This window comes from Sphingomonas crocodyli (genome assembly GCF_004005865.1).
In the GTDB taxonomy this organism is placed as follows: domain Bacteria; phylum Pseudomonadota; class Alphaproteobacteria; order Sphingomonadales; family Sphingomonadaceae; genus Rhizorhabdus; species Rhizorhabdus crocodyli.
This window is the reverse complement of the sequence record NZ_SACN01000001.1, coordinates 447,671-501,154: the sequence shown is the minus strand read 5'-3', so window position 1 is coordinate 501,154 and position 53,484 is coordinate 447,671. Positions and strand designations below refer to the sequence as shown.

General features: G+C 66.1%; 64 protein-coding genes and 2 tRNA genes (2 of these 66 only partly in view). 41 read left to right on the top strand and 25 right to left on the bottom strand.

The genetic code is table 11. The features are described from left to right. Positions 1–294 carry the 5' portion of a DUF4136 domain-containing protein gene (locus EOD43_RS02550; protein ID WP_240653052.1) on the bottom strand. It extends 303 nt beyond the left edge of the window, so 294 of the gene's 597 nt are visible here — the first part of the coding sequence; its start codon is at positions 292–294; its stop codon lies beyond the left edge, outside the window. 189 nt (positions 295–483) lie between these two features. On the opposite strand from EOD43_RS02550, the gene ykgO reads away from it, so the two are divergent. The 3 genes from ykgO to EOD43_RS02535 all read left to right on the top strand — a co-directional run bounded on the left by ykgO (position 484) and on the right by EOD43_RS02535 (position 2,434). After that, complete coding sequence (gene ykgO, locus EOD43_RS02545; RefSeq protein WP_003046794.1) at positions 484–609, top strand: type B 50S ribosomal protein L36; 126 nt, start codon at positions 484–486, stop codon at positions 607–609. A gap of 53 nt (positions 610–662) precedes the next feature. Continuing rightward, positions 663–2,117 carry a cobyric acid synthase gene (locus EOD43_RS02540; protein ID WP_127740796.1) on the top strand — a complete coding sequence of 485 codons (1,455 nt, stop codon included), beginning with the start codon at positions 663–665 and terminating at the stop codon, positions 2,115–2,117. A gap of 110 nt (positions 2,118–2,227) precedes the next feature. After that, a complete protein-coding gene (locus tag EOD43_RS02535; RefSeq protein WP_127740794.1) occupies positions 2,228–2,434 on the top strand; it encodes a hypothetical protein in 207 nt (68 codons plus the stop codon). Here EOD43_RS02535 and EOD43_RS02530 read toward each other — a convergent pair. Further along, complete coding sequence (locus tag EOD43_RS02530; protein WP_127740792.1) at positions 2,431–2,613, bottom strand: hypothetical protein; 183 nt, start codon at positions 2,611–2,613, stop codon at positions 2,431–2,433. The two genes, EOD43_RS02535 and EOD43_RS02530, sit on opposite strands and share 4 nt — an antisense overlap. Positions 2,614–2,623: 10 nt before the next feature. Beyond that, positions 2,624–3,352: a Crp/Fnr family transcriptional regulator gene (locus tag EOD43_RS02525; RefSeq protein ID WP_127740790.1), complete on the bottom strand. Its 729-nt coding sequence runs from the start codon at positions 3,350–3,352 to the stop codon at positions 2,624–2,626. A gap of 219 nt (positions 3,353–3,571) precedes the next feature. Here EOD43_RS02525 and EOD43_RS02520 point away from each other — a divergent pair, with 219 nt between their 5' ends. From EOD43_RS02520 to EOD43_RS02505, 4 genes are all read left to right on the top strand, one after another. Beyond that, positions 3,572–3,823 (top strand): DUF6894 family protein, encoded by a 252-nt coding sequence (locus EOD43_RS02520; RefSeq protein ID WP_127740788.1) that lies wholly within the window; start codon positions 3,572–3,574, stop codon positions 3,821–3,823. A 34-nt stretch (positions 3,824–3,857) separates the two neighbouring features. After that, the gene (locus EOD43_RS02515) at positions 3,858–4,577 is read left to right on the top strand and encodes a Crp/Fnr family transcriptional regulator (protein WP_127740786.1); all 720 of its coding nucleotides are present in this window, start codon (positions 3,858–3,860) and stop codon (positions 4,575–4,577) included. 94 nt (positions 4,578–4,671) lie between these two features. After that, positions 4,672–5,463 (top strand): hemerythrin domain-containing protein, encoded by a 792-nt coding sequence (locus EOD43_RS02510; RefSeq protein WP_127740784.1) that lies wholly within the window; start codon positions 4,672–4,674, stop codon positions 5,461–5,463. 10 nt (positions 5,464–5,473) lie between these two features. Next, the gene (locus EOD43_RS02505; RefSeq protein WP_127740782.1) at positions 5,474–5,707 is read left to right on the top strand and encodes a hypothetical protein; all 234 of its coding nucleotides are present in this window, start codon (positions 5,474–5,476) and stop codon (positions 5,705–5,707) included. Between the two features lie 69 nt (positions 5,708–5,776). Here the strand turns inward: EOD43_RS02505 and EOD43_RS02500 are convergent. Continuing rightward, a tRNA-Gly gene (locus EOD43_RS02500) sits at positions 5,777–5,851 on the bottom strand. Between the two features lie 184 nt (positions 5,852–6,035). Here EOD43_RS02500 and EOD43_RS02495 point away from each other — a divergent pair. Then, a complete protein-coding gene (locus tag EOD43_RS02495; protein ID WP_127744585.1) occupies positions 6,036–6,932 on the top strand; it encodes a tetratricopeptide repeat protein in 897 nt (298 codons plus the stop codon). 17 nt (positions 6,933–6,949) lie between these two features. After that, positions 6,950–7,576: an LON peptidase substrate-binding domain-containing protein gene (locus EOD43_RS02490; protein ID WP_127740780.1), complete on the top strand. Its 627-nt coding sequence runs from the start codon at positions 6,950–6,952 to the stop codon at positions 7,574–7,576. On the opposite strand, the gene EOD43_RS02485 is transcribed toward EOD43_RS02490, so the two are convergent. Beyond that, positions 7,570–7,767 carry a PspC domain-containing protein gene (locus EOD43_RS02485; protein ID WP_127740778.1) on the bottom strand — a complete coding sequence of 66 codons (198 nt, stop codon included), beginning with the start codon at positions 7,765–7,767 and terminating at the stop codon, positions 7,570–7,572. The genes EOD43_RS02490 and EOD43_RS02485 overlap by 7 nt on opposite strands. A gap of 24 nt (positions 7,768–7,791) precedes the next feature. Then, positions 7,792–7,947: a hypothetical protein gene (locus EOD43_RS23500; protein WP_164857059.1), complete on the bottom strand. Its 156-nt coding sequence runs from the start codon at positions 7,945–7,947 to the stop codon at positions 7,792–7,794. Between the two features lie 282 nt (positions 7,948–8,229). Between EOD43_RS23500 and EOD43_RS02480 the strand changes: the two genes are divergently transcribed. Genes EOD43_RS02480 through ribH form a run of 6 tightly spaced genes read left to right on the top strand, consistent with a single transcriptional unit; the run spans position 8,230 to position 12,601 of the window. Then, positions 8,230–8,868 carry an energy transducer TonB gene (locus tag EOD43_RS02480; protein ID WP_127740776.1) on the top strand — a complete coding sequence of 213 codons (639 nt, stop codon included), beginning with the start codon at positions 8,230–8,232 and terminating at the stop codon, positions 8,866–8,868. Between the two features lie 45 nt (positions 8,869–8,913). Next, positions 8,914–9,240: a hypothetical protein gene (locus EOD43_RS02475; RefSeq protein ID WP_127740774.1), complete on the top strand. Its 327-nt coding sequence runs from the start codon at positions 8,914–8,916 to the stop codon at positions 9,238–9,240. Further along, the gene (gene ribD, locus EOD43_RS02470; protein WP_276318183.1) at positions 9,237–10,217 is read left to right on the top strand and encodes a bifunctional diaminohydroxyphosphoribosylaminopyrimidine deaminase/5-amino-6-(5-phosphoribosylamino)uracil reductase RibD; all 981 of its coding nucleotides are present in this window, start codon (positions 9,237–9,239) and stop codon (positions 10,215–10,217) included. Before EOD43_RS02475 ends, ribD begins: the two co-directional genes overlap by 4 nt. 4 nt (positions 10,218–10,221) lie before the next feature. After that, positions 10,222–10,839 carry a riboflavin synthase gene (locus EOD43_RS02465; protein WP_127740770.1) on the top strand — a complete coding sequence of 206 codons (618 nt, stop codon included), beginning with the start codon at positions 10,222–10,224 and terminating at the stop codon, positions 10,837–10,839. Between the two features lie 47 nt (positions 10,840–10,886). Further along, entirely contained in the window at positions 10,887–12,179 is a 1,293-nt protein-coding gene (ribB, locus tag EOD43_RS02460; protein ID WP_127740768.1) for a 3,4-dihydroxy-2-butanone-4-phosphate synthase, read from the top strand. Continuing rightward, positions 12,179–12,601: a 6,7-dimethyl-8-ribityllumazine synthase gene (gene ribH, locus EOD43_RS02455; RefSeq protein WP_127740766.1), complete on the top strand. Its 423-nt coding sequence runs from the start codon at positions 12,179–12,181 to the stop codon at positions 12,599–12,601. The genes ribB and ribH overlap by 1 nt, the downstream gene beginning before the upstream one ends. Positions 12,602–12,734: 133 nt before the next feature. Here ribH and EOD43_RS02450 read toward each other — a convergent pair whose 3' ends face one another. Next, on the bottom strand, positions 12,735–13,817 hold the full coding sequence (locus EOD43_RS02450) for an alkene reductase (protein WP_127740764.1): 1,083 nt from the start codon (positions 13,815–13,817) through the stop codon (positions 12,735–12,737). 102 nt (positions 13,818–13,919) lie between these two features. Here EOD43_RS02450 and EOD43_RS02445 point away from each other — a divergent pair, with 102 nt between their 5' ends. The 7 genes from EOD43_RS02445 to EOD43_RS02415 all read left to right on the top strand — a co-directional run bounded on the left by EOD43_RS02445 (position 13,920) and on the right by EOD43_RS02415 (position 21,093). After that, positions 13,920–14,810 carry a DMT family transporter gene (locus tag EOD43_RS02445; RefSeq protein WP_240653051.1) on the top strand — a complete coding sequence of 297 codons (891 nt, stop codon included), beginning with the start codon at positions 13,920–13,922 and terminating at the stop codon, positions 14,808–14,810. A gap of 10 nt (positions 14,811–14,820) precedes the next feature. After that, entirely contained in the window at positions 14,821–15,483 is a 663-nt protein-coding gene (locus tag EOD43_RS02440; RefSeq protein WP_127740760.1) for a COQ9 family protein, read from the top strand. A 44-nt stretch (positions 15,484–15,527) separates the two neighbouring features. Beyond that, a complete protein-coding gene (locus tag EOD43_RS02435) occupies positions 15,528–15,791 on the top strand; it encodes a FeoA family protein (RefSeq protein WP_127740758.1) in 264 nt (87 codons plus the stop codon). Further along, entirely contained in the window at positions 15,788–17,650 is a 1,863-nt protein-coding gene (gene feoB, locus EOD43_RS02430) for a ferrous iron transporter B (RefSeq protein ID WP_127740756.1), read from the top strand. Before EOD43_RS02435 ends, feoB begins: the two co-directional genes overlap by 4 nt. Before the next feature lie 9 nt (positions 17,651–17,659). Continuing rightward, on the top strand, positions 17,660–18,241 hold the full coding sequence (gene ssb / locus EOD43_RS02425) for a single-stranded DNA-binding protein (RefSeq protein ID WP_127740754.1): 582 nt from the start codon (positions 17,660–17,662) through the stop codon (positions 18,239–18,241). Between the two features lie 72 nt (positions 18,242–18,313). Continuing rightward, complete coding sequence (locus EOD43_RS02420) at positions 18,314–19,852, top strand: capsular polysaccharide export protein, LipB/KpsS family (protein ID WP_240653050.1); 1,539 nt, start codon at positions 18,314–18,316, stop codon at positions 19,850–19,852. Further along, on the top strand, positions 19,849–21,093 hold the full coding sequence (locus tag EOD43_RS02415) for a capsule biosynthesis protein (RefSeq protein ID WP_127740750.1): 1,245 nt from the start codon (positions 19,849–19,851) through the stop codon (positions 21,091–21,093). Before EOD43_RS02420 ends, EOD43_RS02415 begins: the two co-directional genes overlap by 4 nt. Here EOD43_RS02415 and gltX read toward each other — a convergent pair. Then, positions 21,090–22,415, bottom strand: coding sequence for a glutamate--tRNA ligase (gene gltX / locus EOD43_RS02410; protein WP_127740748.1), 1,326 nt, complete (start codon positions 22,413–22,415; stop codon positions 21,090–21,092). The genes EOD43_RS02415 and gltX overlap by 4 nt on opposite strands. A gap of 221 nt (positions 22,416–22,636) precedes the next feature. Between gltX and EOD43_RS02405 the strand changes: the two genes are divergently transcribed. Beyond that, positions 22,637–23,572, top strand: coding sequence for a ribose-phosphate pyrophosphokinase (locus EOD43_RS02405; protein ID WP_127740746.1), 936 nt, complete (start codon positions 22,637–22,639; stop codon positions 23,570–23,572). Between the two features lie 5 nt (positions 23,573–23,577). Here the strand turns inward: EOD43_RS02405 and rpoN are convergent, their stop codons facing one another. The 6 genes from rpoN to EOD43_RS02375 all read right to left on the bottom strand — a co-directional run bounded on the left by rpoN (position 23,578) and on the right by EOD43_RS02375 (position 28,575). Continuing rightward, positions 23,578–25,089: an RNA polymerase factor sigma-54 gene (gene rpoN / locus EOD43_RS02400; RefSeq protein WP_127740744.1), complete on the bottom strand. Its 1,512-nt coding sequence runs from the start codon at positions 25,087–25,089 to the stop codon at positions 23,578–23,580. 26 nt (positions 25,090–25,115) lie between these two features. After that, a complete protein-coding gene (gene lptB, locus EOD43_RS02395) occupies positions 25,116–25,895 on the bottom strand; it encodes an LPS export ABC transporter ATP-binding protein (RefSeq protein WP_127740742.1) in 780 nt (259 codons plus the stop codon). A gap of 108 nt (positions 25,896–26,003) precedes the next feature. Then, positions 26,004–26,549: an LptA/OstA family protein gene (locus EOD43_RS02390; RefSeq protein WP_240653049.1), complete on the bottom strand. Its 546-nt coding sequence runs from the start codon at positions 26,547–26,549 to the stop codon at positions 26,004–26,006. Then, complete coding sequence (lptC, locus tag EOD43_RS02385) at positions 26,546–27,196, bottom strand: LPS export ABC transporter periplasmic protein LptC (protein WP_127740740.1); 651 nt, start codon at positions 27,194–27,196, stop codon at positions 26,546–26,548. Before lptC ends, EOD43_RS02390 begins: the two co-directional genes overlap by 4 nt. Then, a complete protein-coding gene (locus EOD43_RS02380; protein WP_127740738.1) occupies positions 27,189–27,806 on the bottom strand; it encodes a ribonuclease D in 618 nt (205 codons plus the stop codon). Before EOD43_RS02380 ends, lptC begins: the two co-directional genes overlap by 8 nt. A gap of 31 nt (positions 27,807–27,837) precedes the next feature. Continuing rightward, positions 27,838–28,575 (bottom strand): TerC family protein, encoded by a 738-nt coding sequence (locus tag EOD43_RS02375; protein ID WP_127740736.1) that lies wholly within the window; start codon positions 28,573–28,575, stop codon positions 27,838–27,840. A 330-nt stretch (positions 28,576–28,905) separates the two neighbouring features. On the opposite strand from EOD43_RS02375, the gene EOD43_RS24035 reads away from it, so the two are divergent. Beyond that, entirely contained in the window at positions 28,906–29,751 is an 846-nt protein-coding gene (locus EOD43_RS24035) for a cold-shock protein (protein WP_127740734.1), read from the top strand. A gap of 246 nt (positions 29,752–29,997) precedes the next feature. Here EOD43_RS24035 and msrB read toward each other — a convergent pair whose 3' ends face one another. Beyond that, complete coding sequence (gene msrB / locus EOD43_RS02365; RefSeq protein ID WP_206363478.1) at positions 29,998–30,486, bottom strand: peptide-methionine (R)-S-oxide reductase MsrB; 489 nt, start codon at positions 30,484–30,486, stop codon at positions 29,998–30,000. Positions 30,487–30,584: 98 nt separating this feature from the next. Here msrB and queG point away from each other — a divergent pair, with 98 nt between their 5' ends. After that, complete coding sequence (gene queG / locus EOD43_RS02360; RefSeq protein WP_127740732.1) at positions 30,585–31,730, top strand: tRNA epoxyqueuosine(34) reductase QueG; 1,146 nt, start codon at positions 30,585–30,587, stop codon at positions 31,728–31,730. A 39-nt stretch (positions 31,731–31,769) separates the two neighbouring features. Then, positions 31,770–32,639 (top strand): 3-hydroxyacyl-CoA dehydrogenase NAD-binding domain-containing protein, encoded by an 870-nt coding sequence (locus tag EOD43_RS02355; protein ID WP_127740730.1) that lies wholly within the window; start codon positions 31,770–31,772, stop codon positions 32,637–32,639. Here EOD43_RS02355 and EOD43_RS02350 read toward each other — a convergent pair. From EOD43_RS02350 to EOD43_RS02340, 3 genes are read right to left on the bottom strand one after another with little or no spacing between them, the layout of a single operon-like run. Continuing rightward, a complete protein-coding gene (locus tag EOD43_RS02350) occupies positions 32,636–33,445 on the bottom strand; it encodes a MerR family transcriptional regulator (protein WP_127740728.1) in 810 nt (269 codons plus the stop codon). The two genes, EOD43_RS02355 and EOD43_RS02350, sit on opposite strands and share 4 nt — an antisense overlap. Positions 33,446–33,492: 47 nt before the next feature. Further along, complete coding sequence (locus EOD43_RS02345; protein WP_127740726.1) at positions 33,493–33,966, bottom strand: hypothetical protein; 474 nt, start codon at positions 33,964–33,966, stop codon at positions 33,493–33,495. 56 nt (positions 33,967–34,022) lie between these two features. Next, on the bottom strand, positions 34,023–35,285 hold the full coding sequence (locus EOD43_RS02340; protein ID WP_127740724.1) for a NupC/NupG family nucleoside CNT transporter: 1,263 nt from the start codon (positions 35,283–35,285) through the stop codon (positions 34,023–34,025). Between the two features lie 100 nt (positions 35,286–35,385). Here EOD43_RS02340 and EOD43_RS02335 point away from each other — a divergent pair, with 100 nt between their 5' ends. From EOD43_RS02335 to pip, 4 genes are all read left to right on the top strand, one after another. Next, a complete protein-coding gene (locus tag EOD43_RS02335) occupies positions 35,386–36,033 on the top strand; it encodes a queuosine precursor transporter (RefSeq protein WP_127740722.1) in 648 nt (215 codons plus the stop codon). 173 nt (positions 36,034–36,206) lie between these two features. Continuing rightward, on the top strand, positions 36,207–37,082 hold the full coding sequence (gene argB / locus EOD43_RS02330) for an acetylglutamate kinase (protein ID WP_127740720.1): 876 nt from the start codon (positions 36,207–36,209) through the stop codon (positions 37,080–37,082). Positions 37,083–37,146: 64 nt separating this feature from the next. Beyond that, a complete protein-coding gene (yghU, locus tag EOD43_RS02325) occupies positions 37,147–38,028 on the top strand; it encodes a glutathione-dependent disulfide-bond oxidoreductase (RefSeq protein ID WP_127740718.1) in 882 nt (293 codons plus the stop codon). Beyond that, positions 38,025–39,116, top strand: a complete 1,092-nt coding sequence (gene pip / locus EOD43_RS02320) for a prolyl aminopeptidase (protein ID WP_206363477.1) — start codon at positions 38,025–38,027, stop codon at positions 39,114–39,116. The genes yghU and pip overlap by 4 nt, the downstream gene beginning before the upstream one ends. Before the next feature lie 12 nt (positions 39,117–39,128). Here pip and EOD43_RS02315 read toward each other — a convergent pair. Further along, positions 39,129–39,205: transfer RNA gene (locus tag EOD43_RS02315), tRNA-Pro, on the bottom strand. 101 nt (positions 39,206–39,306) lie between these two features. Between EOD43_RS02315 and ypfJ the strand changes: the two genes are divergently transcribed. The 5 genes from ypfJ to EOD43_RS02290 all read left to right on the top strand — a co-directional run bounded on the left by ypfJ (position 39,307) and on the right by EOD43_RS02290 (position 43,095). Further along, entirely contained in the window at positions 39,307–40,182 is an 876-nt protein-coding gene (gene ypfJ / locus EOD43_RS02310; RefSeq protein ID WP_164857058.1) for a KPN_02809 family neutral zinc metallopeptidase, read from the top strand. Further along, a complete protein-coding gene (locus EOD43_RS02305; protein ID WP_420822430.1) occupies positions 40,179–40,946 on the top strand; it encodes a histidine phosphatase family protein in 768 nt (255 codons plus the stop codon). Before ypfJ ends, EOD43_RS02305 begins: the two co-directional genes overlap by 4 nt. Continuing rightward, positions 40,943–41,818 carry an NAD(P)H-hydrate dehydratase gene (locus EOD43_RS02300; protein WP_127740712.1) on the top strand — a complete coding sequence of 292 codons (876 nt, stop codon included), beginning with the start codon at positions 40,943–40,945 and terminating at the stop codon, positions 41,816–41,818. The genes EOD43_RS02305 and EOD43_RS02300 overlap by 4 nt, the downstream gene beginning before the upstream one ends. Positions 41,819–42,000: 182 nt before the next feature. Further along, on the top strand, positions 42,001–42,444 hold the full coding sequence (locus EOD43_RS02295; protein WP_127740710.1) for a DoxX family protein: 444 nt from the start codon (positions 42,001–42,003) through the stop codon (positions 42,442–42,444). Between the two features lie 81 nt (positions 42,445–42,525). Beyond that, positions 42,526–43,095 (top strand): nitroreductase family protein, encoded by a 570-nt coding sequence (locus EOD43_RS02290; protein ID WP_127740708.1) that lies wholly within the window; start codon positions 42,526–42,528, stop codon positions 43,093–43,095. Between the two features lie 97 nt (positions 43,096–43,192). On the opposite strand, the gene EOD43_RS02285 is transcribed toward EOD43_RS02290, so the two are convergent. Beyond that, complete coding sequence (locus EOD43_RS02285) at positions 43,193–43,411, bottom strand: hypothetical protein (protein ID WP_127740706.1); 219 nt, start codon at positions 43,409–43,411, stop codon at positions 43,193–43,195. A 76-nt stretch (positions 43,412–43,487) separates the two neighbouring features. Here EOD43_RS02285 and EOD43_RS02280 point away from each other — a divergent pair, with 76 nt between their 5' ends. From EOD43_RS02280 to EOD43_RS02270, 3 genes are read left to right on the top strand one after another with little or no spacing between them, the layout of a single operon-like run. After that, on the top strand, positions 43,488–43,718 hold the full coding sequence (locus tag EOD43_RS02280) for a twin transmembrane helix small protein (protein WP_127740704.1): 231 nt from the start codon (positions 43,488–43,490) through the stop codon (positions 43,716–43,718). Positions 43,719–43,732: 14 nt separating this feature from the next. After that, positions 43,733–44,311 (top strand): cob(I)yrinic acid a,c-diamide adenosyltransferase, encoded by a 579-nt coding sequence (locus tag EOD43_RS02275; RefSeq protein WP_127740702.1) that lies wholly within the window; start codon positions 43,733–43,735, stop codon positions 44,309–44,311. Positions 44,312–44,340: 29 nt separating this feature from the next. After that, a complete protein-coding gene (locus EOD43_RS02270; protein ID WP_127740700.1) occupies positions 44,341–45,372 on the top strand; it encodes an aldo/keto reductase in 1,032 nt (343 codons plus the stop codon). Here EOD43_RS02270 and EOD43_RS02265 read toward each other — a convergent pair. From EOD43_RS02265 to EOD43_RS02255, 3 genes are all read right to left on the bottom strand, one after another. After that, positions 45,366–46,661, bottom strand: coding sequence for a hypothetical protein (locus EOD43_RS02265; protein WP_127740698.1), 1,296 nt, complete (start codon positions 46,659–46,661; stop codon positions 45,366–45,368). The two genes, EOD43_RS02270 and EOD43_RS02265, sit on opposite strands and share 7 nt — an antisense overlap. A 156-nt stretch (positions 46,662–46,817) precedes the next feature. After that, entirely contained in the window at positions 46,818–47,864 is a 1,047-nt protein-coding gene (locus tag EOD43_RS02260; RefSeq protein ID WP_127740696.1) for an NAD(P)-dependent alcohol dehydrogenase, read from the bottom strand. 49 nt (positions 47,865–47,913) lie between these two features. Beyond that, complete coding sequence (locus EOD43_RS02255; RefSeq protein ID WP_127744581.1) at positions 47,914–48,897, bottom strand: aldo/keto reductase; 984 nt, start codon at positions 48,895–48,897, stop codon at positions 47,914–47,916. Positions 48,898–49,016: 119 nt separating this feature from the next. On the opposite strand from EOD43_RS02255, the gene EOD43_RS02250 reads away from it, so the two are divergent. Then, on the top strand, positions 49,017–49,910 hold the full coding sequence (locus EOD43_RS02250) for a LysR family transcriptional regulator (RefSeq protein ID WP_127740694.1): 894 nt from the start codon (positions 49,017–49,019) through the stop codon (positions 49,908–49,910). 3 nt (positions 49,911–49,913) lie between these two features. Here EOD43_RS02250 and EOD43_RS02245 read toward each other — a convergent pair whose 3' ends face one another. Beyond that, the gene (locus EOD43_RS02245) at positions 49,914–51,260 is read right to left on the bottom strand and encodes a DNA methyltransferase (RefSeq protein WP_240653048.1); all 1,347 of its coding nucleotides are present in this window, start codon (positions 51,258–51,260) and stop codon (positions 49,914–49,916) included. A 340-nt stretch (positions 51,261–51,600) separates the two neighbouring features. Then, positions 51,601–51,861, bottom strand: coding sequence for a hypothetical protein (locus tag EOD43_RS02240; RefSeq protein ID WP_127740690.1), 261 nt, complete (start codon positions 51,859–51,861; stop codon positions 51,601–51,603). A gap of 59 nt (positions 51,862–51,920) precedes the next feature. Between EOD43_RS02240 and EOD43_RS02235 the strand changes: the two genes are divergently transcribed. Then, entirely contained in the window at positions 51,921–52,268 is a 348-nt protein-coding gene (locus EOD43_RS02235) for a hypothetical protein (RefSeq protein WP_127740688.1), read from the top strand. Positions 52,269–52,339: 71 nt separating this feature from the next. After that, positions 52,340–53,484, top strand: the 5' portion of a protein-coding gene (gene uvrA / locus EOD43_RS02230; protein ID WP_127740686.1) for an excinuclease ABC subunit UvrA. Its footprint extends 1,771 nt past the window's final position; only the first 1,145 of its 2,916 coding nucleotides appear in the window; it begins with the start codon at positions 52,340–52,342; its stop codon lies off the right edge, out of view.

Genomic DNA, 53,484 nt, shown 5'->3' with positions numbered 1-53,484 from the left:
GATCGGCTGCGAATAGCGGCGCACATCGGCGACCGCGACCAGTTCGGACTTGGTGAGATCGCGCGCCGTGCCGAAGCCCAGCCGGGTCAGTTCGCCCTGGATGATGCTGGCATAGGATTGGAACTCCAGATCCTTGGCCAGCGTGGGATCGCGCGGTTCGACCACGACTTCGCCGGGTGCGATCGGCTGATCGAGGTGGAAGCGGGTGACGCGCGTCTGCGGCGTCTGCGCGGCGCAGCCGGCCAATATGAGGGCGCCGCCAACGGCGATCAGGGTGGAACGGACAGCGCGCATGAGACAACCTTTCGGCAAACGCAGACGATCGAAACGCATCAACAACGGTCTGGCTGCTCTGTTCCGGCTGCACCGTCAATGAACGGATGCGCCCGAATAGAGGGCCAATCCGCTTGACTCTCCATTTGCCGCCGCATATCGGGGCGCCTCGTTTTCACAGCATCACAGAAAAGACAGGCACGTCACGCCATGAAGATCCGCAACTCGCTCAAGTCCCTCAAGGACCGTCATCGCGACAATCGCGTGATCCGTCGTCGTGGCCGCACCTATGTGATCAACAAGACCAACCGCCGCTTCAAGGCGCGCCAGGGCTGATTTCAGCTCTGCTGGTCTCGGCCGCCGAATTGATTCGGGCGGCCTGATCTAAAATGCCGGCTTTGATGCTCCAGGGCACCGGTTCCGACGTTGGAAAGTCGGTGCTGGTGGCCGGGCTTTGCCGTGCATTGGCGAACCGTGGTCTCTCGGTTCGGCCTTTCAAGCCACAGAACATGTCGAACAACGCCGCCGTCACCATCGACGGGGGCGAGATCGGCCGCGCGCAGGCGCTGCAGGCCGTCGCGGCGCGCACGCCGCTGCACAGCGACATGAACCCGGTGCTGCTCAAGCCGCAGGCCGACCGCACATCGCAACTGATCGTCCACGGCAAGGTGCGCGGCACGCTGGGCGCCGCCAACTTCCGCGAGGCGCGCCGCCCGCTGCTGGGCGAAGTGCTGGCGAGCTTCGAGCGGCTCAAGGCGCAATCCGACATCGTCGTCGTCGAAGGCGCGGGATCGCCCGCCGAAATCAACCTGCGCGCCGGCGACATCGCCAATATGGGATTCGCGCGCGCGGCCGACGTTCCCGTCATATTGGTGGGCGATATCGATCGCGGCGGGGTGATCGCGTCGATCGTCGGCACGAAGGCGGTGATCGATCCCGAGGACGCCGCGATGATCCGCGGCTTCATCGTGAACAAATTCCGGGGCGACCCTGCGCTGTTCGCCGACGGCTATGCCGCGATCGAGGCGCGGACCGGCTGGCGCGGTTTTGGCCTCGTCCACTGGCTGCCCGCCGCCGCGCGCCTGCCGAGCGAGGATGCGGTGATTCTCGAACGGCGGCACCTGAGCGGCAATGGCCGCAAGCTGATCGCCTGCCCGATCCTGCCGCGCATCGCCAATTTCGACGATCTCGATCCGCTGCGGCAGGAGCCGGGGGTCGAACTGGTCATGGTCCCGCCCGGCCAGCCGATCCCGGCCGAGGCAGCCCTGATCGTCCTGCCCGGATCCAAGGCGACGATCGCCGACATGGCCGCGCTGCGCCAGCAGGGCTGGGATATCGACATCCTCGCCCATCGGCGGCGCGGCGGCGCGGTGCTGGGGCTGTGCGGCGGCTATCAGATGCTGGGGCGGCGGATCGCCGATCCCCACGGCATCGAGGGCAAGCCGGGCGCGATCGACGGCCTCGGCCTGCTCGACGTCGAAACCGTGCTCGAACCCGTCAAGGCGTTGCGCGAAGTGGCCGGCGAAGCGCTGGGCGCCGCTTTCGACGGTTATGAGATGCATATGGGCGTAACCGGCGGCCCTGACGCCGCCCGCCCCTTCGCGACTCTGAGCGACAACCGGGCCGAGGGTGCGCAGGATGCGGCCGGCCTCGTGCTGGGCAGCTATGTTCACGGGCTGCTCGCCGCCCCCGGCCTGCGCGGCGCGCTGCTCGACCGGATCGGCGTGGCCGGTTCGATGCACGATCATCGCGCGATCGTCGACGCCGCGCTCGACGAGATTGCGGCCACGCTGGAGGCGCAGATCGACATCGACGGGCTGCTGGACCTCGCTAATCGAGGTTAGGACGATTTCGCGCGCCAGCGAATTGTAAACTGCCTATCGTTCTGCGTGTGAACAATGTGAGCCTGGGCGCCTTGGAGGGCGATTCGGTTCGGCCAGTCTTTCGCGGATCGGTGGACGGGCTCCTCTTTGCAGTCGAATTCGACAGCAGCGCGCTCATCAAGCTCAGCCAGGGCCAATTCGGCGAAGCGCGGATCGCAGCGCTGGAAAATCAGCGGGGTCGTGTGCGCGCAGCGGCGCAGGCGCTCTACGACAATGGATTCCTGAACGACGCGACGGACGATCCCCGCCTCGTCATCTCCGCACTCGATATCGTCTAGTCTGCGGCGGCCTGCCGCTTCGCCTCAGCCGCGGCGGCGATCAGGCTTTCACCCAGCCGAATCGCGGCCTCGGGGCTGAGCGTGGCCGCCAGGCCCGGCGGGCCATCGAGAATCACATGCCCCGCCTCGGCACTGGCCACCGCAACATCGGCCGCAGGCGGCGATTTGGCTTCGTTCATCGTGCACCTCCTAATCCGAGCGTGCAGGGCTCTCATCGAGATAGAGATAGGCATCGTCGAACTGCCCCCTGGCGGCGAGCAGATCGGGTCGCAGGATTTCTACCAAGGAAGACCGGTAGGTGCATATGCCTTCTTCGCGCAGCTGGCGAAGAATGCGGTTCACATGGATGCTGGTGACACCGCAGATTTCGGCAAGATCGTTCTGCGTCAGATCGAGCTGGAAGCGGCGCCCGTCGCTCAGCCCCACCGCCTTCAGCCGCGCATTCGTCTCGCACAGGAAATGCGCGAGCCGACCCATCGCGTCGAGCCGCCCCAGCCGGAACAGCCAGGCGCGGTGCATCGCGGCGTCGAGCAGGGTCGCGAACCACAATTTGCGCGCCAGATCGGGGCTGTCGGCGGTGAGCGCGCGAATCCTGTCGTGCGGCACGATCGCGACCTTCGCCTCGGTCAGCGTCGCCACATCATGTTCAAGCGATTTGAGCGCATAGCTATGCAGATCGACGAAATCGCCGGGCACATGCAGCGCCACCAGCTGCCGCAGCCCATCGCGATCGTCGATATAGCGGCACATCGATCCTTCGACGAGCAAGGCGCACTGGCGCACCGCGACACCCGCCTCGATCAACACCGTGCGCGCGGGAACCGACCGGACCTCGCTGATAGCGGCTTCGATCGCCGCCCGCTCCTTCGGATCGAGGACGACGTCGCGCCGCCCCTTCAACAACCTGTCCGTCAACATATTCGGCAAAGCGCCCCCAAAAGGTGCGCGGACCATCCTGCCCCCAGGTGCCCGCTCCCAATCGATGGCGAAGCTGTATCCGGGTCGCGTCCATTTGCGATTGCCCTAGATTAATTTGGAAAAATGATTTGCAACCCAGCCGTCACACGCGGGTTTTTGCGTATCAGATCAACCGTCTGGCGATCATGTTCGCCGGACCCGACGGGAGGATATCCCGCAATGCCGCGTTTCTTCTTCCATGTCTTCAACGGCAATGGCGAAACCCATGACGATGAAGGCGTCGAACTTGGCAGCCTTGAGGAGGCCCGGGCCCAGGCGGTCACGGGCATAAGATCGATCCTGCGCGACGAAGTGGCGCATGGCAGGCTCGATCTGGGCGGCGTGCTGAAAGTGGCCGACGAAAACCAGCACGTCCTGTTCGAAGTCCGCTTCGACGAAGTGATCGATATACGTAGTGGTCCTTCCGCGTGACGATCCCTACACACGGGACGAAGGATCCGCTCCGATGATCGAACGCCTCCTGCTCAAGCTCCGTCGCCGCCATGAGGTCAGTGCCGAGGAAGAGGCCGTCCTCCGCCGGATCGCGCAGCCGATAAAGCAGGTTCCCGCCCGCACGGTGCAGATCCGCGAGGGCCAGCGGATCGATTTTTCGACCCTGCTGATCGAAGGCCTGATGGGCCGTTACAAAGATATGCGCGACGGCCGGCGGCAAATCAGCGCGCTCCACATCAGCGGCGACTTCCTCGACCTGCACAGCTTCATGCTCAAGCGGCTCGACCACGACGTCATGGCGCTGACCGACTGTACCGTGAGTATCGTGCCGCATGAGGAGATCGAATGGATAACCGAGGAGCATCCGCGCCTCGGCCGCCTGTTCTGGTTCGAAACCAATCTCGATGCGGCGATCCATCGCGCGTGGGAGGTTTCGCTGGGCCGTCGCAGCGCGCTGGCCCGCACCGCGCATCTGTTCTGCGAACTGTACGTCCGCATGAAGATCGTCGGGCTGACCGACGATCGGGGATATGAATTCCCGCTGACGCAGATCGACCTTGCCGAATGTCTGGGCCTCACATCGGTCCATGTGAATCGCGTGCTCAAGGAATTGCGCGAAAGCGGCCTCGCCACCTTCCGCAGCGGCCGCGTCGACATCGACAATTTCGAAAAGCTCCAGCGCGCCGCAGAGTTCGACGCCGACTATCTGTTTGTCGATCCCGGCCCCGCCTGATCTATCGCGCTAACCTGCATCAAGCGCAGGCGAAACGACCGGAACTGGCCGATGGAGCATGGGTTCAGCCTCCCAATTTCCAGGAGGCTTGTCCATGACCGAGACCACCACCGCCCGCCGCAAGGCCACCGCGCCCAAGGCCGCGCCGCGCGCCCGCCGCGCCAAGCCGGCGACCGCCGCCGCCAAGATCGCCAGCATCACCGCGCCGATCGCCGAAGTGAGCCACGAGGCGGTCGCCTCGATCGAAAAGGCGGCTGACGCCGGCGCCAAGCGCGCTCGTCGCACCACGACCCGCACGCGCCGCGCCGTCACGGGCATCGCGCGCGATGCGAGGCAGGCGGCGTCGGGCCGGACGGCGGGGCTGGTCGGCGCGGCCGCCATCGGGCTGGTTGCGGGGCTGGCCGCCAATCTGGGCCGCAAGGTGATCGTGCAGGCGCCGACCGCCCTCGCCGGTGACTGGCTGGACGGTGTGAAGGCCGACCATAAGCTCGCCCTCTCGCTGTTCGACGCGCTGGAGAAGACCGGCGACCGCGAAACCGGCAAGCGCACGACGCTCCTCACCCAGCTTGCCCATGCGCTGGGCAAACATGCCTTCATGGAAGAAAACAGCCTGTATCCCGCGCTGCGCGAATGGGGCGACAAGGCTGACGCCGACAAGCTCAACCACGATCACGGCTATGTGAAACAATATCTCTACGAACTCGACGCGATGGCGAAGGATTCGTCCGGCTTCCTGTCGAAGGTCAGCGCCTTCCGCGCCGATGTCGAGGCGCATGTGCGTGAGGAGGAGGAAGCGATCTTCCCGAAGCTGCACGCCGCGCTGGGCGACGCCGGCAATGCGAAGCTCACCGCCGTCGCCAACAAGGAAGGCTTCAAGCTCGCCTGAGGAGGCTGTGATGGAAGACGGACATGTCGTGACCGGTGAAATCGCGAAGGCCGACGCCGATCGCCTCGCCAATGCCGGTGGTCGCCCAGGCGCGGCGGCGAAAGGGGGAGCAACACCGCAGACGGACGATCCCGTCGATCCCGCCCGCGCCACAGCGCGTGAGGCGGACGACGATTCGGAGATGCGCGCTTCCGGCTTCGGCGACCACAAGGGCGAGGATATGGGCCGCGACGGCAAAGGCTGAACCCCGGCCGCCGGTGCGATCGCACCTATCCTAAACCTGATCGGAAAGAGCGATCCCATAGTGGATCGCTGGAGCGGGCGAAGGGATTCGAACCCTCGACCCCAACCTTGGCAAGGTTGTGCTCTACCCCTGAGCTACGCCCGCTCTGGCGCTGACCAGCGGGCGAACCCGCTGTGTGAGGCGCGGCGTTTAGCGTGGGTGTTTGAGGTGCGCAAGCTGATTCGGCAGGAAAAATGCGCAAGGTTGCAACCGCCCTTGGCATGGCGGATATGCGCCCCACATTCAGTGCGATGAACGATCGGGAGACGAGCAGGTGGCGACCCTGGGTATGAGCGCGGCGGACAAGGAGGCGATCGAGGCGTTCAAGCGCGATATCGTCGAACCTTCCATGACCTCGCTCGTGATCGTCGATTTCTGGGCCGAATGGTGCGGGCCGTGCAAACAGCTGACCCCGGTGCTCGAAAAGGTCGCCGCCGATTATGCCGACAAGGGCGTGATCCTGGCGAAGATCAACGTCGACGAGCAGAAAATGATCGCGGCGCAGTTCCGCGTCCAATCGATCCCCACCGTCTATGCGATGTTCCAGGGGCAGCTGGTCGCCGATCTGACCAATGCGCGCACCGAGGGGCAGCTGACCCAGATGCTCGACCAGATTTTGCGGCAGTTGCCCGTCGAAAGCACGGCCGGGCAGCTGGCGCAGGATATCGCCCCGCTGATCGCGATGGGCGAGGAGGTGCTGGAGGCCGGCGACGTCGAACGTGCGCTTTCGGTGTTCAGCCAGATCGCCGAGATGGCGCCCGACAATCCGCAGGTGCTGTCGGGCCATGCGCGCGCGCTGGTGGCCGCGGGGCAGATCGATGCCGCCGACGCGCTGCTCGCCGATCTGCCGGCCGACATCGCCAAGGATGCTGCAATCGCGCGCGCCCAATCGGCGATCGCGCTGGCGCGGGAGGCGACCCCGGTCGACGACCTCGATCCGCTGCGCGCGCGCATCGCGGCCAATCCCGACGATCATGAAGCGCGCTACGAACTGGCGGGCGGCCTGATGGCCGCGAACGACCGCGACGGCGCGGCCGATCAGCTGCTCGAAATCATCGCGCGCGATCGGACGTGGAACGAGGATGCGGCGCGGCAGCGGCTGCTCAAGTTGCTCGAAGTCGTCGGCCTTGAGGATCCGTGGGTCCGCGATCAGCGCCGGCGCCTCTCGGCGATCCTGTTCACCTGAGGCCGAGGAGCGGGGCGATGGCGACGCGGACGGGGCAAAGGCTGTCGATCTTTCCGCTGACGGGGGCGCTGCTCTTTCCGCGCAGCTTGTTACCGCTCCACATTTTCGAGCCGCGCTATCGCGCGATGGTGTCTGACGCGCTGGCCCGCGACCGGCGGATCGCGATGATCCAGCCGCGCGACGAGGCCGAACCGCCGCGCCTGTTCGACGTCGGCTGCATCGGGCATATCCGCGAGGTGAAGAGCCACGACGACGGGCGGTTCGACATCATCCTGGAGGGGATCAGCCGCTTCCGCATCCTGCGCGAACTGGACGTCACCACGCCCTTCCGACAGGTCGAGGGCGATATCAGCGGCTTTGCTGACGCCGAGGAGCCCGAGCCGCTGCCGAGCATCGTGCGCGCGGCCGTGGAGCAGGAGGCGCGGCGCTTCGCCGATGCGCGGGGCTATGCGATCGACTGGACGTCGGTAAGCCGGCTCGACGACGAAACCCTCGTGAACGCGATCGCGCAGATCGCCCCCTTCGATCCCGCCGCCAAGCAGGCGTTGCTGGAGTCGGTATCGCTGGACGAAAGGGCCGAGCTGCTAACCCAGTTCCTCGGCTTCTTCCGTCGCAACGACGACGATGACGCCACGCTTCAGTAGCGGATGGCGGGGGCGATCAGACCCACGAGCAGATAAAGCAGGATCGTCGAGCCGACGCCGCACAGCGTGAGCAGCACGGTCGCGATACGGATCCACGTCGCGTCGACGCCGGTGAAGTCGGCGAGGCCGGCGCAGACGCCCATGATCTTGCCGTCGGTCTTGTTGAGGCGGAAACGGTTGGAAGCGTTCATGGCAATTCCCCTTCGCGGGTGGAGTTAGAGCAGGGCCACGCGGCTGGCGGCGGCGGGCGCCGAAGCGGTGGCGTTGGCCGGGCCGATCGCGGCGGTCAGGCAGGCGAGGCTGAACAGCAGGCCGCCGCCCAGCGCGATCAGGATGCGCTTCGTATCGCTCATCTCGTTGGTGCGGGTCATCGTCTGTCTCCTTCATCTGCCGGTCGCCGCGGCGGCCGATGCCGAAGGGATTGCATCAGCCGTGCCAACTTTCGTCTAAGCCGGTTTTGCTGGGAATTTTCCGATATTCTCTCGATAGCGGCGCCGCATCATCCCCAAGATTTGGGAAATTACGCCACTGATATGGCAAAGGCCGCCAATCGTTACGGCGAAAGATTTTGGCGCGCTATAGGATAGGTGACGCTGTATCATTTTCTTCGGCGAACCGCGGAGACATGCGGCCGCCAGGAGAAGGAGATGGTCATGCACAGTGAAGGCTTTCTCGACACCCGTACCAAAGGCAGCAAGACCGGCCTTGCGATCGTCATCGCCGGGCACGCCGCCGCCATCCTCGCGCTGGCACTGGTAAAGACCGAGGTCATTCGTCCGCCGGTCTTCATCGACACCGGCACCTACACCGTTCCCCCCGAGACGATTCCGCCCGAAAACCCGCCGCCCGCGCGCAAGGAGGCCGAGACGCCCCGCGCGACGACCCCGACGATCGTCGAACTGCCCCGCCTGTCGCAGACCGACATCCTGGCCAAGCCGATCGATCCGCCGTCGAGCGGCGTGACCGACGTGGTGATCCCCACCCAGACCGTGATCGCCGAACCCGTCTTCGTCGAGGCGCGGATGGATCCGGCCGCCGCCGGCCGCTTCCAGCCCGATTATCCCGCCGCGATGGCGCGTGCGGGGACCGAAGGCTTCGCAACGGTCCGCATCCTGATCGGCACCGACGGGCGCGTGCGGCAGGTGGTGCAGGTCAACGCGACCGATCCCGCCTTCTTCGCGGCGACCGAACGGCAGGCGCTGCGTTACTGGCGGTTCCGCGCCGCCACGCGGGATGGCGTCGCGACCGAAAGCTGGCGGACGCTGACGGTGCGTTTCAAGCTGGTCGAATAAGCCGGTCTAGCGCGCGGCGGGGGATCGCCCTATCTTGGGCGACCTATGGCGATCCCCCGTCCTTCGCGCCCGAGCGCACTCCTGGCCGACTTCAAGGCGTTCCTGAAAGGCGATCAGCGGCACAAGCTGCTGTTCGGCATTCTGGCGATCATCATGCCGTGCATCATCATCGCCGGCTTCTATCATGACTCGCTGCTCGCCAAGCCGCAAAAGCGGATGATCTACGTCCAGCTCTACAAGCCCGACCGCACCGACGCCGAGATCGAGAAGCAGAATATCGCCGACCAGAAGATCCTCGACGCCAAGCGCGAGGAACGGCGCAAGCAATATCAGCGGCTGGCCGACCGGCTCGGCATCGACACCAAGAATTGAGCAAGCCGGCTGATGATTCGCGCTGGATGGCGGCCGCGATCGCGCTGGCCGGGCGCACGCGCGGGCTGACCGCGCCCAATCCCAATGTCGGTTGCATCATCGTGCGCGACGGCCGCGTGATCGGGCGCGGCTGGACCCAGCCCGGCGGCCGCCCCCATGCCGAGGCGGCGGCGATCGCCGATGCCGGCGGCGATATTGCCGGGTCGACCGTCTATGCAACGCTCGAGCCCTGCGCGCATGTGTCGGAGCGCGGCCCCGCCTGTTCCGATCTGCTCGCGGTGGCGCGCCCGGAGCGCGTCGTGATCGGCGCGGGCGATCCCGATCCGCGCACCAACGGCCAGGGCGCCGAACGGCTGCGCGCCGCCGGGATCGCCGTGACCGAAGGCGTCGAGGCGGCGGCATGCCGCGCATCGATGGCGGGTTTCCTGACGCGCCTCGCAACCGGGCGGCCGCAGGTGACGCTGAAGATGGGCCTGTCGATCGACGGCGGCCTCGCGATGGACGATGGGCGCAGCCGCTGGATCACCGGCCCGGCCGCGCGCGCCCACGCCCATGTCGAACGCGCGCGCCACGAACTGATCCTCGTCGGGCGCGGCACGCTTGCCGCCGATGCGCCGAAGCTCGACGTCCGCGTCGCCGGACTGGAGGCGCGCAGCCCCCGCCCCGTTTTGCTGAGCGCGCACGCCGAGGGATTACCCGAAGGCTGGCTCCACATCGCATCGCCGAACGACATCGCATCGCTGCCCGGCGATCATCTGATGGTCGAGGGCGGCGCGGGTGCCGCCGCCGCCTTCCTGTCCGCCGATCTGATCGATCGCCTGGCTGTCTATCGCGCGCCGATCCTGATCGGGGCGGCGCGGACGCTGGGCGATATCGGCCTGACCGATCTTTTGCAGGCGCATGGCCGCTGGCAGATGGTTGACATGCGCGCGCTGGGCGGCGACCGGCTGGAAATCTACGAGAGGCGGCGGAGCTAAGGCCATGTTCACCGGAATCATCACCGATGTCGGCACGATCGCCGCGGTCGAGCAGCGCGGCGACCTGCACGTGCGGATCGAGACGATCTACGACACCGCATCGATCGACATCGGCGCATCGATCGCCTGTTCGGGCGCGTGCATGACCGTGGTCGAAAAAGGGCCTGGCTGGTTCGCGGTCGACGTCAGCGGCGAAAGCGTATCGCGCACCGCGGCGAATCGCTGGACCGCGGGCACCCGCCTGAACCTCGAACGATCGCTGCGTGTCGGCGACGAACTGGGCGGCCACATCGTCACCGGCCATGTCGACGGAATCGGCACGATCGCCGCAATCGGCGAGGAAGGCGATTCGCACCGCTTCGAGATTTCCGTGCCCGCCGACCTTGCCGGCTATCTGGCGGCCAAGGGATCGGTCGCGATCGACGGCATCTCGCTGACGGTCAACAGCGTGACCGATCAGGCGGACGGCACCACGCTGATCGGCCTCAACATCATCCCGCACACCGCCAGCGTCACGACTCTGGGCGGCGCGACGGTCGGCGGGCAGGTGAATCTCGAGATCGACATCCTCGCGCGTTACCTTGGCCGGATGGAGCAATTGAGAAATCACATTCGAGTGTGATTTAACTCTTGAGGCGATCACATTGCGGGTGTAATCGCCTCCCCACCATGAGCACCACCCTGATCGAGCGCATCCGCGCCGCCGTCTCGGACGGCAATGTCTCCCGCTCCGGGCTTGCCCGCGCGGCCGGCCTCCACCCCAATTCGCTGCGCTCGCTCGACGAGCCCGATTGGAACCCGACGGCGGACACGCTCAAGAAGCTCGAAGCCTATCTGTCGCGACCGGGCCTGACCCCGATCGAGGACATCATCAACGAAGCGCGCAACGGGCGCATGTTCATCCTGGTCGACGACGAGGATCGCGAGAATGAGGGCGATCTGGTCATCCCCGCGCAGATGGCGACCCCGGATGCGATCAACTTCATGGCCAAGCACGGCCGCGGCCTGATCTGCCTGACGCTGACCAAGGATCGCGTCGAACAGCTCGGCCTCGATCTGATGAGCCGCAACAACGGCACCCGCCACGAAACCGCCTTCACCGTTTCGATCGAGGCGCGCGATGGCGTGACCACCGGCATTTCCGCCGCCGATCGCGCGCGCACCGTCGCCGTCGCGATCGATGCGTCGAAGGGGCCGGAGCATATCGTGACGCCGGGCCACGTCTTCCCGCTGATCGCGCGCGATGGCGGCGTGCTGGTCCGCACCGGCCATACCGAGGCGGCATGCGACGTCTCGCGTCTCGCCGGGCTCAACCCGTCGGGCGTGATCTGCGAGATCATGAAGGACGACGGCACGATGGCGCGCATGCCCGACCTGATCGAGTTCGCGCAGACCCACGGGCTGAAGATCGGCACGATCCGCGATCTGATCGCCTATCGCCGCCAGCACGACCACCTTGTCGAGAAGCGCGCCGAGGGCAAGTTCACCAGCCGCTGGGGCGGCGAATGGAACGCCATCACCTATTACAACAAGGCGACCGGCAGCGAGCAGGTCGCCCTGGTCAAGGGCCGGATCGATCCCGATGAGCCGACTTTGGTGCGCATGCACTTCTCCGGCTCGCTCTATGATCTGTTCGGTGAGACGGGTTCGCGCGGCGCGCTGATCGAACGATCGATGCAGGCGATCGCCGAACATGGCAGCGGCGTGATCGTCGTCGTCAACTCGCCCGACGAAAGCTGGCTGACCCGCGCGGTCCAGTCCCACAGCAAGGGCGGTGACGATACGCCGCCGGCGCAGGACGTGATCCGCGATTATGGCGTGGGCGCGCAGATTCTGACCGAACTGGGCGTGCAGGACATGATCCTGCTGACCAACACGCACCACAGCCTCGTCGCGCTCGACGGCTACGGCCTGTCGATCGTCGGCGAACGCCCGATCCCCAAGCTCGACGGAGTGAACTGATGGCCAAGATCCTGATCGTCGAGGCGCGTTTCTACGACCATTTGAACGACCTGCTGATCGAAGGCGCGCGCGCCGCGATCGAGGAGGACGGGCACAAGCATGAGACGATCACCGTCCCCGGCGCGCTCGAGGTGCCCGGCGCGATCGCGATGGCGGCCGAGAGCGGGCGCTATGACGGCTTCGTCGCTTTGGGCGTCGTGATCCGCGGCGAGACCTATCATTTCGAAGTCGTCTCGAACGAGAGCGCGCGCGGCCTGATGGCGCTGACGATGGACGGCATCGCGATCGGCAACGGCATCCTGACGGTCGAAAACGAAGCGCAGGCCCTCGCCCGCGCCCGTATGACCGAGAAGGACAAGGGCGGCGAGGCCGCCAAGGCCGCCCTCACCATGCTCCAGCTGCGCGAGCGGTTCGGGGCGTAACGCTCAATCCTCCCCGATACGGGGAGGTGGCGCCGAAGGCGACGGAGGGGGCTGGCCGCAGGCGCTGCGCCAGCCTCTTGCCCCCTCCACCATCCTGCGGATGGTCCCCCTCCCCGTTCCGGGGAGGATTTAATCAGGCCGCGTCGACTGTCGGCCAATCCGAATAGCCGGCCGCGCCTTCGCCATACCATTGCGCCGGTCCGGACGGAATCATGGGCAGACCGCGCGAAATGCGCGCCGGCCAATCAGGACTGGTGATGAATGGCCGGCCGAAAGCGATCGCATCGGCATCGCCGCGATCGAGCGCCGCCTGTGCGCTGTCTGCCGTAAAATCCGAATTGAGGATCAAAGGCCCCTTGAACGCCTTGCGGATCACGGGGTGGACCGGCGCGCTGCTCGGCTTGCCGAAGGTGCCGTCGGGACCGGGCTCGCGCAGTTCGAGGAAGGCGATGCCGATATCGGACAGTGCGGCCGCTGCCGCTTCGAACAAAGGATGCGGATTGCTGTCGTCGGTGCCCTGCGAATTACCGTTAGGCGACAGGCGAATGCCGGTCCGTTCCTTGCCGACAGCATCGGCCACCGCCTGCGTCACTTCACGCATCAGGCGGATGCGGTTCTCGATCGATCCGCCATAGTCGTCGGTGCGCGTGTTCGCCGAATCGCGCAGGAAGCTGTCGATCAGATAGCCGTTCGCGCCGTGGATCTGGACCCCGTCAAACCCGATCGCGATCGCATTCTTCGCCGCCTGCACATAATCGGCGATGATGCCGGGAATCTCGTCGATCTCCAGCGGGCGGGGTGCCACGAAATCGAAACGCCCCTCATAGGTATGCGCCTTGTCGGGCGCCGCGATCGCCGAGGCCGCGACTGGCAGTTCGCCGTCCAGGAAATTGGGATGGACCATCCGGCCCATATGCCAGAGCTGCGACACGATCCGCCCGCCCGCGTCGTGGACCGCCTTCACGATCGGCTTCCACGCCGCGATCTGCTCATCGGTCCACAGGCCCGGCGCATTTGGCCAGCCCATGCCCTGCCGGCTGATCCCGGTCGCTTCGGATATGATCAGCCCGGCCGAAGCGCGCTGGCGATAATAGTCCGCCATCACCGGGGTCGGAACATGATTGCGCGTCGAGCGGGCGCGCGTAAGAGGGGCCATGAAGATACGGTTGGGCGCTTCGATGGCGCCGAGTTTGATCGGATCGAACAGCGTGGGCACGGGGCAATTCTCCATTCATGCTGCGACGCAAGTTAGGATGATGTCGGCCCGATGCACGGGGGCAAGGAAGCAAGAATAGCTGATCCCGCCGATAGATCGGCTGTGGTCGCGCGCGCCTTCGCGGCGATGGTGCTCAGCAATGTGTGCCTGGCGTTCGGCCCCGTAAGCGTGCGCCTGGCCGCCGCTTATTCGGATATCGGGCCGGTGACGTCGGCCTTCTGGCGGCTCGGCCTCGCCATCCCCGTCCTGTTCGTGCTGACCCGCGTGATGCGCCAGCCGATCCCGCGCATGGGGCGCGGCATGGTGCTGATGCTGCTGACGGGCGGGCTGTTCTTCGCGGCCGATCTGGGCAGCTGGCATGTCGGCATCCTGCAGACGCGGCTGGCCAACGCCACCCTGTTCGGCAACATCACCACCTTCACCTTCGCGATCTACGGCATGATCGTCGCGCGTGCCTTGCCGTCGCGGATGCAGGGGATTGCGATGGCGCTGGCCTTTGGCGGGGTCGGGCTGCTGCTCGGCCGCTCCTACGAACTGTCGCGCGAATATCTGGTGGGCGATCTGTTCTGCATCTTCGCGGGGCTCAGCTATACCGGCTATCTGATCGCAATGGGCAAGGCGCGGGGCATATTGCAGCCGATGCCCGCCTTGTTCGTCTCCACCCTGGCCGGCGCGGTGCCGATGCTGTTCGCGGCGCTGGCGATGGAGGGCAAGCTGATGCCCGATGCATGGTGGCCGGTGCTGGCACTCGCGATCGGCAGCCAGGTGATCGGGCAAGGGCTTCTGATCTACGCGATCGGCCATCTGCCCCCGCTGATCATCGCGCTGGGCCTGCTGATCCAGCCGATCGTGTCGACCGCGCTCGGCTGGGAATTCTATGGCGAGAAATTGGCGATGTTCGACTGGATCGGGGGCGCGGCGATCTGTATCGCTTTGATCCTCGTGCGCCGAGGCGAACGGCCGGCCGTGGCCAAGCCGGCCCAGCCAGTCTAAAGATAGAAACATGATCGCACCCATCGACATGACCCTCGACGAACTGCGCGAGGCGCTGGCCGAAAAATTGCCCGCCCATGCGGTGTTCGACGGGTGGAGCGAGGCCGCGCTGACGGCCGCCGCCGCCGAACTCGGCGTGCCTGCCGATCGCGCGGGCCTGTGCTTTCCCGGCGGCGCGATCGAGATGATCGACGCCTGGTTCGCCGCGATCGATCGCGCGATGGCCGCCGAATATCCCGCCGATCGGATCGCGACGATGAAGATCCGCGAACGCATCCGCGCGCTTGTGGGCTTCCGGATCGCGCAAGGATCGGCACATCCCGACGCGCTGCGCCGCGCGCTCCAGATCCTTGCCAAGCCCAACAATGCGAAGCGCGCCGCTAGCCTTGGCTGGCGCGCCGCCGATGCGATGTGGCGCGTGGCGGGCGATAGCAGCGCCGACTTCGCCTGGTACACCAAGCGCACGACGCTCTCGACGCTCTACGCCACGACGATGATGGCGTGGATGGACGACGACAGCGAAGGCTTTGCCGACACCTATGCCTTCCTTGATCGCCGCATCGACAATGTGATGCAGTTCGAGAAGCTGAAGGCGCAATTGAAGCCCGATCCCGATCGGCATTTCAGCGTCGCGCGCTTCCTGGGTCGCTTGCGATATCGGCTCGCGGAATAGGATTTGCTGGCGCGGCCAGTCAGCTGTTGATAATGGTTCGCAGCATGACGTCCGATGCTCCCGTTACCCTCGACCAGCTTCCCATCAGTGACAAAGGCGCGATCCGATCGATCGACTGGTCGCTGCTGTCCGAAAAGGACGGGCGCCGCCTGCGCGAACTGGGCGTCGATGAGGGCGTGACGGTGGAAAAGCTCCACAAAGGACCGTTCGGGCGCGATCCGATCGCCTGCCGGATCGGCCGCATGACGATCGCCCTGCGCAGCGCGCAGGCCGCCGCGATCCTCGTGGAGCCGGCGTCGAAATCATGAACCACACGCCCCTGATCGCGCTCGTCGGCAACCCCAATGCCGGCAAGAGCGCCCTGTTCAACGCGCTGACCGGCGCCCGCCAGAAGGTCGGCAATTATCCCGGCGTCACGGTCGAGCGGAAATCGGGCCGCTTCTCGCTGGAAGATGGCCGCCCGGTCGAATTGCTCGATCTGCCCGGTACCTACAGCCTCGAACCGTCCAGCCCCGACGAAGCCGTCACCCACGACGTGCTGCTGGGCAAGCAGGAGGGCGAGCGGCTGCCCTCCGCACTCGTCGTCGTCATGGACGCGAGCAACCTCGACAACCATCTGCGCTTCGCACTGCAGTTGATCGCGCTGGGCCTGCCGACCGTCGTCGCGCTCAACATGATCGACATGGCCGAACGCGATGGCCTGAAGATCGATACGGCGAAGCTTTCGGCCGAACTCGGCGTGCCGGTGATCCCGACCGTCGCGGTGCGCAAGCGCGGGATCGACCAGCTCAAGATCGCGGTCGGCGAGCTGGCGACCACCGGGCCGCGCATTGCGGGCGGCGATACCGCCGTGCTGCATGAGGATATCGTCGGCCTGCAGCGCCGCGCGCGCGCCATCGCGGTCGCCGCGACCACCGAGGAAAGTTTCCGCCGCCGCTGGACGCATCGCGCCGACGCGGTCGCGCTCCACCCGATCATCGGGCCGATCCTGCTCGCGACGATCCTGTTCGTGATCTTCCAGGCGGTGTTCAGCTGGGCGAGCGTGCCCGCCGACATGATCGATGCGGGTATTTCCGCGCTGGGCGAGTTCGTCGGCGATGCGATGCCCGAGGGCTTCCTGCGATCGCTTATCGTCGAAGGGCTGATCGCGGGCGTCGGCGCGGTCGTCGTCTTCCTGCCACCGATCCTGATCCTGTTCTTCTTCATCCTGCTGCTGGAGGCGACCGGATATATGGTCCGCGCCGCCTTCATCATGGATCATCTGATGGCGCGCGTCGGCCTGTCGGGTCGCGCCTTCATCCCGCTCCTTTCCAGCTTCGCCTGCGCGATCCCCGGCATCATGGCGACGCGCACGATCGACGATCCCAAGGACCGGTTGACCACGATCCTGATCGCGCCGCTGATGACCTGTTCGGCGCGGCTTCCCGTTTATGCCGTCGTGATCGCCGCCTTCATTCCGGAGCGCGACGTGGGGCCGGGCATCGGCCTGCAGGGGCTGGTGCTGTTCGGTCTCTACATTGCGGGCGTTCTGGGCGCGATGTTGGCCGCCTATGCCCTGCGCCGCACCGTCACTAAGGGTCCGCCGCCCGGCTTCATGATGGAAATGCCGAAATATCAGGCGCCAGCGGTGCGCGACATCGCGCTGGGCCTGTGGACCCGCGCGCTGATATTCCTGAAGCGCGCGGGCACGATCATCGCCGCCACCACCGTCGTCCTGTGGCTGCTCGTCTCCTATCCCAAGCCGCCCGCCGATTATGATCTGCCCGCCATCGATTATTCGATCGCGGGGCGGATCGCCAACGGCATCACGCCGATCGTCCGCCCGATCGGCTTCGATCGCGACATCGTGCTGGCGCTGATCCCGGCAATGGCCGCACGCGAAGTCGCCGTGTCGGCGCTCGCCACCGTCTATGCGATCACCGATAGCGATGAGGAGGCGCAAGAACGCTCGCTCGTCGATCGGCTGCGCGGACGATGGCCGCTGCCGACCGCGCTCGCCTTCCTCGTCTGGTTCGTGTTCGCGCCCCAGTGCATCTCGACGATCGCGGTCGTAAAACGCGAAACGAACGGCTGGAAATGGACCAGCTTCATGCTCGCTTATCTCTTCGCGCTGGCATACGTCGCCGCAGGCGCTACATACTGGGCCGCTACAGCTTTGGGCCTTTAGGAGATTAGAGTGGCAGGCAGCGTCAATAAGGTGATCCTGGTCGGCAATCTGGGCCGCGATCCCGAATCGCGCAGCTTCCAGAATGGCGGCAAGGTGGTGAACCTGCGCGTCGCCACCTCCGAGCAGTGGAAGGATCGCAACAGCGGCGAGCGCCGCGACAAGACCGAATGGCATTCGGTCGCGATCTTCAACGAAAACCTCGCCAATGTCGCCGAGCGTTATCTGCGCAAGGGCAGCAAGGTCTATCTCGAAGGCCAGCTGCAGACCCGCAAGTGGACCGACCAGCAGGGCCAGGAGCGTTATTCGACCGAAGTCGTCCTTCAGGGCTTCAACGCGGTGATGGTGCTGCTCGATCGCGCCGAAGGTGGCGGCCAGGGCGGCGGATCGATGGGTGGCGGCTATGGCGGCGGCCAGTCCTCCGGTGGTGGCTGGGGTGACGATGATGGCGGCTATGCCGGCGGCACCAATTTCGGCGGCGGCGGTGGCAGCAGCTTCGGCGGCGGCAACCGGGGTGGCGGCAGTGGCGGCGCCAAGCCGCAGCGCCAGTCCGATCCGTTCGAAAGCGATCTGGACGACGACGTCCCGTTCTGATCGGGCTTTGATCCGTCTCGCTTGACGTCTATTCACCGCACTATGTCGGCGCCCGACCGCAGACACGCATTCTTGCGTTCGCCGCCCTTCCCGCAGGCAACGGCCGAGGTCGCGCGCGTCAGCACGCCGAAGCCGTTCAGCCGCAGCCGTGACCTGGACGGGCCGGAACGCGACCGCGCCCGTTTGGTGATCGACGCGATCGTCGCGGCGCGCGTCGGCGGCGGCTTCTGGGGCGCGACCGACGATCCGTGGTTCGTCACGGACGATCCCGCGCCGGTCCGCGCGGCGGGCGACGACGAAACCGGCCTGATCGCGTGGATGCGCGGGCGCGCCGTCGAATGGAGCGGCCCCGGCTGCTTCGCCGACTATGCGAATGACGGCCTGCCCGATCCGATCGAGCGGCTGGTCCACGATCATCTGGTGACGGGCGTCGATTATCGCGATCCCTTTTCCAACCGTCCCGTTGCGATCGAGGCGACGATCGAGCTGCTCGGTTTCTGGCGCAGCCTGATCGATCGCAACCGCGGGCTCGCGGTCGCGACCGGCATTGCCGGGTGGAAGCGGCGCGAGGTCGAAGGCATGTTGTGGCCCGGCACGTCGGGCCTCGCCTTCGAACGGACCGCCAGCATGGCAGTGCGGACCGCCAGCGCCTATCGCGGCGCGATCGCGGTGTGGCCGACCAAGGCGCCCGCCGGCCTGAACCCCGCCGCCGAAGCCGCCGGCGTCCAGCTGATCCCCGTTGAGGACGGATTCCTGCGGTCCTCGGGCCTGGGTAGCGATTGCCATCCCCCGCATTCGATCATCCTCGATCGGCGCGGCATGCATTTCGATCCGCGCACGCCCAGCGAACTCGAACTGTTGCTCGCCGAGCCGACGACCGATCCGGTGCTGCTCAGCCGCGCCGAACAACTGACGCGCACCATCGTCGATGCGGGCCTCAGCAAATATGCCAGCGGCCGCAGCGGATTCGAGCGGCCGGTGACATCCAAGCCACTCGTCCTCGTCACCGGCCAGGTCGAGGATGATCTGTCGGTGCGGCTGGGCGGGGCAGGGATCGACAGCAATCTGGAGCTACTGCGCCGCGCCCGCGCGGCCGAGCCCGACGCCTTCCTGATCTTCAAGCCGCATCCCGATGTCGATGCCGGCCATCGGCGCGGACGGATCCCGGATGCCGAGATCCTCGTTCATGCCGACATGGTGGTGCGGGAGATGCCGATGGCGGCGCTGCTCGATCATGTCGACCGTGTACATGTGCTCACATCTCTGACCGGTTTTGAGGCATTGATGCGCGGATGCGAGGTCGTGACCCACGGCCAGCCATTCTATGCGGGTTGGGGGTTGACGCGCGACCTCGGCCCCCGCATTGAACGGCGCGAGGGTCGCACCTTGTCATTGATGCAACTGGTGGCCGCGACGTTGATCCAATACCCTCGTTATCTCGATCCCGTGACCAAGCTGCCCTGCTCGCCCGAGCTGCTGGTCGATCGCCTCGCCGCACAGCCGGTGCCGATCGAAACCCCGCTGACGCGCCTGCGCCGCTTGCAGGGCCGCGCGCGGCGCGCGCTTTCGCGCGGCTGGCCGCAGCGCGCGACGAAGGGAAGCCGCGCATGAAGCACGGCCTTGCTCCGCAACAGCGCTTCCTGTTTCTGCAGGGGCCGCCCGGTCCCTTCTTCTACCGCCTCGCCAAATCGCTGCGCGGCCTCGGCCACCGGGTCCACCGCATCAATCTGAACGGCGGCGATCGCGCGTCATGGCCCGAAAAGGCGGTGGACTATCGCGGCGATCCTGATCGCTGGCCGCGCTTCGTCGACAATTTCCTGGCCGAACATGCGATCACCGATCTGGTCCTGTTCGGCGATTGCCGCCCGCTGCATCAGGCCGCGCGCGGCCTCGCCCAGCGTCGCGACGTGCGCGTCCATGTGTTCGAGGAAGGCTATATCCGCCCGCATTGGGTGACGCTGGAACGCGACGGCGTGAACGGCCATTCGCCACTACCGCGCGATCCCAAATGGTTCCTGCGCGAAGCGCGCCGCCTTCCTCCGCTGGGCGAAGAAGCGCCGGTTCCCGCCACCTTCCGCCGCCGCGCGCATGAGGCGACGCTTTATTATTTCCAGACCTATGTCGGGCGGCTGCGCTTCCCGCATTACAAGTCGCACCGCGATCGCTGGGTCGTCGCCGAGGCGGCGGGCTGGCTCAAGCAGTTCGCGCTGCGCAGCGTCCACGAAGACCGCGCCGAAGCGGCGATCGCATCGGTCGCCGGCAAGCGCTATTTCGCGCTGCCGCTGCAGCTGACCTCCGACTATCAGATCCGCGTCCATTCACCCTTCGCCTCGATGGAGGCCGGCGCGCGCTACGTGATCGAAAGTTTTGCGCGGTTCGCGCCCAAGGACACTTTGCTGCTGATCAAGGAGCATCCGCTCGACAACGGCCTGTCGAGCTGGGCGCGCTTCGTGAGGCATGAGGCCGCGCGGCTCGATATTGACGACCGGATCGTGCTCGCACGCGGCGGCGACATCAACGACGTCGTCAACAATGCGATCGGCGTGGTGACGGTCAACAGCACGACGGGCACGCTTTCGCTCGCCAACGGCATCCCGACGGTGGCGCTGGGCGAAGCCGTGTACAACATTCCCGGCATCACCTTCGACGGCCCGCTCGACGAATTCTGGGCCAATCCGACCCCGCCCGACCCCAAGACGTGGGACGCCTTCTGCCGCGTATTGCGCGCGCGTTGCCTGGTCTATGGCGGCTTTGCGAGCGACGAGGGGATCGAACTGCTGGTCGAAGGATCGATCGAGCGGATGATCGAGACCGTCGCGACCCCGACCCCGCGGCCTACCGACTTCGGTTAAGAGCCGAGCCGCTCGACCGCGCGCTCGCGGCCTATCAACGGCAGCAGCGCGTTCATGTCGGGACCATGTTCGCGACCCGTCAGCGCAAGGCGGAGCGGCAGGAACAGGCTCTTGCCCTTCCGCCCGGTCTCGGCGCCCAGCGCGGCGGTGAGCGCCTTCCACGGCGCATCGGCCCAGTCGATCTCGCCCGCCACCCGCGCGGCCGTGGCCAGATAGGCGCGATCCTCGTCGCCCAGCTCCGCCCGCGCGATCGGCCCTTCGACCACCGACCACCATTCGGCCGCTTCGGCAATGCTCGACAGGTTCGGCCGGATCGCTTCCCAGCCCGCACGATCGATCCCGGCCGGCAGACGCGATGCGACCGCATCGAAATCGAGCATGTGGACGATGCGCGCGTTGAGCGTCTTCAGTTCCTCCTCGTCGAACCGCGCGGGCGCACGGCCGAAACGGGCGAAGTCGAAGCTCTCGATCAGCGGCGCGAGGTCTGTCACCGGTTCGACCGGCAGGCTGGTCCCCAGCCGCGCGAGCAGAGCGAGGATGGCGATCGGCTCGATGCCTTCGCTGCGGAAGGCGTCGCTGTCGGTGGCGCCGAGGCGCTTGGACAATTTGCCCTCGCTGCCCGTCAGCAGCGCCTCATGCGCGAAGGCCGGCGGGGTCGCCCCCAGCGCCGCGAACATCTGAAGCTGCAGCCCGGTGTTGGTGACATGATCCTCGCCGCGCACGACATGCGTCACGCCCATGTCGATATCGTCGATCGCCGACGGGAGCATGTAGAGCCAGCTACCATCGGCGCGGCGGATCACCGGATCGGACAGCAATTTCGGATCGAGCTTCTGCCGACCGCGGATCAGATCGTCCCACGCGATCGGCGCATCATGATCGAGCAGGAAGCGCCAGTGCGGGGTCCGTCCCTCCGCCTCGAACGCCGCAATCTGATCGGGCGCCAGCGACAAAGCGGCGCGATCATAGACCGGCGGCAGCCCGCGCCCAGCCAGCACCTTGCGCCGCAATTCGAGTTCCTGCGCGGTTTCGTAGCAAGGATAGACCCGCCCCGCCGCGCGCAATTCCTCGAACCGCGCCTGATAGAGCGCGAACCGATCCGACTGGCGTTCCTCGCCATCGGGCACGAGGCCGAGCCAGACCAGATCGTCGCGGATGCTCTGCGCGAAGGCCTCGGTCGATCGCTCGGCATCGGTATCGTCGAGGCGCAGCAGGAAGCGTCCACCCTGCTGGCGCGCCCACAGCCAGTTGTGGAGCGCGGCGCGGATATTGCCGACGTGAAGCCGGCCGGTCGGCGAGGGGGCGAAGCGGGTGACGATCATCGCGCCTGCCCATAGGGCGTTGTTGCTGGATCGGCAAAGCCGAACCAGCGGCGGCACCGGCCCGCTCCCCCACCCGACCTCCCAGCGGCAGTATCTTATGGGAGGTCGGGTGGGGGAGCGGGCCGGTGCCGCCATCCAGCGTGAGCTGGATTAAAACGTCACCCCCTTCCCCCAATGGCATGTTCCGCCTAAGGGGTCCGCGATCGAAGGGGACTCCACGCATGAAGCTGCTCACCGGCAATTCCAACCTCCCGCTCGCGCAGGCGATCGCGAGCTACCTCGAAATGCCGCTGACCGACATGAGCGTCCGCCGCTTCGCGGACGAGGAAGTGTTCGTCGAGATCCACGAAAATGTCCGCGGTGAGGACGTGTTCGTGATCCAGTCGACCGGCTACCCCGCCAACGACAATCTGATGGAATTGCTGATCTGCATCGACGCGCTGAAGCGTTCGTCGGCCAAGCGGATCACGGCGGTCATCCCCTATTTCGGCTATGCCCGGCAGGACCGGAAGCCCGGCCCGCGCACCCCTATTTCGGCCAAGCTGGTCGCCAACCTGCTGACCACCGCGGGCGCCAACCGCGTCCTTTCGGTCGATCTGCACGCCGGCCAGATCCAGGGCTTCTTCGATATCCCGACCGACAATCTCTACGCAGCGCCGGTCATGTCGGCCGACATCAACGCGCGTTTCGCGGGCAAGAACCTGATGGTCGTTTCGCCCGACGTCGGCGGCGTAGTGCGTGCGCGGGCGCTGTCCAAGCGCATCGACAACGCCCCGCTCGCGATCGTCGACAAGCGCCGCGAGCGCCCCGGCGAATCGGAGGTGATGAACATCATCGGTGACGTTTCGGGCCGCTTCTGCATCCTGGTCGACGACATCGTCGATTCGGCCGGCACGCTCTGTAACGCCGCCGCTGCGCTGCTGCAGGCGGGCGCCGAGGGCGTCGTCGCCTATGTCAGCCACGGCGTACTGTCGGGCGGCGCGGTCGCCCGCGTAGAAGGTTCGGCGCTGACCGAACTGGTGATCACCGATTCGATCTGCGCGACCGAGCCGGTCGCCGCCGCGAAGAAGATCCGCCACCTGACGATCGCCCCGCTGCTGGGCGAAGCGATCAAGCGCACTTCGGAAGAAAGCTCGGTCTCGAGCCTGTTCGATTAAGCCGATCAGGCAGCGCGCATTGCCCTCTGTCGTCGGCGCTGCACCGACGATCCCAGGCCGATCGCCTCGCGGTATTTCGCGACCGTCCGCCGCGCGAGATCGAATCCCTTGGCGTTGAGCAGTTCGACCAGCTTGTCGTCGGACAATATGTCGTCGCCCTCGGCCGCGATCAGCTTGGCGATCTGACTCTTCACTGCCTCGGCGGAGACCGCGCCGTCACCGTCCGCCGCGGCGACCCCGCTGGTGAAGAAATATTTGAGTTCGTGCAACCCGCGCTCGCACATCAGATATTTGTTCGATGTGACCCGGCTGACGGTCGATTCGTGCATCCCGATCGCGTCGGCCACCGTCTTGAGCGTCATCGGCTTCAGATGCTCGACGCCCTTCAGGAAGAACGCCTCCTGCTGCTTCACGATCTCGCGTGAGACCTTCAGGATCGTGCGCGCGCGCTGATCGAGCGCCTTCACCAGCCAGTTGGCTGAGGCGAGGCATTCGGACAGCCACGCCTTGCCGCCCTTGTCGGCCCCCGCATTGAGCTCCGAATAATAATCGCGGTCGACGATCAGGCGGGGCAAAGTCGCGCGGTTGAGTTCGATCGCCCAGCCATCCTTGGTCTTCGAAATGAAGATGTCGGGCGATACGGGCTGCGCGGGTTCGCCGCCGAAGCGCAGGCCGGGCTTCGGATCATAGCCGCGCAGTTCGCGCAGCATGTCGACCATGTCCTCCTCATCGACGCCGCACAGCCGGCGCAGCTGGGGAATGCCGCCGCGCGCGAGCAGATCGAGATTGTCGATCAGCTTCGCCATCGCCGGATCGTAACGATCGGCCTCCTTCGCCTGGATCGCGATACATTCGGCGAGCGTCCGCGCGCCCACGCCCGAAGGATCGAAGGTCTGGATCACGCCCAGCACGCGTTCGACATGGTAGAGCGCGACGCCCAGACGCTGCGACAGTTCGAAGGTCTGCCCGGTGAAATAGCCCGCCTCGTCGATCAGATCGATCAGGTGGCGGGCGATCGTCAGCTCCTCGCCCTCCAGCACCTCGCCCGCCTGCCGTTCGAGATGTTCGTGCAGGTCGATCGTCGCGGCGACATAGGCATCGATGTCGGGCGCCTCGTCCGACGATCCGCCGCTGCCGCCTTCGAGGCCCAGCCCGCCATCCTGGCCCCGGACGCTGTCGGCCGCGCTGTCATGGTGGAAGGTCTCGGCATCATAATCGACGTCGAGCGGATTGTCGGCGGTGGCATCGCCGAACTCGACCAGCCGATCGGTGGTCGGCTCGGCATCGGTCGGATCAAAAGTGAAATCGTCGTCGGGGGCATCGCCGCCCTCGGGCTCGGGCGCGACTTCCTCGCGCGTGCCGGTCGCCTCGAGCAGCGGGTTCTTCTCGATCTCCTCGGCGATGAACGCCTCGATCTCGAGGTTCGACAGCGCCAGCAGCTTGATCGCCTGCTGGAGCTGCGGCGTCATCACCAGCGACTGGGACTGACGCAGGTCTAGGCGGGGTCCGATCGCCATATGCTGTCAGACCGGGCGGTTCATGATTACAGCGAGAAGCCCTCGCCCAGATAGAGGCGGCGCACGTTCGGATCGGCGACCAGTTCGGCCGGGCTGCCCTGGAACAGCACCTTGCCGTCATAGACGATGCAGGCGCGATCGACGATGTCGAGCGTCTCGCGGACATTGTGATCGGTGATCAGCACGCCGATGTCGCGGCGCTTCAGATCCTTCACCAGATCGCGAATGTCAGCGATCGAGATCGGATCGATGCCCGCGAAGGGCTCGTCGAGCAGCATGATCGACGGGCTGGCCGCCAGCGCGCGCGCGATTTCGCAGCGGCGGCGTTCGCCACCCGACAGCGCCATTGCCGGCGCATCGCGCAAATGGGTCAGGTGGAACTCGCCCAGCAGCGATTCGAGTCGCGGCTCGCGCGCCGCCTTGTCGGGCTCGATCAGTTCGAGCACCGCCATGATGTTCTGCGCGACCGTCAGCCCACGAAAGATCGAGGTTTCCTGCGGCAGATAACCCAGACCCAGGATCGCGCGGCGATACATCGGAAGCGTGGTGATATCGTCGCCGTCGAGCAGGATGCGGCCCGCGTCGGGCTTCACCAGCCCCATCACCGAATAGAAGCAGGTCGTCTTGCCCGCGCCGTTCGGCCCGAGCAGCCCGACCACCTCGCCGCGCGCGACATCGAGCGAGATGTCGGTCAGCACCTGCCTTTTGTCGTAGGATTTGGCGATCGACACGACCGAAAGGCCGCGGCTGATCCCTTCTTCGATGGGACTGCGCTGGGGGCGATCGATCGTCTGGCTGTCATTCATGCGTGGGCCTCAAACGGCGCTTTCCTGCCCGACGCTTAGCGAAAAGCGGGGACCAAGGAAACTGGCAGGGTTCATGCATAACGCGAAGCGAAAGATGCTTCGCGGCTATCAGTTGCTCCGGGGCGGCGGGACGAACCGGCCGGTCACGCGGCCGCGCTGCCCGGCGACGGTGCCGCCGTCCATCGTCGCGATGCCGGTGTTGAGGTTGAGCACCAGGCGCCCGCCCTTCGTGTCGCCCTGACCCGGACGGGTGAGCGTTACGCCGCCGATCATCGTCACGAGTCGCTTCTGCAGATCGTAAATGCCGAACTGGGCGCGCGCCGTTTCGCTGGCGCTCTTGAGCACGACATTGCCGCTCGCGTCCATGCGATTGACCTGGGTCTGCTGCGCCGAATTGTAGGCGATCGTCAGCCGATCGGCATTCAGCGTCATGTCGCCCTGCTTCACGTCGACATTGCCGGTCAGCACCGCGCGATCGGCGCGGTCCTGCAGCTCGATCCGGTCGGCCGAAAAATCGACCGGCGCGTTGGAATTGTGGCCCTTGAGCGCCGACACCGACTGGGCCTGCGCAGCCCCGCCGATCGCCGCCAGCAGGATGACCGCACCGAAGCGCACCCGCATCCGTCCCTTCATCCCGCCCTCGTCTCCGTTCATGGCAGTTTTGCCTTGGCCCCACCCTGCACGATATGCAAGCGCGCACGGCCGTTCAGCACGACGACGCGGCTGTTCAGATCGGCCTCCAGATGATCGCCGCTGAAGCGACCGAGCGGCATCGTGCCGTCGACCGCGCCTTCGCTGCGCACCTTGCGCGTCTGCATGTCGATGCCGACGTCGCGTGTCTTCATCGTATAGCCGTCGGCCGACTTGAACAGCACCGGCCCGTCGACGTTCACTTTTTCATTGTCCATGTCGTAACGGCCGCGGCCCGCGTCGATCGTCGCGGGGCCATCTTCCAGCTGGATCTGCGCCTTGAGCGTCTGGAGCCGGACGACCGGATCGCGCGAGCTCTGCTGGACCGCCGACTGCGCGACGAGTTGAAAGGGCTGCCCTTTCGAATCCTCGCCGCGATAGGTGGCCTTCGTCACGCGCATGCGTTCGCGCGCAACCTCGACCCGGTCCTTCGACAGGACGAAGCTGATATCCTTGCCCACCGTCAGCGGCGCGAGCGCCAGCAGCAGGACAAGCGTGAGGATCGCGGCCGGAAGCACGACGCGCAGGATCGCGATCAGCCGATCATGGCTGCTCCCGCTCGCCGCCCAGTTCTGGCGGCTGCTACGGACGCGATCCGCTAATTCAGACATGCGCGAAGATGTCGATCTCGGGCCATCCGGCCAGATCGAGTTCGGCACGCGCGGGCAGGAAGTCGAAGCATGCCTGCGCCAGCGCCATACGCCCTTCGCGCTCCAGCCGCTCGTCGAGCTTTTCCTTGAGCGCGTGGAGATAGCGCACGTCCGACGCCGCATAATCCTTCTGCGCGTCACTCAGATCGGGGGCGCCCCAGTCCGACGACTGCTGCTGCTTGGAGATTTCCTGGCCCAGCAATTCGCGCACGATCTCTTTCAGGCCGTGGCGATCGGTATAGGTGCGGATCAGGCGCGACGCGGTCTTGGTGCAATAGACCGGGGCCGCGACGACGCCCAGATAATGGCGGATCGCCGCGATATCGAAGCGCGCGAAATGATAGAGCTTGAGCCGCTCAGGATCGGCCAGGACGGCGCGCAGATTCGGCGCGGCATAATCGCTGCCCGGCGCGAAGCGGACGAGATGTTCGTCCCCCTGCCCGTCCGAAATCTGGACCAGGCACAGCCGGTCGCGCGGGGTGATCAGGCCCATCGTCTCGGTATCGACGGCGATGGGACCGGGGGCGAGGACGCCCTCGGGCAGATCCTCCTGATGCAGATACACGGTCATTGTCACGCCTTAGGCCCGTAGCCCCTCGCGCTCAACCCGCCTTCGCGCGGCGCCTGCGTGCGAATATGTTGAGCGCCTCGACCAGCGCCGAAAAGGCCATCGCCGCGTAGATATAGCCTTTGGGCACATGCACGCCGCTGCCTTCGGCGATCAGGGTCATGCCGATCATGAACAGGAAGGCGAGCGCCAGCATCACCACGGTCGGATTCTTCTCGATGAAGCGCGCCAGCGGGGCGGAGGCGAGCAGCATCACCGTGACGGCGCTGATCACCGCGATGAACATGATCGGGACATGATCGGTCATGCCGACCGCGGTGATGATCGAATCGATCGAGAATACCAGATCGAGCAAGATGATCTGGAAGATCGCGGCGCCGAAGCTTGGCCCCGGCCCCTTCTTTTCGAACATGTCGTCGCCCGAATTGGCATCGACATTGTGGTGGATCTCCTTGGTCGCCTTCCACACCAGGAACAGGCCGCCCGCGATCAGGATCAGGTCGCGCCACGAAAATCCGTGGCCGAACGCCTCGAACAAAGGCTTGGTGAGCGTGACGATGAACGCAACGAAGCTGAGCAGCACGAGCCGCAGGCCCAGCGCCAGCGCGATGCCGATCGTCCGCGCCTTGCCGCGCATCGCTTCGGGCAATTTATTGGTCAGGATCGATATGAAGATCAGATTGTCGATGCCGAGCACCACCTCCATCGTGACCAGCGCGGCCAGCGCGACAAGGTTGGTCGGATCGGCGAGGATGGCGAACAGATCGGTCATAGGGGTCCAAGCCTAGGGTGGGTCTCCGGCGCGTCACAAGCGAAATAGATATGATCGCGAATCGGATGCTTTCGACATTGCGGGTTTGACCAGCTTAACCTTCGCTGCACGACATGAATTCGTGACGATTCCTCTTGAACCGCTCATTTCGGCCATTGTTTCGACCGTATCGCCGACGAAGCCAGCCCGAAACTGCTCGCAGGGCGGTCGATTTTGCTTTATGGCAACATTTGGGCGCGGCTTCTTTCCGCGCTGGGAGATCGGTTTGCCGCGCCCGGCATGGTGATCTTTCGATGGCTTTGGGGCGCGATTCGGGAAGATTTGGACGGCATGAGTTTCGATCGAGGGCGGCGCGGTCAGCGCGGCAGGGACAAGCGCGACGGCTTTGGTGACGAAGGCGGTTTCGGCGGCGGCGGCTTTGATGGCGGCTTTGGCGGTGGCGGTGATCGCTTCGGCGGCGGCGGCTTCGGCGGTGGCGATCGCTTCGGCGGCGGCGGTGGCGGTGGCTATCGCGGCGGCGGTGACCGCTTCGGCGGCGGCGGTGGTGGTTACGGCGGCGGTGGCGATCGCTTCGGCGGTGGCGGCGGCGGCGGTTTCCGTGGCGGCGGCGGCTTCGGCGGCGGTCGTGGCGGCGGCGGCGGCATGCCCGCGCAGGTCATCGGCGAAGGCACTGGTGTCGTGAAGTTCTTCAACGGTCAGAAGGGCTTCGGCTTCGTCGTCCGTGATGATGGCGGCGAAGACGTGTTCGTGCACATCTCGGCCGTCGAACAGGCGGGCCTGACTGGTCTGGCCGAGGGTCAGCCGCTCGGCTTCACCCTGGTCGATCGTGGCGGCCGCGTTTCGGCGACCGATCTCAAGATCGACGGCGAACCGATGCCGGTCGAAGAGCGCGCTCCGCGTGAGCCGCGCGAAGGCGGTTTCGGCGGCGCGCCGCGTGGCGGCCCCTCGCGTCAGCTCACGGGCGAGAAGGCGACCGGCACGGTCAAGTTCTTCAACGCGATGAAGGGCTTCGGCTTCATTCAGCGCGACGATGGCCAGCCCGACGCTTTCGTCCACATTTCGGCCGTCGAACGCGCCGGCATGACCAACCTTAACGAGGGTGATCGTCTCGAGTTCGAACTCGAGGTCGATCGTCGTGGCAAATATGCCGCGGTGAACCTCAACGCGATCCAGTAAGCGCTTTCAGCGCTTCCTACGGGATAGGAGAGAGCCCGGCTTCCTCGCGGAAGTCGGGCTTTTTTCTTGCCTCAAATCCTCCCCAGCACGGGGAGGTGGCGCCGAAGGCGACGGAGGGGGTTCGCCGCAGGCGGCACGGCTCGCTCGCCGAGTTTCCTATAGGAAACTTTCGGGCATTCACGCCCAGCCTCCAACCCCCTCCACCGCTTCGCGGTCCCCCTCCCCGTTCCGGGGAGGATTGTTAGCTCAGGCCTTCGCCATGAACTTCATCGCGACGCCGTTCATGCAATAGCGCTTGCCGGTGGGCGGGGGGCCGTCGTCGAAGACGTGGCCGAGATGCCCGCCGCAGCGGCGGCAATGGACCTCGACACGCTCCATGCCCAACGTGCTGTCGGTGCTGGTGCCGACCGCATTGGGCAGAGGCTGATAGAAGCTCGGCCAGCCGGTGCCGCTGTCATATTTGGTCTTCGACGCGAACAAAGGCAGCGCGCAGCCCGCACAGACGAAGACACCCGTGCGATGCTCCTTGAGCAGCGCGCTGGTGAACGGCCGCTCGGTCATCTCGTGGCGCAGCACCTTATAGGCCGACGGCGACAACCGCGCCTTCCATTCGGCATCGGTGAAGCTCACCTCGAACTTCGCGGGCGGCGCGGCCAGCAGCCGGTTCGCCCCGACCAGCGCGAGCGCGGCGGTCGCCATCCCCGATCCGATCAGCGTCCTGCGGTCGATCATCATGCCTGCCAACTCCTCGCGCCCGATATGGTGTTGAAGGAGATACGTTCCAACCGCGCCAAAGGTTACGATTGCAGCCGCCTTCGCTTATAGGCGCGGACATGGCGGCGAACGATCCGACAGAGCTACGCGAGGCGATCCGCGCCGAGGCCGCACGCCTCGGCTTCGTCGCGTGCGGCTTCGCGGCTGCCGATGCCGCCCCCGAAAGCGCCGCCCGGCTCGACGAGTGGCTCCAAAGCGGAGCGCACGGATCGATGGAGTGGATGGAGGCGCGCAAGGGCGAGCGCGCCCGCCCGCAGGGGCTGTGGCCCGCCTCCCGATCGCTGATCATGCTGGGCATGAGTTACGCCCCGCACGAAGATCCGATGCGCCTCGCCGCCGAACCGGAGATCGGCCGCATTTCGGTCTATGCGCAGGGCGCCGACTATCATGACGTGGTCAAGAAGGCGCTGAAGGCGCTCGCCCGCTGGCTGGTCGATCGCGCGGGCGGCGAACTCAAGGTGTTCGTCGATACCGCGCCGGTGATGGAAAAGCCGCTGTCGGCCGCCGCCGGCCTTGGCTGGCAGGGCAAGCATAGCAACCTCGTCAGCCGCGAACATGGCAGCTGGCTGTTCCTCGGCGCGATCATGACCTCGCTCGATCTGCCGCCCGATCCGCCCGAGCCCGATCGCTGCGGATCGTGCGACGCCTGCCAGCGCGCCTGCCCGACCGATGCCTTTCCGCGCCCCTATGTCGTCGATGCGCGGCGCTGCATCTCCTACCTCACGATCGAACATAAGGGGCCGATCCCCGCCGATCTGCGCCCCGGCATCGGCAATCATATCTATGGCTGCGACGATTGCCTGGCCGCCTGTCCCTGGAACAAGTTCGCGCAGGCCGGCGCTGCCAACCGCGCCTTCGCCGCGCGCGCCGAGCTGGCCGCGCCCGAACTGGTCGATCTGCTTGCTTTGTCCGATGCCGACTTCCGCCAGATCTTTGCGGGTTCGCCGATCAAGCGGATCGGGCGCGACCGGATGGTCCGCAACGCCGCGATCGCCGCGGGCAACAGCGCGCTCCCCTCGCTGACGGCGCCGGTCGCCGCTCTGCTCGACGATCCCGATCCCGCCGTGCGCGGCTCCGCGATCTGGGCGCTGTCGCGGCTCGATCCCGCCCGCTTCGCCGCGGAGCGGACGGCGCGCATTTCCGCCGAGCAGGATGCGGGCGTTTTGGCCGAATGGGGCGTTGCGGGGTCCGACCCGCGCCGATAGAGCAGCCGCAATCTTTGGGTTTCAGCAAGGGGATCGGGCATGAAGGTGATCGGCGTCGTGGGCGCGGGGCAGATGGGCGCGGGCATCGCGCAGATCGCAGCCCAGGCGGGGCTGAAGGTCATCCTGTCCGACATGTCGGTCGAGCTTGCGACCAAGGGCCGCGACGGCATTGCCAAGGTGCTGACCAAGCAGGTCGAAAAGGGCAAGCTGGAGGCATCCGCGCGCGACGCCGCGATCGCGCTGATCGAGCCCGCCGGCGATGTCGCCCCGATGGCGGCGGCCGACATCATCATCGAGGCGGCGACCGAGCGCGAGCAGGTGAAGCGCGCGATCTTCGAAAATATCGGCAAGGTGCTGCGCGCCGACGCCGTCCTCGCCAGCAACACCTCGTCGATCTCGATCACCCGGCTTGCGCAGGCGTCGATCGATCCGGCGCGCTTCATCGGCATGCACTTCTTCAATCCGGTGCCGCTGATGCCGCTGCTCGAACTGATCCGCGGCATCGCGACCAGCGATGCGACCGTCGAGGTCGCGCGCGCCTTCGGCAAGGCGACGGGCAAGCAGACGATCGTCGCCAAGGACAGCCCCGGCTTCGTCGTCAACCGCATCCTGCTGCCTTTGCTCAACGAAGCCTTCTTCGCGGTCGGCGAAGGGCTGGCCTCGATCCCCGACATCGACGCCGGCGTGAAGCTGGGCCTCGGCCATCCGATGGGCCCGCTCACGCTCGCCGACCTGATCGGCCTCGATACGCTGCTCGAGATCCTGCGCGTATTCCAGGCCGACTTCGGCGATCCGAAATACCGCCCGGCCCCGATCCTGGCGAAGCTGGTCGAGGCCGGCTGGCTGGGCCGGAAGACCGGCAAGGGGTTCTACGATTATAGCGGCCCCGAGCCGGTCCCCTCGCTTTAAGCTTTCGTGCCCGTCATCCAGGCGGGGCCGTCGATCGTCCCGCCTTTCGCGAGCCGCTTTTTGGTCGCCTCCTGAATGAAGGCCCAGACCGCGGTCGAGAAACCGGGGTCGGCATCCGCCTTCCAATTGGCGCGATCGTCATACATGCGTTGTGTCCCCTGCCACATGGCGGGGGTCGCGATCGCGCTGAACGGTTTCAGCAACGCGAACCACTGGTCGACGAAGCCCTGCGCGACATCGGATTCGGGATCGATCGGCATCGCCGCCTCGATCCGCGCCGACAGCTCCTTCCACTGGCGCGAATAGGCCTCCTGATCGAAATCGGCGGGCATCTTCGCCTGCGCCGCATCCCAGTCGGCCCGTTCGGTTTCCCCCATATATTGGTCGGTCACCGTCTTCCATTTTTCGGCTTCCATCACGTCATTCCCTTGTCGGATCAGCGAGCACAGGGTCGCGACGTCGATCGGCTCGCCGCGATCGATGCGGGACTGAACGGAGAGGAGCAGCGCGCGCGCCGCCTCGATCTCGGACAGGCGATCGTCGAGTGCGCCGATCTGTGCGGAGACCATCCGGCGCAGATCGGGCGTGCCGCGGCCGAGCATGCGGCCGATTTCGGTCAGGCTGAACCCCGCCCGCTTGAGCGCCACGATGGCGTTGAGCCGCGCCAGCTCGCCGCGCCCGTAACAGCGCCGCCCGCTTGCGGTGCGCAACGGGCGCACCAGCCCGCGCGCCTCATAGAAGCGCAGCGCCCGCGCGGTCAGGGCGGTCAGCCGCGCCACCTCGGCTATGTCGATCAAATCGTCCATGCCGAGGGGTTTAGCGGCTGACGTTACGTCAACTTCAAGCGCTTATTTCAAAGGCGGATCTTGTGCTTCGCATCGGGCAGTGCGCGGCCGCCGCACGGTAGAGCCGGCAGGGCTTTTGCGCTGCCGCTCAGCGGCAGATTGGCGACCGCGCCGTTGATGAAGCTGACGGTCAGGGTCGATCCCGCCCGCACCGCGCGCCAGAAGCGGGCGAAGGTCGCGCTGCGATCGCGATCGTCGATCCGCATCGTGCCATTGTCGTTGGTGCGGAAGGCGAAGCTCTGCCCCGCCGCGCGGAAGCCGACCTGCTCGCCCTCCGGCGGCAGCGTGCCGTTGATCAGCACCGACATGGTCGGCGATCCTTCGATCGGGCAGTTGATCGTCATATTGTCGGCGCGCGCCCCGGTCGATCCGACGCGATATTCGTGGACGCCCTGCACGAACACCGAGGTCCAGGCCGATGGTGCCGCCATCGCCGGGGCCGATGCCAGCATCGCCATCGCTGCCGCTGTCCAAGCCTTCATCGCACGTCTCCTGATCCGTTACGTAGGCGGATCAACGCGGCAGACGGCTTTTGGTGTCAGCCCGGCAGCAATAGCCCGGCGAGCGCGGCCGACATCAGATTGGCAAGGCTGCCCGCCACCAGCGCCTTGATGCCCAGCTTGGCGATCATCGGGCGCTGATTGGGCGCAAGGCTTCCGGTCGCCGCCATCTGGATTGCGATCGAGGAGAAATTGGCGAAACCGCACAGCGCGAAGGTCGCCACAGCAACGCTGTGGGGCGACAGCTGCGCCTTCAGGGTGCCGAGGTGGATATAGGCGACGAACTCGTTGAGCACGATCTTCTCGCCAAACAGACCGCCCACCGCCTGCGCCTGATCCCAGGGCACGTTGAGCAGGAACATGACAGGCGCGAAGATGAAGCCCAGGATCTGCTGGAAGCTGAGCCCCGGCATGCCGATCCAGCCGCCGATCCCGCCGAGGATGCCGTTGGCCAGCGCCATCAAAGCGACGAAGGCCAGCACCATCGCGCCCACCGCGACCGCGATCTTCACGCCGGTCTGCGCGCCCTGCGACGCCGCCATGATGATGTTTTCGGCGCGCGCATCTTCCTCATGCGCCTCCGCCGCCGCCAGCGCGGAGACTTCGGCATCGTCGCCCAGCGGCAGTTCGCCGTCGACCGTCTTCGGATCGGGCATGATGATCTTCGCCATCAGCAGCGCGCCCGGCGCCGACATGAAGGAGGCGGCGAGCAGCAGATCGATGCTGATCCCCATCGACGCATAGGCCGCCAGGATCGTGCCCGCGACGCCCGCCATGCCCGACGTCATGATCGCGAAAAGGGCATGCGGCTTCAGCGCGGCGAGATAGGGCCGGATCACCAGCGGCGATTCGCTCTGCCCCACGAAGACATTGGCGGCCGCGCACAGGGATTCGACCTTCGAGACGCCGATCACCTTCTCGATCGCGCCGCCGACCCAGCGGATCACCGCGGGCATGATGCGCAGATAATAGAGGATCGAGACGAGCGCCGCGAAGAAGATGATCACCGGAAGTGCGGCCAGCGCGAAGCTCTGCCCGCCGATTTCAGGCTTCGCGAGCGGGCCGAACAGAAAGTCCGTCCCCGCCTGCGCATAGCCGAGCAGATTGGAGACGCCGCCCGACAGCCATTCGAGCACCGCGCGGCCCCACGGCACGTACAGCACCAGCACCGCAATCCCCGCCTGCAGCGCGAAGGCGGCGCCCACCACCCGGAGCCGGATCGCCCTCCGGTCGGACGACAGCGCGACCGCGATCGCCAGGATCAGGAGGATACCGGCAAGGCCGGTCAGGATCTTCGTCATCTAGTCGCTACTGTCCCCGGGGAAAGCGCCACCTTGCCCGCGCCGCACGCCCGGTCAAGCGCCTGTTTGACGCTGGCCCAAAACCCGCTAGCGTCTGGCGATGCAGACTTCGCCCGCCGCACCGGCCTTCCCCCGCTCGCTGTTCGTCTTCGCGCTCTTCTACGGGGGCATGGTGTGCATATCGGGCGTGCTGGGGGTGAAGCAGGTCGCGCTCGGCCCGCTCGCGGTCGAAGCGGGTATCTTCGGCTTCCTGCTGCTCGTGATCATGGGCAGCGCGATCGCCGAACTGCACGGGCGCCAGACCGCCGATTCGATGGTCCGGTGGGGCTTCCTGCCGCTGATCGTGTCGGCGGCTTTGATCCAGCTCGTCCTCGCTCTTCCCACCGATCCCGGCATGTATCCGCCCGCGATCGACGCCTTCCCGATCGTGGTCGGCCAGGGTGCCCGCATGATGATCGCGGGGCTGATCAGCTACGGCACGTCGCAGACGCTCAACGTCCTGATCTTTTCCAAGCTGAAGGCCAGCGAGGGCGCGGGCCGGCTCGTCTGGCTGCGCGGCATGATCGCCAGCGTCGTCAGCCAGATCATCGACACCGTCCTGTTCATCACGATCAGCTTCTATGGCGAACGCCCGATCCTCGATCTGATGGTCGGGCAGATGATCACCAAGGTCGTCCTGTCGATCGTCCTCGTGCCGCCGCTGATCACGCTGTTCGTGGCGGTGGGCCGCAAGCTGGACGCGCGCTGATCTCTTTCAACTCGTCATTGCGAGCGTAGCGAAGCAATCCAGGCCCGAACTGGCGAGGTTCGCGACGATCTCCCGTGCGGGCCTGGATTGCCGCGTCGCCTGCGGCTCCTCGCAATGACGAGAGAGGGCGGAATAGTTGTGACTGTCATCCCTGTCCGCTAAGGGCGCGATTCATGTCGAACAATCACGCCCCCGATCCCGCATTGCTCGCCAAGGCCGAGACGCTCACCGAAGCGCTGCCGTTCATGCAGCGTTACGCCGGCGAGACCTTCGTCGTGAAATATGGCGGCCACGCAATGGGCGATCCGGAGGCGGCGCGCGACTTCGCCGAGGATGTGACGCTGCTCAAGGCGGTCGGCATCAACGCGGTCGTCGTCCACGGCGGCGGGCCGCAGATCGGCAAGATGCTCAAGACGATGGGCGTCGAAAGCCAGTTCGTCGACGGGCTGCGCGTCACCGACGCCGAAACCGCGCGCATCGCCGAAATGGTGCTGTGCGGATCGATCAACAAGGAAATCGTGTCGTGGATCGCGCAGGCGGGCGGCCGCGCGGTCGGCCTGTCGGGCAAGGACGGGCGGCTCGTCGTCGCCGACAAGGTCAATCATCCGACCGCCGATCTGGGCTATGTCGGCACCCCGGCCGATATCGATCGCCGCGTGATCGACACGATTTCGAAGGCGGGCATGATCCCCGTCATCGCCCCGATCGCGATCGGCGAGGATGGCGAAACCTATAATATCAACGCCGATACGATGGCGGGCGCGATCGCCATCGCGCTGGGCGCGGCGCGCCTGTTCCTGCTCACCGACGTCGCCGGCGTGCTCGACAAGGAAAAGCAGCTGATCCGCGATCTCACGCCCGCACAGATCAGCCTGCTCAAGCAGGACGGCACGATCCAGGGCGGCATGATCCCCAAGCTCGAAACCTGCGTCGACGCGGTCGAAGGCGGGGTCGACGCGGCCGTCATCCTCGACGGGCGCGTGCCGCACGCCATGCTGATCGAAGCCTTCACGAAGCGCGGCGCCGGCACCCTCGTCTGGGCCGACTGATCGCGCCTTGAAACGCCGTTAGACATCCCCAGATTGCTCCCGATCGTTACGATGGGAGCATGAGATGGCCGACGCCGACACGCCCGCAAACCAGCCCGCCGATTATGCCCCGCCCAAGGTGTGGACCTGGGAAAAGGGTAATGGCGGCCAGTTCGCCAGCATCAACCGCCCCGTATCCGGCGCGACCCACGACACAGACCTTCCCGTCGGCCAGCATCCGATCCAGCTCTATTCGCTCGGCACGCCCAATGGGCAGAAGGTGACGATCCTGCTCGAGGAGCTGCTCGCCGCCGGCCACAAAGGCGCCGAATATGACGCCTGGCTGATCGAGATCTTCAAGGGCGACCAGTTCGGCAGCGGCTTCGTCGCGGTGAACCCCAATTCGAAGATCCCCGCGATGGTCGATCGATCGGGCGACGTGCCGATCCGGCTGTTCGAAAGCGGATCGATGCTGATCCACCTGGCCGAGAAATTCGGCGCCTTCCTGCCCACCGAACAGCCGCAGCGTGCGGAGACGATCAACTGGCTGATGTGGCAGATGGGCTCCGCGCCCTTCCTCGGCGGCGGCTTCGGCCATTTCTACGCTTATGCCCCGTTCAAGATCGAATATGCGATCGATCGCTATGCGATGGAGGCCAAGCGCCAGCTCCACGTCCTCGACACCGTGCTGGCCGATCGCCGCTACATTGCGGGGGACGATTATACGATCGCCGACATGGCGATCTGGCCCTGGTATGGCGGCGGCCTGGCCGGCGGCGCCTATAACGCCGCAGAGTTCCTCAACCTGTCCGAATATCGCAACCTCGCCCGCTGGACCGAGGAGGTCGGCGCCCGCCCCGCGGTGAAGCGCGGCCGCGTGGTCAACCGCGCCTCCGACACGCCCGGCGAGTTCCTGCGCGAACGCCACGCCGCCAGCGATTTCGACGCGATTGCTGGCCTCAAATGATCGACCTGTCGAAACTCCAGTCGACCAGCACGGTCGAGGATGAATGGACCTATCCGCTCGCCGCCGCCAACCGGACGGGCTGGCTGCAGGTCGATCAGGATCCCGATCACCGCCTCTATTGGGAGGAATATGGCAACCCGGCGGGTGAGCCGGTGATGTTCCTCCACGGCGGCCCCGGTGGCGCCTGCGCGCCGCTTATGTCGCGCTTCTTCGATCCGGCGCGCTACCGCGTCATCCTGTTCGATCAGCGCGGCTGCGGCAAAAGCGAACCGACGGTCGCCGCCGCCGGCCCCGACGTCGCGCTGATCCGCAACACCACCGACGATCTGGTCGACGACATCCGCAGGTTGCGCGACGCGCTGGGCATCGCCGGCAAGATGCACGTCTTCGGCGGAAGCTGGGGCAGCACGCTCGCCCTGATCTACGCGATCCGTCATCCGGACGAGGTCGCGACCCTGATCCTGCGCGGCATCTTCCTCGGCGAACGCGAAGACCTGCTCTACATGTATCAGGGCAATGCCGCGACCTATGCGGACCAACCCTATGCGCTGACCGCACCGGGCAGTTACGTCACCTATCCCGACGAATGGAAGGCGTTCGTCGAGGTGATCGACCCGGCCGATCGCGGCGACATGATGGCCGCGTACAAGGCGATCTTCGACATGATCCCGCATACCGACGCCGATCGCGCGCGCCAGCTGCGCGCCGCGCTCGCCTGGTCGGTGTGGGAGGGGACGATCTCCAACATGATCCCCAAGGACAGCGATCCCGGCAAGTTCGGCGAGGCGGCCTTCGCGCTGTCCTTCGCGCAGATCGAGGCGCATTTCTTCGCCAACGAACTGTTCGTGCCGCCGGCCTATATCGTCGACAATGCCGGCCGGATTGCGACCATCCCGACCCACATCGTCCACGGCCGCTTCGACCAGGTCTGCCCGCTGACCCAGGCATCGCGCCTGATCGCCGCAATGGCCACCCACGGCGCGACCCCGGCCAGCTACACGATCACCAATGCCGGCCACAGCGCGATGGAGGCCCAGACCGTCCTCGCCCTCACCGCCATCATGGACGGCCTGCCGCCGCTCGATTGATCTGCCGATAGATGGTCGGGGAGACAGGATTCGAACCTGCGACCCTCTGGTCCCAAACCAGATGCGCTACCAGGCTGCGCCACTCCCCGACTTCGCTGGTGGGGCGCGCTATAGAGGCGGATCGGCGCGCGCACAAGGAACCGCGCGAGCATCCGAGTCTTTAGGCTTCGGTCAGGGAGAGGGATCGCCGATGCGGCTCGACGACGAGGAAGAAAGCACCAATTACGAGATGCGATCGGGCGGCGGCGGTTTCGGGCTGCCGATCGGCCTGGCCTTCGGGCGCGGCGGGATCGGCTGCGGCGGAATCATCGTGCTCGCGATCCTGGCGATGGTGATGGGGATCAACCCGCTGAGCCTGATCGGCGTCGCGACCGACGGCAGCGGCGTGCAGCAAGGGCCGGTCGACACGCGCCCCGGCGGCCGCGAGGCGGGGGAGAAGACCCCGATCGAATCGACCTCGCTCAAGATCCTCGGTTCTACCGAGCGCGTCTGGAGCAAGATCTTCGCGGCATCGGGCGGCCGTTACGATCCGACCATCCTCGCTTTCTATCCCGGCAACACCCAGTCGGGCTGCGGCGCGGCGCAATCGGCGGCCGGCCCCTTCTACTGCCCCACCGACAAGCGCATCTACCTCGACACGAGCTTCTTCGACGAACTCGCCACCCGCTTCGGCGCGCCCGGCGATTTCGCGCAGGCTTATGTGATCGCGCACGAAGTCGGCCATCATATCCAGAATCTCGAAGGGACTTTGGGTCAGGTCCACCAGCAGCAGGCGCGGCTTTCCGAAGGGCAATCGAACGCGCTGCAGGTGAAGGTCGAGCTGCAGGCCGATTGCTATGCCGGCGTCTGGGCCGCGAACACGCAGGGCATCCTCGAACCCGGCGATATCGAGGAAGGGCTGCGCGCCGCCGCCGCGGTGGGCGACGATACGCTGCAAAAGGCGTCGCAGGGCGTCGTCGTGCCCGAAGGCTTCACCCACGGCAGCGCCGCCGATCGCCAGAAATGGCTCAAGAAGGGCCTCGATTCGGGCGATCCGCGCGTCTGCGATACGTTTGGACGCGGATGATGGCGCAGCGTTGGCCCGCCCGTCTCTGGCTGGTCCGCCACGGGCAGAGCGCGGGCAATGTCGCGCGCGACGCCGCCGACGATGCGGGCCACGATCGGATCGCGATCGAGGGCCGCGACGTCGATGTGCCGTTGAGCGATCTGGGCCGCGAACAGGCCGATGCGCTCGGCCGCTGGTTCGCCGCAAACCCCGCAGAGGAACGGCCCGACATCATCATTGCCTCCCCCTATCTGCGCGCGATGGAGACGGCCAAATTGTTCCGCGCGGCGGGCGGCGCCGATGAGGATGAGCCTATCTGCTGCGATGAGCGGCTGCGCGAGAAGGAGTTCGGCATTCTCGACGGGCTGACCTCGCTCGGCATCCGCAATCACCTGCCCGATCAGGCCGAGTTTCGCCGCATTCTGGGCAAATTCTACCATCGCCCGCCGGGTGGGGAGAGCTGGTGCGACGTGATCCTGCGCCTGCGTTCGCTGCTCGACACCGTGTCGCTCCATTATGCCGGGCGGCGCGTGATGATCTTCGCGCACCAGGTGGTCGTCCTGTGCCTGCGCTACATCGTCGAGAATATGGACGAGCGCACGATCCTGACGATCGATGCCGAGGGCGACGTCGCCAATTGTTCGATCACCGAATATCATTTCGATCCGACCAAGGGTCGCGACGGCAACCTCGTCCTCGCGCGCTACAACGTCACCGCGCCGGTCGAGGCGCAGGCCGTGCCCGTCACCGACGATCCCGATCCCATCGTGGCCGCGCGCGGATGATCGAGGCGCTCGACCGAGGCTGGCTGGAAGCCCATCCGCTGCCCAGGGTCGAAAGCAGCGACGACAAGAATGATCGCGGCCGCGTGCTGCTGGTCGGCGGCGGCGCCTTCGTCCCCGGCGCGCTGCGGCTGACGGCGGAGGCGGTGCTGCGCGTCGGTGCCGGCAAGCTGCAGATGGCGACGGTCGCGTCCGCCGCGATGGCGCTGGGTGTGCTGGTGCCCGAAGCCGCGATGATCGCCCTGCCCGCCGATGCGGGGGGCGAGATCGCCGCCGACGCCGCCGATCATATCGCCGATCTCGTCGTGCGCTGCGACACGTTGATCCTTGGCCCCGGCATGATCGAGGGCGAAGGCACGGTCGAACTCGTCACCCGCGCGCTGGCCACGCCGCGCGACGATTGTTCGATCCTGCTCGATGCCGCCGCCATATCCTGCGCGGGCAATCTCGCCAGCGCGATCGCCGCGCATGAAGGCCGCATCGTCCTGACCCCGCATCATGGCGAGATGGCCGCGCTGACCGGCCACAAGCGCGATCACGTCGCGGAGGATCCCGCCACGATCGCGCAGGAGGTGGCCGATCGCTTCGGCGCGGTCGTCGTATTGAAGGCCGCGCGCACGATCATCGCCGCGCCCGGCGCAAGCCCGCTGGTCCACGCGAGCAACTGTCCGGGCCTGGGCACGGGCGGATCGGGCGACGTATTGGCGGGCGTGATCGGCGGCCTGCTCGCGCGCGGCCTCGGCCCCCGCGCCGCCGCCGCATGGGGCGTGTGGCTGCATGGCGCGGCCGGCCGGATCGCGGCGGACAAGATCGGCCCGATCGGCTTCCTTGCGCGCGATCTGCCGCCCGAACTGCCGGGGTTGCTGCCAAAGTGATTTCAAGCCGGATGATAATCCGGCGGCTCGGAAATCACGCCCGCAGACAATGCCAGCTTTTCGATTTGATCGAACAAAGCGTTTCATCTTATTCGCCTGTTTCGAAGCCGCATCGAGGCCCACAAAGCACGCATCGGACGCCGTCGCGGCGCCCCCTATCGGACTTGTGAGGAGTGCATCCCATGCGCCACGAATCGATCACCACGTCTGCCCCCGCCGCCCGCGTCGCCGTCGGCTCGGGCCTTCCCTTTGCCGCGCTGCCGCTGGTCGGCCGCATCGGCATCGCCGCCATCTTCCTGCTCTCGGGCTTTTCGAAGCTCAGCGCCCCCGCCTATATGATCGGCTATATCCGCTCCGCCGGCCTGCCGCTTCCCGAAGTGGCGCTGGGCGTTGCGATCTTCGTCGAAATCGTCGGCGGCCTCGCGTTGATCGCGGGTTATCGCACCCGTCTGGTCGCAGCCGCGCTTGCTTTGTTCAGCGTCGTGACCGCCTTCGGCTTCCACGCCGATCTGGCCGATCAGAACCAGTTCATCCACTTCTTCAAGAATATCGCGATGGCGGGCGGCCTGCTGCAGGTCGTAGCCTTCGGGGCCGGCGCCTACAGCGTCGACAACCGCCGCCGCTAAAGTCTTACCCCCGCCGGGCGACCTCCCTGCCCCCTCCCCACAGGTCGCCCGGCACCCCTTTTCGCTCCCAAGGAGATCAACATGACCGAACGCACCACCGACACGCAGGTTGACCGCCAGTTCCTCGACCGTTGGAGCCCCCGCGCTTTCGACGGCACAGCCTTGACCGAGGCCGAGCTGCGCACCCTGTTCGATGCCGCCCGCTGGGCGCCGTCGGCCTATAATTACCAGCCGTGGAAGCTGCTCTACGCGGTGAAGGGCGATGCCAATTGGGATCGCTTCCTTAACCTCCTCGTCCCCTTCAACCAGAGCTGGGCGAAGGAAGCGGGCGTGCTGATCTTCTTCGTGTCGGACACGATGATGGGCGAACATCCGGGCCACAGCCACAGCTTCGACACCGGTTCGGCGTGGATGAGCCTCGCGCTTCAGGCGCACCTGATGGGTCTGGCCGCGCACGGCATGACCGGCGTCGAATTCGCCGAAGCCGCCAAGGAACTGGGCGTTCCCGATCGCTACCGCGTCGAAGCCGCCGCCGTCGTCGGCCGCCCGGCCGATGCCTCGGTCCTGCCCGAAGGTCTGCGTGAGCGCGAGATCAAGGCCGATCGCAAGTCGATCGATGAGATCGCTATCGCCGGCAACTTCCCGGCTTAACTCCTCCCCTCGTCATTGCGAGGAGCTGCAAGGCGACGAAGCAATCCACTCCGAACTGCGGAATGGATTGCTTCGCTACGCTCGCAATGACGAGGTCTTAGAAAAACCCGCCGCCGATGCTCAGGCGCACCGCACCCACGACGATCACGAGCAGGTTGAGGTTGCGCCCCGCGCTGCTCTTGGAAAACTGGCCGATCGCGAAGCCGACGATCGCGACGGGGATGATCAGCCAGTACATCCAGCCGAGCAGCGGAATGAAGGCGACCAGAGCCGCGACGAGCGCGACCAGGCCGACGAGGATCGATATCAGGTTCATGTATCCAATATCGGTATCGCAACCCGGATTGGCAACATATCTGGCGCTGGCCCCCTTGCGGGTCTAAGGATTGCCCATGAGCGGCAACACCTTCTTCTTCATCGTGATCCTTGCGGCGATGATCGCGACCGTCGTCGCGCTCGTCCGCGGCATCATCGCCTTCCTCAGGACGACCGAGGCCGATCTGAAGGGCGGCGGCGTCAGCCAGTCGGGGCTGCAGCAGAACAAGATGATGCGGATGCGCATCGCGTTTCAGGCGATCGCGATCATCCTCGTCATCCTGCTGCTCATCATGAGCCGCAAGTAAGCCGGCCTTCCACGATGGTCCGCCTCAACAAGATCTACACGCGCACCGGCGACAAGGGCGAAACCGGCCTCGTCGACGGATCGCGCCTGTCAAAGGCCGCGCCGCGCATGGCCGCGATCGGCGATGTCGACGAACTCAATTCGGCGATCGGCGTCGCGCTGACCCACAAGATGCCCGACGCGCAGCATGCGATGCTCTCTCGCGTCCAGAACGAACTGTTCGATCTGGGCGCCGACTTCGCCACCCCCGCCGCCGATGATGACGATTTCGCGCCGGGCGAGATGACCCTGCGCATCGTCCCCTCGCAGGTCGAACGCCTCGAGCGCGAGATCGATCTGATGAACGAGTCTTTGGAGCCGCTGCGCAGCTTCATCCTGCCCGGCGGCGATCCGGCCTCCGCCGCCGTCCACCTCGCCCGCGCCATCGCCCGCCGCGCCGAACGCACCGCCGTCGCCGCAGGCGCCGACATCCGCCTCAACCCCGCCGGCCTCGCTTATGTGAACCGGCTGTCCGACCTCCTCTTCGTCATGGCCCGCTTCCTCAACCTCGAAGGCCGCGGCGACATTTTGTGGAAGCCCGGCGCGACGCGCTGATAGTCTCCTCCCGATAACGGGAGAGAATCATGGAAACGCGCTTCCTGGGCCGCAGCGGGCTGGCCTTGTCGGTGATCGGCTTCGGCACGATGACCTTCAACGACAAGGGCGGCTATTTCGACGCGATCGGGACCACCGGGGTCGAGACCGCTAAGCGCCAGATCGATCTGTGCATCGACGCCGGGGTCAACTGGTTCGACACCGCCGACGCCTATGCCGCCGGCCGATCCGAGGAGATCCTTGGCGAGGCGCTGGGCAAGAAGCGGCGCGACGTGATCGTCGCGACCAAGGCGTTCAACGTCATGTCGCCCGGCCCCAATGGCCGGGGTCTCAGCCGCCGCCACCTGATCGAGGCGTGCGACGCGAGCCTCCGTCGCCTCGGCACCGACTGGATCGACATCTACCAGGTCCACGGCCCCGACATGCTGGTGCCGATGGAGGAGACGTTGCGCGCGCTCGACGACCTCGTCCGCGCGGGCAAGGTTCGCTACGTCGCCTGTTCGAACCATGCCGGCTGGCAGCTGATGAAGGCGCTGGGCCTGTCCGATCGCCTCGGCCTCGAACGCTATATCGGGCAGCAGATCCAATATTCGTTGCTGGTGCGCGATGCCGAGCATGAACTGCTCCCGTGCGGCGTCGATCAGGGGGTCGGCGCGGTGATCTGGAGCCCGCTGGCGCAGGGCTATTTGTCAGGCAAGTTCCGCGACGGGGCGGACAGCGCCGACACCCGCCTCGCGCGCAGCAACCGCCTGACCGGCGCCGACAATGATCGCGCGCGCGCCGTCGTCGATGTCGCGGCCACGATTGGCGACGCGCGCAATGTCTCCCCTGCGCAGGTCGCGCTCGCCTGGTTGCTCGCGCGGCCCGGCGTTTCCAGCGTCATCATCGGCGCGCGCAGCGACGAACAGCTGCGCGACAATCTCGCTGCCGCCTCGCTCACCCTGTCGGCCGACGAGATCGCGCAGCTCGATGCGGTGAGCCAGACGGCCTCGCCCTATCCCGACAGCTATTTCCGGCAGTTCGCCAGCGAACGGAACCCGCCGATCTTCGCGCGCTACTGACGGCGCACCAACCGTTCCAACGCGAAGGCGGCGCAATAGCCCAGCGGCGCATAGACCAGCCAGATGTAGCGCAATATCGGCTGGAACGGCACGTAGAGCAGGATCGGCAGTAGCACGAACGGCGCGAGATACAGCGCCCGCCTGCGCCGATCCCGATCGCGCAGGAGCAGCCCCAGCCCGATCAGCCCGGCGACGGTGACGATATCGAGCAGCACCGCGCGCACAATCGGCAGCGCCCGCCCATGCGCGGTCCGGAACTGCCACGGCGCGGGCAGCACGATCTGCCGCAGATGCCCGGCCCACAGCCGCGCCGTATCGCCCGGATGCGCCGCCATCCACGCACGCGTCTGCGCCCCCAGCGCCTTCGCATAAGCGATCTCACCACCCGCGCGCCGCAACGCATCGAACGCGGCCGTGCTCACATACGGATGCACCGTGCCCAGCCGCGCCTCGAACGCCGCCTTGGGATCGGCCGGGTTGACCGCCCCGGCATGATTGGCCACCGCCAGTTCGAGCCCCAGATTGTCGCGCAGCACGATCGGCGCGCCCATCACCGCCACGTTGCGCGCGGTCCATCCGCCGAACAGCAGCGCAAACGCGATCAGGAAGGGCGCGACATCGATAGGCCGCACCGCATCGCGCCGCCGCCACAAGAGCAAGATGCTCGCCACGCACGCGGCCAGCCCGATCATCGGCTGCAGGAACAGGATCAACGCCGGCAGCGCCGCGAGCAGCGCGACCGCCCCCCGCCCCATCGCGCGTTTTTCCGTTTTCTGGCTAGCATCGAAGCGCAGTGCCAGCAGCAGGAACAGCCCCGCCGCGCTCATCGTCATCCCGCCTTCCCACGCGCGGAAATCGAACGCCTCGGTCGTCGTGAAGATCGGCGCGACGCACAGGAAAGCGAAGCCCGCAACGCACGCCTTGCGCCCCACCCCGATCCGCCGCGCGACGCACGCGAACAGCGCATAGGTCGCGAAGGTCAGCAGCAAGGCCCAGCCGAGCAGCACCGCCTCCGCCACCTTGCTTCCCACGCCCAGCGTCGCATAGACCCCGCCCGCGACCATCGGCGGCAGCGGCATCAGATGCGCGGTCGCCCCCTGCCCGATCTGGAAGGCATCGGCGAAGCCCCGCCCGTTCCCGATCGCGGCGGCGACATTATAAGCCTCGCCCGTCGCCGATCCGTTGGCGCGCGCCAGCGCCCAGCCGATCCGCTCGACCAGCCCGATCGCCAAAGCGCCGCCGACGACCAGTCGGGTCGACAGCGGCGCGGAGCGGAATGGGGCGAACATGATCCGGCTATAACAAGATCCTCCCCCGGAGGGGGAGGGGGACCGCGAAGCGGTGGAGGGGTATTCGTCACGAACGACAACCTTCGCTGCCGGCCAATACCTCTCCACCACCTTGCAGGTGGTCCCCCTCTCCCTCCGGGAGAGGATTGTCACAGCTCAAAGCGTCGCGTTGTCGATCACGAAGCGATAGCGCACGTCGCCCTTGAGCATGCGCGCATAGGCATCCTCGATCTCCGCCGCCTTGATCATCTCGATGTCCGAAACGATCCCGTGCTCGGCGCAGAAATCGAGCATCTCCTGCGTCTCGGCGATGCCGCCGATCAGCGAACCGGCGAGCGACCGGCGCCAGAAGACGAGATTGCCGATGTCCGGATTCTTGTGCGGATGTTCGGGCACGCCCACCAGGCACATCGTCCCGCCCTGCTTGAGCAGCACCATGAACGCGTCGAGATCATGCCCCGCCGCCACGGTGTTCAGGATGAAATCGAAGCTGGAGCGGTGCGCCGCCATCTCGTCTTCGTTGCGCGACACGATCACCTCGTCCGCGCCCAGATCCAGCGCGGCCTGCCGCTTGCCGTCCGACGTGGTGAAAGCGACGACATGCGCGCCCAGCGCATGCGCGATCTTCACGCCCATATGGCCGAGGCCGCCGATGCCGACGATACCCACCTTCTTGCCCGGCCCGACATTCCAGTGGCGCAGCGGCGAATAGGTGGTGATGCCCGCGCACAGCAAAGGCGCGACCGCAGCGAGCTGCGCCTTGTCATGCTTGATCGCCAGCACGAAATGCTCGTCCACCACGATGCGCTGCGAATAGCCGCCCATTGTATGGCCCGGCGCATCGGCGGTCGCGCCATTATAAGTGCCGGTCCAGCCATTCTCGCAATAATTTTCGAGATCGTCGTGGCACGCGTCGCAATGACGGCAGCTGTCGACAAGGCAGCCGACGCCCACCGTGTCGCCCACCTTATATTTGGTCACCGCATCGCCGACGGCGCTCACCGTGCCGACGATCTCGTGGCCCGGCACGCTGGGGTACAGCGTGCCGCCCCACTCGTTGCGCACGGTGTGCAGATCCGAATGGCACACGCCGCAAAAGGCGATTTCGATCTGCACGTCCTTCGGGCCGGGCGCGCGGCGGGTGATCTCGATGGGCAGAACGGGCTTGTCGGCGGCGGCCGCGCCCAGGGCTTTGACGGTCATGGATTATCCTTGGTTGGAAGGGCTGAAAGGAAAGAACACGGGGTAAGGATCAGCGGTCGATCATCGCCTGCATCGCGGGCGGATAACGATCGCCCTGCACTGCGATCGCGGCGAGCGCGTCGCCGATCGTGGCGAGATCGCCGGTCGAGAGCGTCAGCGACAGGGCACCGATATTCTCGTCGAGGCGGTGGAGCTTGGTCGTGCCGGGAATCGGCACGATCCACGGTTTTTGGGCGATCAGCCACGCGATCGCGATCTGCGCCGGGGTCGCCCCCTTGTCGGCCGCGACCGGGCCGAGCCGGTCGATCAGCGCCTGGTTCGCGGCGCGCGCATCGGCCGACAGGCGCGGCACATTGTTCCGGAAATCGTCCGCGCCAAAGCTGTCGCCCGCGCCGATCGTGCCGGTCAGATAGCCTTTGCCCAGCGGGCTGAACGGCACGAAGCCGATGCCCAGTTCCTCCAGCACCGGCAGGATCGCCTGTTCGGGCTCACGCCACCACAACGAATATTCGCTCTGCAACGCCGCCACCGGCTGCACCGCATGTGCGCGGCGGATCGTCGAGACGCCGGCTTCGGACAGGCCGAAATGCTGCACCTTCCCCTCGCGGATCAGATCGGCGACGGTGCCCGCAACATCCTCGATCGGCACGGCGGGGTCGACCCGATGCTGGTAGAGCAATTCGATCCGGTCGGTGCCCAACCTCTTCAAGGACGCCTCCGTCACCGCGCGGATAGTGTCCGGCCGGCTGTCCGGTCCGTTCGCCGGGCTGCCGCCGCGAAAGCCGAACTTGGTCGCGATCACCACCTGATCGCGGAACGGCGCCACCGCCGCGCCCAACACCTCTTCATTGACGTTGGGGCCATAGGCTTCGGCCGTGTCAAAGAAGGTGATGCCGCGTTCGTAGGCGCCACGGATCAGCGCGATCGCATCGTCCTTCGATGTCGGGGTGCCATAGCCGAAGCTCAGCCCCATACAGCCGAGGCCGATCGCCGAAACCTCAAGGCCGCTCTTACCCAGAGTCCGCTTGGCCAATGTGCGTGTCTGCATGACGTCCCTCCGCATGATCTGTTGCACATGCGAAAAGATAGGTGCTGCCCGGCCTATCGATTAGACGCTATAAAGCGCATAAAGTCATATCGGAGATTCATCAATTGCGCCGCGACGACCTCGTCGATCTCAACGCCTTCCTCACGGTGGCCGAGGAACGCAGCTTCACCCGCGCGGCCGCGCGGCTCGGCACGTCGCAATCCTCGCTCAGCCACACGATCCGCCGGCTGGAGGCGCGTCTCGACGTCCGCCTGCTCACCCGCACGACGCGCAGCGTGATGCCTACGCAGGCTGGCGAACGGCTGATCGCCACGCTGCGCCCCGCGTTCGCCGATATCGCCGGCGAACTCGCCAACCTGACCGAGCTGGCGCGCAAGCCATCGGGCACGATTCGCATCACCGCCTCGCCCGGCCCCGCGCGCACGATCCTGTGGCCCGTCCTCGAACGATTCCTGCCCGATTATCCCGACGTCCATGTCGAAATCAGCGCCGATATCGGCCTGGTCGATATCGTCGCCGATCGCTTCGATGCGGGGGTGCGCTTCGGCGATCAGGTGGCAAAGGATATGATCGCGGTGCGGATCGGCCCCGATGTCAGCATGGCCGCGGTCGCCTCCCCCGCTTACATCGCCCGCCACAGCAGGCCGCGCACGCCCTACGAGCTGTCCGATCACAATTGCATCAACCTGCGCCTGCGCACCGCGGGTGGCCTCTATGCGTGGGAATTCGGCCAGGCGGGCCGCGAATTCCGCGTCCGCGTCGCCGGGCAACTCACCTTCAACCACGAAGAACAAATCCTCACCGCCGCCCGCGCCGGCTTCGGCATCGCCTACCTCCCCGAGGACCACATGGCCCCCGACCTCGCGAGCGGCACCCTGATCCGCATGCTCGAAGACTGGAGCCCGCCGTTCAGCGGCTACCACCTCTACTACCCCAGCCGCCGCCAGCTGACCCCAGCCTTTGCGCTGCTGGTGGAGGCGCTCCGGTGGCGGGGGTGAGGATCAGAGCAATGTCGGCTGCTGCGCTGTACTTTCACGTGCGGCGCGTTTGAACGCGACGGTCGGATCGACATAGGGAATGTCGGGTCGCTTGCCCTGAAACAATTCGGCCAGCGTCAGGATCTGCAGCCGTGCATAGCTCTTGCCCGTCGCCTCCGAATGGAAACGGCCGACCGCCGCCGCCTCCTTTTCCATCACGCTCGACGGCGATGTCTTGGTCACGAACACGCCCAGCGGCGCCTTCTCCCGCTCCATCGCCGAATGCAGCTCGCGGATCATCTGGACACCGACATTCTGGCCGCCCTTGATCGACACCAAAGCCTTCTCGGTCCGCCGCCCGTCGGGCTTGAAATAGATGATCCCGTCAATCCCGCCATCGGCCCCCTTCTTCTTGCCCCCGAACGGCATCGCATCGACCATCGACACCGCCCACCACTGAAACTGATATTTATCCCGCGCTGCGAGATCCTCGGCCGAGGCGAGGTCTTTCGGCGCCCCCTCCACCGCAAGCTGCACGCCGGGAAATGCATCCCGCATCCGCTTTTCGATCAGGCTGATCGCCAGATGCGTGACATCGATCCCGATCCAGCGGCGACCAAGTTTCTGCGCCGCGTGGACTGCCGTGCCACAGCCACAGAAGGGGTCCAGCACGAGACCGTCTTCTGGGCAGGAGGCTGTGATAATCCGCTCGAGCAGCGCGACAGGCTTCTGGGTCGGATAAGGTAGCTTTTCACCAGACCACCCACGCAGAAGCTGGATGTCCGTCCAATTCGTTGTGAGCGGCGTTCCCTTGGACTCGTCCAGATAGCGCTTATACATTGGGACTGTGCCGGGATTTGTCTGGATTACCCGCCCCGCCGCGATCAACTCATCCATCCGCTTGCGCGAATAACGCCAATGCCGTGATACGCCCATCACCTCATAATAGGGATTGCCCTTGGCCGCTCCGCCCGGCCCAAGCATGTTATCCAACTTGTAGCGGCGGCCATTTTCGTCGGTGTAACGATAGAAGCGCTCGACATAACCCTCGTCCAGCGGGCCGTATTGCGGTCGCCAATAGCGCTCTTCCGTTTTCGTATAGAGCAGGATGATATCGTTCGTGCGCCCGAAATGTTTGGCGCCTTGCCCAGCATCACCCTTGGCGTCCGAACGTTTCCACACGATCTCGTTCACGAACCGATCCGCGCCGAAAACCCCGTCCAGCAGCAGCTTGAGATAGTGGCTCGCGGTCGGATCGCAGTGGAGATAGAGACTCCCCGTCGGCTTCAGCACACGATGCAGTTCGATAAGCCGCACCGCCATCATCGCCAGATAGGCCATCATGTCGTTTTCGCCGAGGAAGGCGCGCATGGCGTTCAGCAGGTCGAACGCCTTCGTGTTTCCGCTTTGTGAGACCTGATCGAAGGCGTCCTCGGCCTTGTCGTTCCAGTGCCACGTATCTTCGAACGCCTCGATCTGCGCGTCCGACTGGCTGCCCGTCGGCGATCTCCATAATAGAGCTTACTCAACGCCGCTTTACTCCTGCCCGACCTTCTTGCCGGCAGGCTTACTCGATCAAATCGTGAACGGGCGTCGAACATAGTCCAAACTGGAGCAAGCTCCCTCCCCACCACCGGTGTGGAAAGGAGAAGAAATGCACCTGAACTTGGCCAGCAAATCCGTGTCCGGATCGGATCGATGATTCAGTCCGTTATCGAGGCTTTGGATCGCGCCCGATCCGCTCCACCTCGCCGATCTCCAGCTTGTCGATCCTGAGCGTGCCGATCCGCGCGCGCTTTACCGAGAGGCGGCCGATCGCGAAGGCGCCGATGGCGACCGCGCCGAACGCCACCGCACCCAGCATCAGCGAACCAATCGCCGCGGCCCCGAGCGCGCCAGCGCCCGCCGCGCTCGCGCCGATCGCCTCGCCCTTCGCCTTGCGCACCGGCAAGGCCGTCTTGTCTTTCAGCATGTCCCCACCTCGCTCCCCGCCTGCTATACACCAGCGCAACGACAGACAGGAGGGGCATCATGGACGTCGCAACGGTCGGCCTTGCGCTCGGCATCTTCTCGATCGCGCTCGGGCTCGTCGAGGTCTTCGGCGCGCGCTTCCTCGCGGGGACGATCGCCGCGCAAGGTTATGAGACGGTCATCCGCCTGTTCGGCCTGCGCGAGATCGCGACCGGCGCGTACATCCTCGCCTTCCCCACCGATCCCGCCGGCGTGTGGGCGCGCGTGGTGGGCGACGTGATGGACCTCGCCGCGCTCATCCTCCTCGCGCGGATCAAACCGCGGGTCGCAATGATCTGGGTCAATATCGGCCTCGTCGCCGGTGCCACCGTGATCGATGCGGCCATTGCGCGCTGGATGAGCCTCTAGACTCGCAACTCTCTGCGCCGCACCCTATCTCTGCTCTGGCATCCCGATCAGAACAGAGATAGAACACCCGCATGGCACTCACGACAATCAGCGTGCGCGGCGCGCGCGAGCACAACCTCAAGGGCGTCGACGTCGATCTGCCTCGCGACAAGCTGATCGTCATCACGGGCCTGTCCGGCTCGGGCAAGTCCAGCCTCGCCTTCGACACCATCTATGCCGAGGGGCAGCGCCGCTACGTCGAATCGCTCTCCGCTTACGCGCGTCAGTTCCTCGAACTGATGCAGAAGCCCAACGTCGAGCATATCGAGGGCCTGAGCCCCGCCATCTCGATCGAGCAGAAGACGACCAGCCGCAACCCGCGCTCCACGGTCGCCACGGTCACCGAAATCTACGATTATATGCGCCTGCTGTGGGCGCGCGTCGGCATCCCCTATTCGCCGGTCACGGGCGAACCGATCAGCGCGCAGACGGTCAGCCAGATGGTCGATCGCGTCATGCAGCTGCCCGAAGGCACGCGCTTCCTGCTGATCGCCCCCGTCGTGCGCGGCCGCAAGGGCGAATATAAGAAGGAGCTGGCCGAATGGCAGCGCGCGGGCTTCACGCGCGTCCGCATCGACGGCGAGTTTCACGAGATCGAAAGCGCCCCCGCGCTCGACAAGAAGTACAAGCATGACATCGAGGTCGTGGTCGATCGCCTCGTCGTCCGCCCCGATCTCGAAACCCGCCTCGCCCAGTCGTTCGAAACCGCACTCCGTCTGGCGGAGGGCCTCGCATACGCCGACATCCTCGGCGATCGCGAGCCGACCGCAGATACCAAGAAGGGCATCAAGGCGCTCGCCCTCCCCGATGGCATTTCGGAACGGCTCACCTTCTCCGAAAAGTTCGCCTGCCCCGTCTCGGGCTTCACGATCAGCGAGATCGAGCCGCGCCTCTTCTCGTTCAACGCGCCGCAGGGCGCCTGCCCCGCCTGCGACGGCCTGGGCGAGAAACTCTATTTCGATCCCGGCCTCGTCGTCCCCAATGAGGCGCTGTCGATCAAGCAGGGCGCGGTCGTCCCCTGGGCCAAGTCCAACCCGCCGTCACCTTATTACATGCAGGTGCTGGGCAGCCTGGCGCGCGCCTACGACTTCAAGCTCGAAACCCCGTGGAACGAGCTGACCGCCGAGGCGCGCGACGCGATCCTCCACGGCACCAAGGGCCGCGCGATCAAGCTCAC

What these genes read in the sequence shown, in the direction of transcription:
- ykgO (WP_003046794.1), top strand. Translation starts at nt 484, where the DNA reads ATGAAGATCCGCAACTCGCTCAAGTCCCTCAAGGACCGTCATCGCGAC.
- EOD43_RS02540 (WP_127740796.1), top strand. Translation starts at nt 663, where the DNA reads ATGCCGGCTTTGATGCTCCAGGGCACCGGTTCCGACGTTGGAAAGTCG.
- EOD43_RS02530 (WP_127740792.1), bottom strand. Translation starts at nt 2,613, where the DNA reads ATGAACGAAGCCAAATCGCCGCCTGCGGCCGATGTTGCGGTGGCCAGT.
- EOD43_RS02525 (WP_127740790.1), bottom strand. Translation starts at nt 3,352, where the DNA reads ATGTTGACGGACAGGTTGTTGAAGGGGCGGCGCGACGTCGTCCTCGAT.
- EOD43_RS02520 (WP_127740788.1), top strand. Translation starts at nt 3,572, where the DNA reads ATGCCGCGTTTCTTCTTCCATGTCTTCAACGGCAATGGCGAAACCCAT.
- EOD43_RS02515 (WP_127740786.1), top strand. Translation starts at nt 3,858, where the DNA reads ATGATCGAACGCCTCCTGCTCAAGCTCCGTCGCCGCCATGAGGTCAGT.
- EOD43_RS02510 (WP_127740784.1), top strand. Translation starts at nt 4,672, where the DNA reads ATGACCGAGACCACCACCGCCCGCCGCAAGGCCACCGCGCCCAAGGCC.
- EOD43_RS02505 (WP_127740782.1), top strand. Translation starts at nt 5,474, where the DNA reads ATGGAAGACGGACATGTCGTGACCGGTGAAATCGCGAAGGCCGACGCC.
- EOD43_RS02495 (WP_127744585.1), top strand. Translation starts at nt 6,036, where the DNA reads ATGAGCGCGGCGGACAAGGAGGCGATCGAGGCGTTCAAGCGCGATATC.
- EOD43_RS02490 (WP_127740780.1), top strand. Translation starts at nt 6,950, where the DNA reads ATGGCGACGCGGACGGGGCAAAGGCTGTCGATCTTTCCGCTGACGGGG.
- EOD43_RS02485 (WP_127740778.1), bottom strand. Translation starts at nt 7,767, where the DNA reads ATGAACGCTTCCAACCGTTTCCGCCTCAACAAGACCGACGGCAAGATC.
- EOD43_RS23500 (WP_164857059.1), bottom strand. Translation starts at nt 7,947, where the DNA reads ATGACCCGCACCAACGAGATGAGCGATACGAAGCGCATCCTGATCGCG.
- EOD43_RS02480 (WP_127740776.1), top strand. Translation starts at nt 8,230, where the DNA reads ATGCACAGTGAAGGCTTTCTCGACACCCGTACCAAAGGCAGCAAGACC.
- EOD43_RS02475 (WP_127740774.1), top strand. Translation starts at nt 8,914, where the DNA reads ATGGCGATCCCCCGTCCTTCGCGCCCGAGCGCACTCCTGGCCGACTTC.
- EOD43_RS02465 (WP_127740770.1), top strand. Translation starts at nt 10,222, where the DNA reads ATGTTCACCGGAATCATCACCGATGTCGGCACGATCGCCGCGGTCGAG.
- ribB (WP_127740768.1), top strand. Translation starts at nt 10,887, where the DNA reads ATGAGCACCACCCTGATCGAGCGCATCCGCGCCGCCGTCTCGGACGGC.
- ribH (WP_127740766.1), top strand. Translation starts at nt 12,179, where the DNA reads ATGGCCAAGATCCTGATCGTCGAGGCGCGTTTCTACGACCATTTGAAC.
- EOD43_RS02440 (WP_127740760.1), top strand. Translation starts at nt 14,821, where the DNA reads ATGATCGCACCCATCGACATGACCCTCGACGAACTGCGCGAGGCGCTG.
- EOD43_RS02435 (WP_127740758.1), top strand. Translation starts at nt 15,528, where the DNA reads ATGACGTCCGATGCTCCCGTTACCCTCGACCAGCTTCCCATCAGTGAC.
- feoB (WP_127740756.1), top strand. Translation starts at nt 15,788, where the DNA reads ATGAACCACACGCCCCTGATCGCGCTCGTCGGCAACCCCAATGCCGGC.
- EOD43_RS02415 (WP_127740750.1), top strand. Translation starts at nt 19,849, where the DNA reads ATGAAGCACGGCCTTGCTCCGCAACAGCGCTTCCTGTTTCTGCAGGGG.
- gltX (WP_127740748.1), bottom strand. Translation starts at nt 22,415, where the DNA reads ATGATCGTCACCCGCTTCGCCCCCTCGCCGACCGGCCGGCTTCACGTC.
- EOD43_RS02405 (WP_127740746.1), top strand. Translation starts at nt 22,637, where the DNA reads ATGAAGCTGCTCACCGGCAATTCCAACCTCCCGCTCGCGCAGGCGATC.
- rpoN (WP_127740744.1), bottom strand. Translation starts at nt 25,089, where the DNA reads ATGGCGATCGGACCCCGCCTAGACCTGCGTCAGTCCCAGTCGCTGGTG.
- lptB (WP_127740742.1), bottom strand. Translation starts at nt 25,895, where the DNA reads ATGAATGACAGCCAGACGATCGATCGCCCCCAGCGCAGTCCCATCGAA.
- EOD43_RS02390 (WP_240653049.1), bottom strand. Translation starts at nt 26,549, where the DNA reads ATGAACGGAGACGAGGGCGGGATGAAGGGACGGATGCGGGTGCGCTTC.
- lptC (WP_127740740.1), bottom strand. Translation starts at nt 27,196, where the DNA reads ATGTCTGAATTAGCGGATCGCGTCCGTAGCAGCCGCCAGAACTGGGCG.
- EOD43_RS02380 (WP_127740738.1), bottom strand. Translation starts at nt 27,806, where the DNA reads ATGACCGTGTATCTGCATCAGGAGGATCTGCCCGAGGGCGTCCTCGCC.
- EOD43_RS02375 (WP_127740736.1), bottom strand. Translation starts at nt 28,575, where the DNA reads ATGACCGATCTGTTCGCCATCCTCGCCGATCCGACCAACCTTGTCGCG.
- EOD43_RS24035 (WP_127740734.1), top strand. Translation starts at nt 28,906, where the DNA reads ATGAGTTTCGATCGAGGGCGGCGCGGTCAGCGCGGCAGGGACAAGCGC.
- msrB (WP_206363478.1), bottom strand. Translation starts at nt 30,486, where the DNA reads ATGATGATCGACCGCAGGACGCTGATCGGATCGGGGATGGCGACCGCC.
- queG (WP_127740732.1), top strand. Translation starts at nt 30,585, where the DNA reads ATGGCGGCGAACGATCCGACAGAGCTACGCGAGGCGATCCGCGCCGAG.
- EOD43_RS02355 (WP_127740730.1), top strand. Translation starts at nt 31,770, where the DNA reads ATGAAGGTGATCGGCGTCGTGGGCGCGGGGCAGATGGGCGCGGGCATC.
- EOD43_RS02350 (WP_127740728.1), bottom strand. Translation starts at nt 33,445, where the DNA reads ATGGACGATTTGATCGACATAGCCGAGGTGGCGCGGCTGACCGCCCTG.
- EOD43_RS02345 (WP_127740726.1), bottom strand. Translation starts at nt 33,966, where the DNA reads ATGAAGGCTTGGACAGCGGCAGCGATGGCGATGCTGGCATCGGCCCCG.
- EOD43_RS02340 (WP_127740724.1), bottom strand. Translation starts at nt 35,285, where the DNA reads ATGACGAAGATCCTGACCGGCCTTGCCGGTATCCTCCTGATCCTGGCG.
- EOD43_RS02335 (WP_127740722.1), top strand. Translation starts at nt 35,386, where the DNA reads ATGCAGACTTCGCCCGCCGCACCGGCCTTCCCCCGCTCGCTGTTCGTC.
- argB (WP_127740720.1), top strand. Translation starts at nt 36,207, where the DNA reads ATGTCGAACAATCACGCCCCCGATCCCGCATTGCTCGCCAAGGCCGAG.
- yghU (WP_127740718.1), top strand. Translation starts at nt 37,147, where the DNA reads ATGGCCGACGCCGACACGCCCGCAAACCAGCCCGCCGATTATGCCCCG.
- pip (WP_206363477.1), top strand. Translation starts at nt 38,025, where the DNA reads ATGATCGACCTGTCGAAACTCCAGTCGACCAGCACGGTCGAGGATGAA.
- ypfJ (WP_164857058.1), top strand. Translation starts at nt 39,307, where the DNA reads ATGCGGCTCGACGACGAGGAAGAAAGCACCAATTACGAGATGCGATCG.
- EOD43_RS02305 (WP_420822430.1), top strand. Translation starts at nt 40,179, where the DNA reads ATGATGGCGCAGCGTTGGCCCGCCCGTCTCTGGCTGGTCCGCCACGGG.
- EOD43_RS02300 (WP_127740712.1), top strand. Translation starts at nt 40,943, where the DNA reads ATGATCGAGGCGCTCGACCGAGGCTGGCTGGAAGCCCATCCGCTGCCC.
- EOD43_RS02295 (WP_127740710.1), top strand. Translation starts at nt 42,001, where the DNA reads ATGCGCCACGAATCGATCACCACGTCTGCCCCCGCCGCCCGCGTCGCC.
- EOD43_RS02290 (WP_127740708.1), top strand. Translation starts at nt 42,526, where the DNA reads ATGACCGAACGCACCACCGACACGCAGGTTGACCGCCAGTTCCTCGAC.
- EOD43_RS02285 (WP_127740706.1), bottom strand. Translation starts at nt 43,411, where the DNA reads ATGAACCTGATATCGATCCTCGTCGGCCTGGTCGCGCTCGTCGCGGCT.
- EOD43_RS02280 (WP_127740704.1), top strand. Translation starts at nt 43,488, where the DNA reads ATGAGCGGCAACACCTTCTTCTTCATCGTGATCCTTGCGGCGATGATC.
- EOD43_RS02275 (WP_127740702.1), top strand. Translation starts at nt 43,733, where the DNA reads ATGGTCCGCCTCAACAAGATCTACACGCGCACCGGCGACAAGGGCGAA.
- EOD43_RS02270 (WP_127740700.1), top strand. Translation starts at nt 44,341, where the DNA reads ATGGAAACGCGCTTCCTGGGCCGCAGCGGGCTGGCCTTGTCGGTGATC.
- EOD43_RS02265 (WP_127740698.1), bottom strand. Translation starts at nt 46,661, where the DNA reads ATGTTCGCCCCATTCCGCTCCGCGCCGCTGTCGACCCGACTGGTCGTC.
- EOD43_RS02260 (WP_127740696.1), bottom strand. Translation starts at nt 47,864, where the DNA reads ATGACCGTCAAAGCCCTGGGCGCGGCCGCCGCCGACAAGCCCGTTCTG.
- EOD43_RS02245 (WP_240653048.1), bottom strand. Translation starts at nt 51,260, where the DNA reads ATGCGCGCCTTCCTCGGCGAAAACGACATGATGGCCTATCTGGCGATG.
- EOD43_RS02240 (WP_127740690.1), bottom strand. Translation starts at nt 51,861, where the DNA reads ATGCTGAAAGACAAGACGGCCTTGCCGGTGCGCAAGGCGAAGGGCGAG.
- EOD43_RS02235 (WP_127740688.1), top strand. Translation starts at nt 51,921, where the DNA reads ATGGACGTCGCAACGGTCGGCCTTGCGCTCGGCATCTTCTCGATCGCG.